The 54,904-nt window shown below is 69.7% G+C and carries 65 protein-coding genes (1 of these 65 cut by a window edge); 47 read left to right on the plus strand and 18 right to left on the minus strand.

Annotation, left to right across the window (positions count from 1 at the left end; genetic code table 11):
• Positions 1-452 (plus strand): IS630 family transposase (locus tag DT057_RS10675; RefSeq protein ID WP_128562081.1); only part of this gene is annotated, 452 nt, incomplete at its 5' end.
• 136 nt (positions 453-588) lie between these two features.
• On the opposite strand, the gene DT057_RS10680 is transcribed toward DT057_RS10675, so the two are convergent.
• The 15 genes from DT057_RS10680 to DT057_RS10755 form a co-directional block, all read right to left on the minus strand.
• Positions 589-3,663 (minus strand): HsdM family class I SAM-dependent methyltransferase, encoded by a 3,075-nt coding sequence (locus tag DT057_RS10680; protein ID WP_128562082.1) that lies wholly within the window; start codon positions 3,661-3,663, stop codon positions 589-591.
• On the minus strand, positions 3,663-4,349 hold the full coding sequence (locus DT057_RS10685; RefSeq protein ID WP_128562083.1) for a DNA adenine methylase: 687 nt from the start codon (positions 4,347-4,349) through the stop codon (positions 3,663-3,665). The genes DT057_RS10680 and DT057_RS10685 overlap by 1 nt, the downstream gene beginning before the upstream one ends.
• 57 nt (positions 4,350-4,406) lie before the next feature.
• Positions 4,407-5,162, minus strand: coding sequence for a hypothetical protein (locus tag DT057_RS10690; RefSeq protein WP_128562084.1), 756 nt, complete (start codon positions 5,160-5,162; stop codon positions 4,407-4,409).
• On the minus strand, positions 5,159-5,734 hold the full coding sequence (locus DT057_RS10695) for a hypothetical protein (RefSeq protein WP_128562085.1): 576 nt from the start codon (positions 5,732-5,734) through the stop codon (positions 5,159-5,161). The genes DT057_RS10690 and DT057_RS10695 overlap by 4 nt, the downstream gene beginning before the upstream one ends.
• Positions 5,735-5,736: 2 nt before the next feature.
• Positions 5,737-7,257, minus strand: a complete 1,521-nt coding sequence (locus DT057_RS10700) for a hypothetical protein (RefSeq protein ID WP_128562086.1) — start codon at positions 7,255-7,257, stop codon at positions 5,737-5,739.
• Positions 7,258-7,405: 148 nt separating this feature from the next.
• Positions 7,406-7,978, minus strand: coding sequence for a nucleoside monophosphate kinase (locus tag DT057_RS10705; protein ID WP_128562087.1), 573 nt, complete (start codon positions 7,976-7,978; stop codon positions 7,406-7,408).
• 434 nt (positions 7,979-8,412) lie between these two features.
• Positions 8,413-9,471: a tyrosine-type recombinase/integrase gene (locus DT057_RS10710; RefSeq protein WP_238313663.1), complete on the minus strand. Its 1,059-nt coding sequence runs from the start codon at positions 9,469-9,471 to the stop codon at positions 8,413-8,415.
• 203 nt (positions 9,472-9,674) lie between these two features.
• Positions 9,675-10,028, minus strand: coding sequence for a hypothetical protein (locus DT057_RS10720; protein WP_128562089.1), 354 nt, complete (start codon positions 10,026-10,028; stop codon positions 9,675-9,677).
• A gap of 212 nt (positions 10,029-10,240) precedes the next feature.
• Positions 10,241-10,651 carry a Ros/MucR family transcriptional regulator gene (locus DT057_RS10725; protein ID WP_128562090.1) on the minus strand — a complete coding sequence of 137 codons (411 nt, stop codon included), beginning with the start codon at positions 10,649-10,651 and terminating at the stop codon, positions 10,241-10,243.
• Between the two features lie 32 nt (positions 10,652-10,683).
• Complete coding sequence (locus DT057_RS10730) at positions 10,684-10,983, minus strand: hypothetical protein (protein WP_128562091.1); 300 nt, start codon at positions 10,981-10,983, stop codon at positions 10,684-10,686.
• Between the two features lie 20 nt (positions 10,984-11,003).
• A complete protein-coding gene (gene ssb / locus DT057_RS10735; RefSeq protein ID WP_407068112.1) occupies positions 11,004-11,660 on the minus strand; it encodes a single-stranded DNA-binding protein in 657 nt (218 codons plus the stop codon).
• Positions 11,657-11,965: a hypothetical protein gene (locus DT057_RS10740; RefSeq protein WP_128562092.1), complete on the minus strand. Its 309-nt coding sequence runs from the start codon at positions 11,963-11,965 to the stop codon at positions 11,657-11,659. Before DT057_RS10740 ends, ssb begins: the two co-directional genes overlap by 4 nt.
• Before the next feature lie 16 nt (positions 11,966-11,981).
• Positions 11,982-12,608, minus strand: a complete 627-nt coding sequence (locus DT057_RS10745) for a hypothetical protein (RefSeq protein ID WP_128562093.1) — start codon at positions 12,606-12,608, stop codon at positions 11,982-11,984.
• Positions 12,605-12,952: a hypothetical protein gene (locus tag DT057_RS10750; RefSeq protein WP_128562094.1), complete on the minus strand. Its 348-nt coding sequence runs from the start codon at positions 12,950-12,952 to the stop codon at positions 12,605-12,607. The genes DT057_RS10745 and DT057_RS10750 overlap by 4 nt, the downstream gene beginning before the upstream one ends.
• Positions 12,953-13,004: 52 nt before the next feature.
• Entirely contained in the window at positions 13,005-13,397 is a 393-nt protein-coding gene (locus tag DT057_RS10755) for a hypothetical protein (RefSeq protein WP_128562095.1), read from the minus strand.
• Between the two features lie 122 nt (positions 13,398-13,519).
• On the opposite strand from DT057_RS10755, the gene DT057_RS10760 reads away from it, so the two are divergent.
• Both DT057_RS10760 and DT057_RS10765 read left to right on the plus strand, forming a co-directional pair.
• Positions 13,520-13,777, plus strand: coding sequence for a hypothetical protein (locus DT057_RS10760; RefSeq protein ID WP_128562096.1), 258 nt, complete (start codon positions 13,520-13,522; stop codon positions 13,775-13,777).
• 54 nt (positions 13,778-13,831) lie between these two features.
• Positions 13,832-14,170 carry a hypothetical protein gene (locus tag DT057_RS10765; RefSeq protein ID WP_128562097.1) on the plus strand — a complete coding sequence of 113 codons (339 nt, stop codon included), beginning with the start codon at positions 13,832-13,834 and terminating at the stop codon, positions 14,168-14,170.
• Between the two features lie 38 nt (positions 14,171-14,208).
• Here DT057_RS10765 and DT057_RS10770 read toward each other — a convergent pair whose 3' ends face one another.
• The 3 genes from DT057_RS10770 to DT057_RS10780 all read right to left on the minus strand — a co-directional run bounded on the left by DT057_RS10770 (position 14,209) and on the right by DT057_RS10780 (position 16,918).
• Positions 14,209-14,775, minus strand: coding sequence for a hypothetical protein (locus DT057_RS10770; RefSeq protein WP_128562098.1), 567 nt, complete (start codon positions 14,773-14,775; stop codon positions 14,209-14,211).
• Positions 14,776-14,896: 121 nt separating this feature from the next.
• Complete coding sequence (locus DT057_RS10775; protein ID WP_128562099.1) at positions 14,897-15,397, minus strand: hypothetical protein; 501 nt, start codon at positions 15,395-15,397, stop codon at positions 14,897-14,899.
• Between the two features lie 399 nt (positions 15,398-15,796).
• Positions 15,797-16,918 carry a hypothetical protein gene (locus DT057_RS10780; protein ID WP_128562100.1) on the minus strand — a complete coding sequence of 374 codons (1,122 nt, stop codon included), beginning with the start codon at positions 16,916-16,918 and terminating at the stop codon, positions 15,797-15,799.
• 85 nt (positions 16,919-17,003) lie between these two features.
• Between DT057_RS10780 and DT057_RS10785 the strand changes: the two genes are divergently transcribed.
• The 44 genes from DT057_RS10785 to DT057_RS10995 form a co-directional block, all read left to right on the plus strand.
• The gene (locus DT057_RS10785) at positions 17,004-17,276 is read left to right on the plus strand and encodes a hypothetical protein (protein WP_203236245.1); all 273 of its coding nucleotides are present in this window, start codon (positions 17,004-17,006) and stop codon (positions 17,274-17,276) included.
• Positions 17,276-17,545, plus strand: a complete 270-nt coding sequence (locus DT057_RS10790) for a hypothetical protein (RefSeq protein WP_128562102.1) — start codon at positions 17,276-17,278, stop codon at positions 17,543-17,545. The genes DT057_RS10785 and DT057_RS10790 overlap by 1 nt, the downstream gene beginning before the upstream one ends.
• Positions 17,546-17,840: 295 nt before the next feature.
• Positions 17,841-18,320, plus strand: a complete 480-nt coding sequence (locus DT057_RS10795) for a hypothetical protein (RefSeq protein WP_128562103.1) — start codon at positions 17,841-17,843, stop codon at positions 18,318-18,320.
• A 241-nt stretch (positions 18,321-18,561) separates the two neighbouring features.
• On the plus strand, positions 18,562-18,849 hold the full coding sequence (locus tag DT057_RS10800) for a hypothetical protein (protein ID WP_238313661.1): 288 nt from the start codon (positions 18,562-18,564) through the stop codon (positions 18,847-18,849).
• 281 nt (positions 18,850-19,130) lie between these two features.
• Positions 19,131-19,634, plus strand: coding sequence for a hypothetical protein (locus DT057_RS10805; protein WP_128562104.1), 504 nt, complete (start codon positions 19,131-19,133; stop codon positions 19,632-19,634).
• 4 nt (positions 19,635-19,638) lie between these two features.
• Complete coding sequence (locus DT057_RS10810; RefSeq protein WP_128562105.1) at positions 19,639-20,859, plus strand: DUF7146 domain-containing protein; 1,221 nt, start codon at positions 19,639-19,641, stop codon at positions 20,857-20,859.
• Entirely contained in the window at positions 20,859-21,434 is a 576-nt protein-coding gene (locus DT057_RS10815) for a hypothetical protein (RefSeq protein ID WP_162501376.1), read from the plus strand. The genes DT057_RS10810 and DT057_RS10815 overlap by 1 nt, the downstream gene beginning before the upstream one ends.
• 46 nt (positions 21,435-21,480) lie before the next feature.
• On the plus strand, positions 21,481-22,971 hold the full coding sequence (locus DT057_RS10820; protein WP_128562107.1) for a primase-helicase family protein: 1,491 nt from the start codon (positions 21,481-21,483) through the stop codon (positions 22,969-22,971).
• A 585-nt stretch (positions 22,972-23,556) separates the two neighbouring features.
• Entirely contained in the window at positions 23,557-24,465 is a 909-nt protein-coding gene (locus DT057_RS10825; protein ID WP_128562108.1) for a hypothetical protein, read from the plus strand.
• A 152-nt stretch (positions 24,466-24,617) separates the two neighbouring features.
• Positions 24,618-24,791 carry a hypothetical protein gene (locus tag DT057_RS35460; protein ID WP_162501377.1) on the plus strand — a complete coding sequence of 58 codons (174 nt, stop codon included), beginning with the start codon at positions 24,618-24,620 and terminating at the stop codon, positions 24,789-24,791.
• Positions 24,788-25,372, plus strand: coding sequence for a hypothetical protein (locus tag DT057_RS10830; protein ID WP_128562109.1), 585 nt, complete (start codon positions 24,788-24,790; stop codon positions 25,370-25,372). The genes DT057_RS35460 and DT057_RS10830 overlap by 4 nt, the downstream gene beginning before the upstream one ends.
• 120 nt (positions 25,373-25,492) lie before the next feature.
• Positions 25,493-26,077 (plus strand): ArsR family transcriptional regulator, encoded by a 585-nt coding sequence (locus DT057_RS37220; protein WP_128562110.1) that lies wholly within the window; start codon positions 25,493-25,495, stop codon positions 26,075-26,077.
• 5 nt (positions 26,078-26,082) lie between these two features.
• Positions 26,083-28,134 carry a terminase gpA endonuclease subunit gene (locus DT057_RS10840; protein WP_128562111.1) on the plus strand — a complete coding sequence of 684 codons (2,052 nt, stop codon included), beginning with the start codon at positions 26,083-26,085 and terminating at the stop codon, positions 28,132-28,134.
• A gap of 12 nt (positions 28,135-28,146) precedes the next feature.
• Positions 28,147-28,347 (plus strand): phage head-tail joining protein, encoded by a 201-nt coding sequence (locus tag DT057_RS10845; RefSeq protein ID WP_128562112.1) that lies wholly within the window; start codon positions 28,147-28,149, stop codon positions 28,345-28,347.
• A 3-nt stretch (positions 28,348-28,350) separates the two neighbouring features.
• Complete coding sequence (locus DT057_RS10850; protein WP_128562113.1) at positions 28,351-29,874, plus strand: phage portal protein; 1,524 nt, start codon at positions 28,351-28,353, stop codon at positions 29,872-29,874.
• 27 nt (positions 29,875-29,901) lie between these two features.
• Positions 29,902-31,968, plus strand: coding sequence for a prohead protease/major capsid protein fusion protein (locus tag DT057_RS10855; protein WP_128562114.1), 2,067 nt, complete (start codon positions 29,902-29,904; stop codon positions 31,966-31,968).
• 90 nt (positions 31,969-32,058) lie between these two features.
• Positions 32,059-32,388, plus strand: a complete 330-nt coding sequence (locus tag DT057_RS10860; protein ID WP_128562115.1) for a DUF2190 family protein — start codon at positions 32,059-32,061, stop codon at positions 32,386-32,388.
• 7 nt (positions 32,389-32,395) lie between these two features.
• Positions 32,396-32,803, plus strand: a complete 408-nt coding sequence (locus DT057_RS10865) for a hypothetical protein (protein ID WP_128562116.1) — start codon at positions 32,396-32,398, stop codon at positions 32,801-32,803.
• Positions 32,800-33,573, plus strand: a complete 774-nt coding sequence (locus DT057_RS10870; RefSeq protein ID WP_128562117.1) for a hypothetical protein — start codon at positions 32,800-32,802, stop codon at positions 33,571-33,573. The genes DT057_RS10865 and DT057_RS10870 overlap by 4 nt, the downstream gene beginning before the upstream one ends.
• A 13-nt stretch (positions 33,574-33,586) precedes the next feature.
• Positions 33,587-33,799: a DUF2635 domain-containing protein gene (locus DT057_RS10875; RefSeq protein WP_128562118.1), complete on the plus strand. Its 213-nt coding sequence runs from the start codon at positions 33,587-33,589 to the stop codon at positions 33,797-33,799.
• A 75-nt stretch (positions 33,800-33,874) separates the two neighbouring features.
• Complete coding sequence (locus DT057_RS10880) at positions 33,875-35,431, plus strand: phage tail sheath C-terminal domain-containing protein (protein WP_128562119.1); 1,557 nt, start codon at positions 33,875-33,877, stop codon at positions 35,429-35,431.
• Between the two features lie 86 nt (positions 35,432-35,517).
• Complete coding sequence (locus DT057_RS10885) at positions 35,518-35,886, plus strand: phage tail tube protein (protein ID WP_128562120.1); 369 nt, start codon at positions 35,518-35,520, stop codon at positions 35,884-35,886.
• 58 nt (positions 35,887-35,944) lie between these two features.
• Positions 35,945-36,292: a hypothetical protein gene (locus tag DT057_RS10890; protein WP_128562121.1), complete on the plus strand. Its 348-nt coding sequence runs from the start codon at positions 35,945-35,947 to the stop codon at positions 36,290-36,292.
• Between the two features lie 118 nt (positions 36,293-36,410).
• Complete coding sequence (locus DT057_RS10895; RefSeq protein ID WP_128562122.1) at positions 36,411-39,053, plus strand: phage tail tape measure protein; 2,643 nt, start codon at positions 36,411-36,413, stop codon at positions 39,051-39,053.
• 3 nt (positions 39,054-39,056) lie between these two features.
• Positions 39,057-39,533, plus strand: coding sequence for a DNA circularization N-terminal domain-containing protein (locus DT057_RS10900; protein WP_128562123.1), 477 nt, complete (start codon positions 39,057-39,059; stop codon positions 39,531-39,533).
• A gap of 13 nt (positions 39,534-39,546) precedes the next feature.
• On the plus strand, positions 39,547-40,293 hold the full coding sequence (locus tag DT057_RS10905; RefSeq protein WP_128562124.1) for a hypothetical protein: 747 nt from the start codon (positions 39,547-39,549) through the stop codon (positions 40,291-40,293).
• Complete coding sequence (locus DT057_RS10910) at positions 40,290-40,610, plus strand: hypothetical protein (RefSeq protein WP_128562125.1); 321 nt, start codon at positions 40,290-40,292, stop codon at positions 40,608-40,610. The genes DT057_RS10905 and DT057_RS10910 overlap by 4 nt, the downstream gene beginning before the upstream one ends.
• Position 40,611: 1 nt before the next feature.
• Positions 40,612-40,878 (plus strand): hypothetical protein, encoded by a 267-nt coding sequence (locus DT057_RS10915; protein WP_128562126.1) that lies wholly within the window; start codon positions 40,612-40,614, stop codon positions 40,876-40,878.
• Positions 40,879-40,883: 5 nt separating this feature from the next.
• Positions 40,884-41,969 (plus strand): phage baseplate assembly protein, encoded by a 1,086-nt coding sequence (locus tag DT057_RS10920; protein WP_128562127.1) that lies wholly within the window; start codon positions 40,884-40,886, stop codon positions 41,967-41,969.
• Positions 41,970-41,972: 3 nt separating this feature from the next.
• Positions 41,973-42,479, plus strand: a complete 507-nt coding sequence (locus DT057_RS10925) for a phage baseplate assembly protein domain-containing protein (protein ID WP_128562128.1) — start codon at positions 41,973-41,975, stop codon at positions 42,477-42,479.
• 4 nt (positions 42,480-42,483) lie between these two features.
• Positions 42,484-43,020, plus strand: coding sequence for a phage GP46 family protein (locus DT057_RS10930; RefSeq protein WP_128562129.1), 537 nt, complete (start codon positions 42,484-42,486; stop codon positions 43,018-43,020).
• Positions 43,007-44,119 carry a baseplate J/gp47 family protein gene (locus tag DT057_RS10935; protein WP_128562130.1) on the plus strand — a complete coding sequence of 371 codons (1,113 nt, stop codon included), beginning with the start codon at positions 43,007-43,009 and terminating at the stop codon, positions 44,117-44,119. The genes DT057_RS10930 and DT057_RS10935 overlap by 14 nt, the downstream gene beginning before the upstream one ends.
• 7 nt (positions 44,120-44,126) lie before the next feature.
• Positions 44,127-45,089 (plus strand): putative phage tail protein, encoded by a 963-nt coding sequence (locus DT057_RS10940; RefSeq protein ID WP_128562131.1) that lies wholly within the window; start codon positions 44,127-44,129, stop codon positions 45,087-45,089.
• An 82-nt stretch (positions 45,090-45,171) separates the two neighbouring features.
• Positions 45,172-46,116: a glycine-rich domain-containing protein gene (locus DT057_RS10945; protein WP_128562132.1), complete on the plus strand. Its 945-nt coding sequence runs from the start codon at positions 45,172-45,174 to the stop codon at positions 46,114-46,116.
• Between the two features lie 42 nt (positions 46,117-46,158).
• Complete coding sequence (locus DT057_RS10950; protein ID WP_128562133.1) at positions 46,159-46,689, plus strand: DUF4376 domain-containing protein; 531 nt, start codon at positions 46,159-46,161, stop codon at positions 46,687-46,689.
• 40 nt (positions 46,690-46,729) lie between these two features.
• Positions 46,730-47,188 (plus strand): hypothetical protein, encoded by a 459-nt coding sequence (locus DT057_RS10955; protein ID WP_128562134.1) that lies wholly within the window; start codon positions 46,730-46,732, stop codon positions 47,186-47,188.
• Between the two features lie 4 nt (positions 47,189-47,192).
• Complete coding sequence (locus DT057_RS10960) at positions 47,193-48,551, plus strand: hypothetical protein (protein ID WP_128562135.1); 1,359 nt, start codon at positions 47,193-47,195, stop codon at positions 48,549-48,551.
• A gap of 95 nt (positions 48,552-48,646) precedes the next feature.
• Entirely contained in the window at positions 48,647-50,218 is a 1,572-nt protein-coding gene (locus DT057_RS10965; RefSeq protein WP_128562136.1) for a hypothetical protein, read from the plus strand.
• Positions 50,219-50,226: 8 nt separating this feature from the next.
• Positions 50,227-50,733, plus strand: a complete 507-nt coding sequence (locus tag DT057_RS10970) for a DUF4376 domain-containing protein (protein ID WP_128562137.1) — start codon at positions 50,227-50,229, stop codon at positions 50,731-50,733.
• Positions 50,734-50,863: 130 nt separating this feature from the next.
• Positions 50,864-51,130 (plus strand): hypothetical protein, encoded by a 267-nt coding sequence (locus DT057_RS10975; protein ID WP_128562138.1) that lies wholly within the window; start codon positions 50,864-50,866, stop codon positions 51,128-51,130.
• 4 nt (positions 51,131-51,134) lie between these two features.
• Positions 51,135-53,690 carry a cellulase family glycosylhydrolase gene (locus DT057_RS10980; protein ID WP_128562139.1) on the plus strand — a complete coding sequence of 852 codons (2,556 nt, stop codon included), beginning with the start codon at positions 51,135-51,137 and terminating at the stop codon, positions 53,688-53,690.
• A gap of 104 nt (positions 53,691-53,794) precedes the next feature.
• Positions 53,795-54,010 carry a hypothetical protein gene (locus DT057_RS10985; protein WP_128562140.1) on the plus strand — a complete coding sequence of 72 codons (216 nt, stop codon included), beginning with the start codon at positions 53,795-53,797 and terminating at the stop codon, positions 54,008-54,010.
• A gap of 28 nt (positions 54,011-54,038) precedes the next feature.
• On the plus strand, positions 54,039-54,770 hold the full coding sequence (locus DT057_RS10990; protein ID WP_128562158.1) for an N-acetylmuramidase family protein: 732 nt from the start codon (positions 54,039-54,041) through the stop codon (positions 54,768-54,770).
• Positions 54,771-54,828: 58 nt separating this feature from the next.
• On the plus strand, positions 54,829-54,904 hold the start of the coding sequence (locus tag DT057_RS10995; RefSeq protein ID WP_128562141.1) for a hypothetical protein. 497 nt of this gene lie beyond the right edge of the window; only the first 76 of its 573 coding nucleotides appear in the window; its start codon is at positions 54,829-54,831; its stop codon lies beyond the right edge, outside the window.

Genomic DNA, 54,904 nt, shown 5'->3' on the forward strand with positions numbered 1-54,904 from the left:
GCGGTTCGCGGCCGCGCCAGCCGGCCGACCAACGCTACGAGAGCGCGTACCTGTTCGGGGCGGTCTGTCCGGCCCGCGGCACCGGGGCGGCCCTGGTCATGCCCCATGCCGATCTTGGGGCCATGCAGCATCACCTCGACGAGATCGCCCGCACGGTGGCGCGCGGCGCTCATGCGGTGCTGCTGCTCGACCGCGCGGGCTGGCACACGAGCGCCAGGCTTGTCGTGCCCGAGAACCTGACGCTGATCGTCCTGCCGTCGCGGGCGCCTGAGCTCAATCCGGTGGAGACGCTCTGGCTGTACCTGCGCCAGAACTGGCTCTCGAACCGGGTGTTCGCCGGCTATGAGGAGATCGTCGCGGCCGCCTGCGACGCCTGGAACAAGCTCCTCGCGCGACCCGGTACCATCGCCAGCATTGGCCGGCGCGACTGGGCTCACATCGGTCAAACCTAAAGGCCGTTGGTATGAGTCGTGCTACAGCCGGACCCTTGCCTTTGGTCAGGAATCAGGCTTCCGGCTTTGCGCGCATTCCTGCCACTCAGCGGGACCGGCTGATGTCTCCAAAGCGGACCCGCGGGAACATCAAGGATCAGTGTAGCCCCTTCTTTTGCCGCCGCTCCGGCGACTGGATCTCGCCTGGGGCCGGAAGCCGCGAGGCCTGCCGGAATCGCGCGTCGCGAAGCACCAGCACCGCGTCCGTCTGAGCGTCGGAGACCCGCCAGAACCGACGCTGGTCCGGCTTCACGACATAGATTGAGCGGTCGTCATAGACTCGCAGGAACTGCATGCGATGGAAATGGGGAAGGGTGGCGCCGCCAAGTTCACGGATCAAAGGAGCCTCGAAGAGCTCGGGTGCAACCGCGTAGAACGCGCCGATCGGTCGCTGCGGACCGGACTCAAGGTCAAATCTGAGCGCAACGATGTCTGCCCCTAGTCGAACGATGCGGTTCGTGATGAGCCGGTATACGTTCATCTCGGAGAGCGCAATCTCGACAATGCGCGTGAACTCATTGCCGTACTGGAGGAACTCCTCAAGGCTTGGCCCAGCGACCATTTGGATCCGCTCGGCCCTCGTATCGAGAAGCATAGGGCGGCTCCGCTGCAGGCTGTCGTCGATGACTCGGCGGTCGGCCTGGGGCAGGTCGCAGAGGTCGTACACCGCCTCATCGAGGCGCTGGAGCAGGCTGCCTGTCGGGCCGGCGACGCCGGCGAGTTGCCGTTCGATCTTGACCAGCTGCTCCAGGTTGTCGTCAGAGAGGCGAAGCAAGTCCGGGACGCGGATCTCTTCGAGGTCTACCTTCTCGACCTTAGGCTGCTTCAATCCGATGTTCGACGCGCCGAAGGCCAGCTGGAAGCTCACGAGCTTCGAGTTCAGGACCAGGCTGAGCACCCTGCCCAAACGGGGGTCCTGTCCCTTGAACGAGATTCCGACAATGGACTCACTGAAGGCGAGGCTCCTCGGATCGAAGGCCGCCGGGTAGCGGCCGGGCTCCAAGGCCTTCGTAAAGCTGCCCTCGGGGCAAAGGACGAGCGGGCCCTCGAACACCGCCTTGCTCCGTGGGCGATGGGCGTGCGGCGCGGCAAAGGCTGGAAGGCTCTCCGGGAGGCGAACCGCACGGAACGTCTCAGCGTCGACGACAGGCAGTCCCAAGAGGTGCGACGCCGGGCTGCTCCCGCCGCCGTGCAATTGGTAACCCTGGTCCATTGTGATGCCAAGGGCCCGCGTCCAGGCCCCCAGCCTGACGAGCTGCGGCGATCCCGAGAGGGCGTTCATCACGTCGAACTCGCGCGCGTTCCCGAACAGGGCCGCCTTGAGCTTCGTCGCGCTCCAACCAATCGTCGCGACCGGCAGCGTCTTGCGCATCTCCGGCGCGAGCTCGAACACGCCGTTGCGCCGGAAGTGCTCAAGCCAGGGGACGTTCACGAGGCCGAGCTCCGCGTCCTGCGCGGGTGTGCCGGGGCGGCCAACGAACAGGAGGGCAGGCCCTGCCGTCGGCCTGCGCTCCCTCGTTTCCGCCCCATGCGACCTTCGGGTCACCGCCGGGAAGAGGCCTTCCGTTCTCAGCTGCGCCATGTTCACGATCTCGACGTCACGGAAGGCGGCCAGGAGCTGGCGACGCGCATTCGTGGCGACGCTGTCATTGCTGAAGAAGGGGGTGGCCTTCATCAGGAACCCAATCTTCCCGTCGCGGGCGCAATGCTCCTTCGCTCGCCAGAGGAATGCCCAATCTGGGGTCCGCCTCGGCTGCGCCGTCCGGTCCGCCCTCTCAGTCGAGCTTCGCCCCGCGTACGTCCAAGGGGGGTTGCCGACGACCACATCCATCGGATTGGGGAATTTAACACGGGCGTTGAGGAAGCTTCCGAGCTGCAGCGTCCTGCCTATCAAGCCCTCGAACCGCATCGCATCCAAATCCGGCGATATCTCCGGGTCCAGCTCCAGGGCCGCCAGGTACAGGCTGAAGGCGCTGACCTGAAGCGCGGCGGGGTTGATGTCCACGCCATAAATCTGGTTCTCAAGAACGTCCCTGACGAGGCGTCGGCTGGGACCCTCAACTCGCGCACGCTTCCAGACTAGGCGCCGGAGGCTTTCGACGAGGAACACGCCCGATCCGCATGCCGGGTCGAGCACGCGCTCGTGGCCGCGCGCGTCGCGCAGGAGGACGTCCAAAGCCAGGTCGACGAGGTTCGTCGGAGTGTAATGCAGTCCTTGCGACAGCGCCTCGCTGCCGGCGGCGCTGTGGGCGAACTGCTCGTAGATCGAGGAGATGAGTTCGATCGGGATGACGTCGAACCTGAACGGGAATAGGCTCCGCTGGCCCGTGAGGGAATCGTGCCCCTCCAGGAAGTCCGCGAGGAGCGTGAGGTGATCGCTCCGTACGATCTCGTCCTCGCCCTCGATGTCGGGAGGGAAGAGATCGCCATTGAACGTTACCTTCATCCACTTGAAAAGAGCACGGGCGGCGTCGGGCGAGCGAAGGATGTCGGGTAGCGACGGCGCTCCGAAGAATGCCCGCAGGCGCCGCTCGGGCAAGAGCCCCCGGTCCACTAAATATTGCGAGAAGATCGTCCGCCCGATGAGCTTCTGCGCCATCAACGAGGGTAGGCCGCGCTCGAAGATGCCGGCCTCTAGCGCCGTGAGATGGTGCAGCAGCACCGCGTCAACACGTGTCTTGCGGTCGAGGCGGCGGGCATGCTGCGACTTCCAGAAGGCACCGCTGTCGAAGGTCAGGCGGCCGCAGGCTCGTTCGATGCGCTGGGTGCCGTCGATTAGATCGCCAAGTTCGAACTCGGCCAAGATCCTGTCGCGGGCCGCCGCGCGGGGGGGCGAGTAGCCGTTGTACAGGATCACGCGCGAGGGCGTCGACACCCACAGGATTGGCGCGATGCCTGCGTTCCATGAGACCGCATGCCAGTTGTCGAGTTCGCCATCGGTGGGCTCGGGACGGTCCATCGCGTCCTTGAACACCACAAGGGGAGCTCCACGCGCCCTGAACAGTGCACTGGCGGCGAGCGACGAGCGGCTCGGCGAAAAGATTGGGTCGAAGCGCTCGATGTCCGTGGGCGACGACGGATGGCCGGGGACGACTAGGCCCTCGGTGGGGTTGCCGTCGAGCCAGTAGCCCGTCTTCGACAGGAGGTCGCGGAACCTGCGCGAGAGGTTCATCACCTCGATCCCAGTGCGTGAGCGACCTCTTCGGGGTAGGCGTCCGCAAGCCAGCGCAGGATTGCGTCGCGCTCGTTGTGCCCGAGCGCCCCGACCCTGCGGGCAAGGCTCAGGCGCCGCCGCTTGGTGCGGTCGCGGAAGTCGGCCCCGAGACAGCGCGTGTCATGGAGCCGCGCTGAGGGCGGGAAGTTCATCCACAGGGACTCCACCCGCCGGACCCGCCGCGTGCCGGCTGCGAGGTCGACGCGTCTCCAGGCGCTCAGGACCTCGTCATACAGGCCAGACTGGTAGCCCGATATCATTATCCTGCCGCCCAGCGACGTAACCACTTTCAGGAGCTGTCGGTGCTCACGCTCGTTGTACTCGTGCTGATACGTGCGGGCGCGGCTTCGAACCTCAGGGTGGTATGGCTGGTCGAGGTAGACCATGTCGTGCCGGTCGGCGGGGTAGACCTCGAGGAACTCCGACGCATCGGCGCAGATGATCTGGCACGAGGGGGCGATTGGGTCAGCTATCCAGCGCGCAACGACCTCTGGATCCACGTCAATGCCGATCTGGATGGGGGACGGTTTCTTGGCGCGCATCACCGCGCCTCCACCGAGGTGCGCCTCGATGTACGTGTTGTGCTCTGGCATACTACGGACGATGTGCCGGTAGCGATTTCCCTTTCCGCCAACGTAAGCCATCCGACAATCATCGCATGATCACGGGATAGGCAATAGTCCTTGGAGGTTACCGCCACGCTAAGATAGCCAGTTACCCGCTGGTGGGCTCAGCAGGAGGGTCTCAGCGCTCCGCCTCGCCGCCAGGGCCCGAGCCACTCCCGCTTCCCTCGACGCGAAGTACATCGTGTCGCACGCCCCGAGGCCCGACAAGTCGAGCGAGCCGAGCCAGAGCCCGCGCCCGACAAGTTCTAGCGCAACGCGCGTTCGGATCTCCGGCTGCCTGCTGACGACATTGAATATCACGACCGCACAGGCCGGAAGGCCGCCCGCGACGAGATCGAGCGTGGCTTCGGTAACGTGGAAGTGGAAGACGAAGAGGGCTACGCAGAGGTCGCATTGCCGGACGACGGCTGGCTCGACGTCGACATCCCGGGTGCAGAGAATCCCGCGCCTCCGGTTCTCGGCGATTGCCTCGTCGTCAACCTCGACGCCCTGGTAGATCCTCGACGGGACTTCGGCCGACAGCGGGAACTTGCCGCAGCCAATCTCTAAGAGCCCGCCCTCGCCGACGGCGGACACGACCCCCTTAACAAGGCTGCGCAGGCGGTTCCGGTACGCCAGGCCCGGGCCTGCGGCTATCTCGAACTCCCGGAAGCGATTGATCACTTGGATCTGCTCGATGGACAGGCGATCGGTTGTCGTCGGCAGGTAGACTCTGTCCATGAACCGGAAACGGACGGTGCCGTCGACGTAGATCTCCGCGGGCCCATGAGGATCCTGCCGCAGCAGGATGCCGGCCCCGAGGTTGGCATAGGTGCCGTCGACCTCGCTCACAGTTTACCGCCGATGATGCCGTCCACCAGATCGTGGTGCTTTCTGACAAAGTGGGCGATCGCGGCTTCGGGAGCTTTCCTCAGCTCGAGCCGCCGGCCATCGGCGACAAATCGGTTGAGCAGCACCACGACGCCGTTGAGGTGGTCGACAACGTAGTCAGAGAGCCCCCAGATGAACGGGTGCGTCCAGTCCCGCAGGTCCTCCCCGAACACGTTCGGCACGAAGTCGCGCCGGTAGTGCGTGTTCGGCGGCGCCCAGGTGATCACGGGGATGGACGCGTTCGCTGCGAACATCATCTCGGCACCGATGCCAATGCCCTTCTCGCGGCGCGCGTCCACGACGACGACGTCGCTCTGCTGCACCAGGAACAGGTCGCACCCGAAGTTTGCGCGAACGTCGGAGCGCTGGATGGGTGTCTTTGCCGGATTGAGTAGGCGCAGCTCCACGCCGGCAACGCCGGCATGAAGCGCGGCCTCGTCGGCCTCCGTCCAGAAGTGATCGGGTGAGCGGTTGTCGCCGTCGCCCTTCTTAATGCTTCCGGAAAGATAGACGCGGACAACGCTCCCCATCACGCTCACCCTCCCAGGTTCGAGAGTGTATTGATCAACTTGGTGCCCTCATCAACGAAGGTGTTCGCCACGCCCGGTGCCGCGAGCAGGCCCCTGAGGAAGGTCCCGAACTTCTTCGCGCGCCGCAGTCGGTCGTCGCCGGCGTCCGGCGCGGTCACGAGCGCCGCCTCCTCGTTGATGGAAAGCCGGTCGTCGTCGCTGATGGTGGGCTCGACCGCAGCCCTTTCGAGGAAGCGCGCCAGCTCGGGGCCGAGGCTGCTCATGACGGGATCGCCGCTCTGGGCCTTGATGTTGGCGATGACGCTTTCCCTGATCTCGCCAGTGTTGATGATGCCGGTCGACACGCTGCCGGCGGTGATGTTCGAGGATTTGTCGATCGTCATGTTGAGGCTCCCGTTTGCAATCAGAAGTGTGTTGATGGTTACCGGCCCACCCGCACTGGCCAGCCGCAGCCGGAGCAGTTCGTGCCCGTTGTCGCCGAAGTCTAAGGTGGGTTGCGCCTCCAGCAACTCGACGCCAAGGACTGACTGAATCTTCTTTCTCTGCAGCTCGCTGACGGTTCTGGCGATCTCATCCGTCAGGGTTTGGCGGAAAAGCCGGTCTCCCTCCGATCCGGACGCGTTTCGCCCGAGATGGTCGATCAAGGGCAATCGGACGGCCTCGACCCGCTCACGCTCGAACCAATAGAGGATTGAAAGGCGAAGTTTCGGGACCTTGAGCGTGGCGAGCCCCAGGGCAAGGCCCTCGCGTGCGGCAGGCTCAACGTCGTGCATGCCCTCTTCTAGGAGATCGGTGAACCTCACGGCCGAACCCTCTGTCTTGGCGATCAGGCGGTAGAGCCATCTCCTCACGTTCGCGGGGTGGCGGATAAGGTCCGCCGGCGGGATGAGCAGCTTGCCGGGCGTGCCTTGGCTGTTCCGATGCAGCGCCCAGATGGAGTATTCGACGATCTCCTTGTCGTCGTGGCTGACAAGGTTGCGGGCCAACTCCAGGTCCGAGAAGCGCCTGGAGACGGAATGCTGCGGCAGTCCGGCATAGCCGGTAAGCAGGCAGATCCATTTTTGCACCAGGACATCAGCCTCAAACGCTTTGAGGTCGATCATGGTGCGCCGTTCCAGATCCGGCCGCTCCTCGTAAAGGGTGGCTGAGAGCTCGAGCGCCGTGTTGAAGAATGGTGTATTCTCTTCCTTCCGAAGTGCTTCGCGATCCTTCTGCGGGGCAAGGCGGAAGAATGCCGCCACGGCCCAGGAGAGATTCTCGGCGTCCGTTTCGACCTTGATCGCCTCGCGCAGGGGCTCGAGAAGGGTGTTGGCGCGCAGGAGCGCGACGAGCTTATAGGCCCACCGCCTCACCTTCACGTCGGGGCTGGACAAGTGTTGCCCTCCCGCAACGACCAGCACCGACGGATCCCGGAAGTAGCGCTGGGCCTCATAGAACTCGCATGCCCTCTGGAGGCCGATCTTGATCTGGCCGTACTCCCGGCTGCGCAGCAGGTGGGCGATGACGATAGCATCGCCCTCGCTCACGATCCCGCCGCGCTGGATCGCGGATGGCCGCCTCACGGAATCCTCGCCGTGAACGGGCGGGGCCCGAGGCGCGGATCGGCGGCCCCGCGCGGCCGCAAGCCGCGGGGCGATGCAGGCCGGTCGCCCGGCGTCTGGAACCTGCCCCTCATCAGACCTTCTGTGCCGGCGCGAGGTCAAGCAGTGCCGCGACCTTGCGGGCGACCACCGTCCTGTCCACCTCGCCGTCCACCTCGATCACCTTGACCCGCTCACCGAGTTGAGAAAGCAGCGGCAACTGGACGGAATCGTACTGCGATAGGCGCCGTGCCGGCATGGCCGGCCGGTCGTCGCTCCGGCCACGGGCTATCATCCGTTGCGCCGAGATCTGCGGCGAGCAGGTCAGGTGAAGGGCCACGACACGATTGCCGGCAGGCAGGGCCCGTACGAGCTCGTTGAAGGGGCCGAGGGCGCCGGGCTCTCGCGGATAACCGTCGACGACGACGGGCACGCTGCTCGACGGCAGCACCGTGTTGAGCCAGCGCCACAGGGCGGGCGACCGGATGGTCCTGCCAGAGCGGATCGCGGCATCGATTGTGTCCAGGTCGAGCCCAATCCGGGCTGCGGCTACGGGATCCCTGAGAAGGCGGCCGAGGGCATAATGGCGGAACCCATACTCAGACGCGAGCCAATCCCCAACGGTCGTCTTTCCGACGCCGGGAGGCCCGAACAGTGTGATCAGCACAAGTAGTTACTCCGAGATCCACTATGCCATTCCAAGTGATAGACTAATGCAAATCAAGACACATTGTCACGCGAACCGGGCGGCTGGTAGGCAATGCTGAGCACGCCGCGATGTCACGATAGTCTATTCGGGCGCAACGCTCAGGCTCAGCGGGCGCGTGCGCGGGGAAGCATGGCGGTGATCTGTCGATAGCGGGATCGGCTGTACCGGGTGGTGAGCGCGACGATGTAGGCCGTCAGAGTCGCCTCGGCAAGGCCTTACGCCCGTCTAGCTGAATGTCCGTTCTCACTGTTTTGAGGGCGGACGCTGCCAGACTGTTTTCGGCCAACGCCGGTCGTTCAATCCCCCCTGCATCAGATTGCCAGGAAGAACGCTATCGCTGGTCCCGCCTTAACTTAAATGCAGCCTAGAGCACGGGTGACCCTTCCGGCTTATCAAGGCGAGCTGCCTTCAGTATTTTTGCTCGGCGTGGGTAGAACTGGTGCATTGCGAGCCAATCGGGCATTGTCGGCCGTTCGAGTGTAAGTCGCGCTTTCCCGACTCCCCGCCGCCCATCCAAATAAGGCGTTCAGCTGCGCCTCAGTCGCGCCGGCCTCAGCCGCGCGTCGCGCGCCGGCCTTGCGCAAGCCATGCGCCGCACCCGGCACGCCAGCTTCGCGACAGACCTTCTTGAACCAGGTGCCGAAGCTCTCCTTCGTGAACGGCGTGCCGCGCTCTGTCGCGATGAAGGCAAGATCGCCAGTCTTCGTCGCAGCAATCGAGGCCGCGAGCGGCGCCAGGATCGGCCGCGTCACTACCGCGCCGGTCTTCTCAGTCCTGAGCGTGAGCTCGCCACCGCGCACATGCTGGCGGCCGAGCCGCACCGCGTCGCCCCGGCGCAGGCCGGTGTAAAGTAGGAGATCGAAGGCGAGGCGCTGGCGCGTGCCGACTGGCCAGCGCGCCTCGAAGGCGGCGAGCTCCTCCTCCGTCCAGGCGTGAAACCCGGCGTCGTCGTTCTCACCGGAGAGCAATTTCACGCCCGTCGTCGGGTTGCTCGCGACGTACTCCCGGTCGACGGCCCACCCGAACAGGCCGCGCATCGCCTTCAGGAAGTTGTTCGCGGCGTGCGGCCGGTCGCGCCGCCGGTCGCGGCCGGCCAGGATCGTGCGCCGGTCGATGAGCTTCACGGGCTCCGCTCCTGCGGTTTCCTCCACCGCCCGGTAGACCGTGTGGCGCTGCTTGCGCGTCGCCGGGCTCAGGTCCGACCACTCCGCGCTCTCGATGTAGCGGGCGATCAGCCAGGACAGCGAGCCGGGGGAGGGGCCTGCGGCCCGTGCTACCGGCGATCCTTCAACCGCCAAGCGGTAGTCTCGCCAGAACGCCTCGCTGCCGTAAGTCTCGCGCATCCGGATGCGCTTGCCCTGGCCCACGCGCACGTACCAGACCAGCTGGCCGTGCCGTGTGCGCTCGCGGACGAGGTGCGGAGGCTTCGCGCGAGGCATGGCGTCGATCATAGGACGATCCTGCGGGGCGCGTCATCGGGCGGGGCTGTGATGCCCTCGGCGTGGGCGGCGATGTCCGGACCGCCCACGGTCTCGACCGCTACCCCGTCAGATCGAACGATCACACGGACCACGGGCAGGCCGGCGTTACGCACCGCGCGTATCGCTCGGGCGATGTCGGCCTGTGTCACGGTGGTAGGGCGGCGCGGCACGGCTCAGACCTGCCCTTTCGCTGCTTCGTGCAGCTCGGCCCGCGCGTCCTCTGCGATCTGGAACACAGTCATGGTCTCCGCGGAGGACTCGGCGATCGGCGCGAGGATGGTGCTGATCGCGTCGAGGGCGGTGAGGGCGCTCTCGGTCGCGGCGACGGCGGAGCGCGGCGCCTGCGCGTTGAGTCGGGCGATCAGAAGGGCTGCGACTGCGAGCACCTGGTGGTCGGGCCACGTGCCCTCAGTGTTGACGGTGAAGACCTCCATCCCATCGGCGTCGCGCACGACGCCGATCTCGTTGTGGGAATCGTTCAAGGCGAGGGGGAGGCGGATCTGGTGGGCGGCGAGGGCGTCAGCCACGACCTACAGCTCCTCGTCCGGCGTGAGGCAGTCGGGGGGAAGACCGGAGCAGCCGCAGGTCTTGGCGTGCAGGCAGGCCCCGTCATCGGCATGGAACCCCTCGTGATGGCCGCAAGGGCACAGCCTCGGACCTTTCGGGTAGCACCAGGACGGCACGTAGGGAGTGCCGTCGCCCGGGCCGGAATAGCTGTCGCTGACGGGGCCGGGCATGGTCAGGCGGCTTTCCGCGTCAGGCCGAGGCCGGTTTGCCTCGCGATCGCCGACCGGGCCGCCGAGTAGCTCGGCGCGGTCATCGGGTAGTCGGGCGGGAGGCCCCACTTGGCCCGGTAGGTCTCCGGGGTGAGCCCGAGACGCCCGAGGTGCCGCTTGAGCGACTTGTAGGGCTTGCCATCCTCGAGGCTGATGATGTGGTCGTCTGTCACCGTCTTGCGGATCGGGACGGGCGGGACCGGGTGCGCGGGCTCGGCGGGGCTGGCTGGCTCGGCGAGGCGGGTGATCGCCGCGTGCACGCCGGCGATGAGGTCGGGCAGGCCCGTGATCGGCAGGGCATTGTGGCTGACGTAGGCCGTGACGATCTCGGCCGCGCGCAGGACAGGGACGGGAAGGGAATCGGTCTGGGACATGGCAGCTTCCTTCTGGGCTGGGGGTGAAGGGGTCAGGCCGGATGGGCCGCATTCCGGCGGGCGCGCACGGCGCGGGCGTGTCGCACCAGGGCGAGGCCTTCGACACGGCCGGCCGGCAGCGTGATCGCGATCGGGCGGCCCGAGAGCTGCTCGCGGGCGGCGTCGCGGTAAGCCTCGATCTCGGCCTCGGAGAAGCCGGCCGCGGCGAGGTGGGCGAAGGTGCAGGCGCCGTCGCCGCTCTGGTGGTGCTGCATCACCGCGGCCATGCGGGTGATGCGGTCCTGACGGTCGGGGGCGGTCTTGGCGGCGAGCACTTTGGACGGGGCGGCCATGGGTGCGTGCGGGCTCCGGGCTAGAACGGGATGTCGTCGTCGAGGTCGGGACGGGCGGCCGGCGCCGGGCGCGCTGCGCCACTGCGTGCGTCGGCGTACGACGGCTCGCGTATGCGGGTTTGTCCGTAGTTGTCCGGATCGGGCGCGGCGCGTTCGGCCTTGTCGAGGAGTTTCAGGTCGCCGCCGAAGCGGGCGAGCACGACTTCGGTCGAGTAGCGGTCGACCCCGGCTTGGTTCTGCCACTTGCGGGTCTGCAGCTTGCCCTGGACGAAGACCTTGGAGCCCTTCTTCAGGTACTGCTCGGCCACCCGGCACAGGGCCTCGTTGAAGATCACGACCGAGTGCCACTCGGTCTGCTCCTTGCGGTCGCCGGTCGCCTTATCCTTCCATGATTCAGACGTCGCGATGCGAAAGCTGACGACGGGATCACCGCCTTGCGTGCGCCGGGTCTCGGGGTCTTGCCCGAGATGGCCGATTAGCTGGACCTGGTTGAGGGACCCACTCATTGGGTTTCGATCTCCGGGGTATGCTGCCCGATCGGCAGCTGTGGCATCGGGGCTGCGGCGATCGGCCGGGAAGCCTGCGTCTGCTGCTCGGGTCAGCGCCTCACCGAGAGTGATCCAGGGGTCGTCCAGTCCGAAGGGCACAGCGGGCGGGAGTTCGTCGGCCACGCTCACGAGGCCAGCTCCAGGTTGCGGAACTGCAGGGTAGCGCGGGCGGTCTTGATCATGACCATGAGGTCGCGCCGCGCTTCGCAGGCCGGAAGCGCACTGGCCTCCTCCGAGGCGACGCGGAGCAGCTCGGCGGCGAGCACCACGAGCCCGGCTGGGCCGCAGGCGACGTCGCCGATCCGGCAGCGGATCTCACCCGGCACTTGGCCGATCTCGACGTAGCCGACGATGAAGCCGGCCTCGGGCTTGGCGGCGAGCCAGTCGGCGAGGGCGTCGAGGACCTCGGCTTCCTCGTGGGGGCAGCGGAGCATGGCAGGACCTCTAGGCTCAGGCGGCGCGCCCGGCCTGCAGCGCCGGCAGGTGGGTGGTGAAGAGCGCGTAGAGCTTGATCGCCACGTCGGCCGGGGCCATCGGCCGCCAGACCTTCGGGCCAGGCAGGACCCCGAGCGTGTCGATGAACCAGGGCCGGCGGTAAGCCTTGGGCATGGCGGCGAGGAAGTCGCGCCGCTCGGTGGCGAGCGCCCGCAGGTCGACCTGCATCAGGGCCTCGCACTGCTCGGGCGTTGGGAGCGGCAACCCGGCTGCCGAGTGGATCGCCGCATCGTGCCGGGCCTCGAAGACGAGGCACACCTCCATCATCTGCTCGGCGAGCACATCGCCGAACATCGCGGCCGCGATTTGGCTGAGGGCGGCCTTGGTGGGCGAGGGCAGCTCGCCGGTGCGGGTCTCGTGCGCGTCGTGGAGCAGCCACCACGGCCGCAGGGCCGAGGGACAGAGGTCGAGGCCGACGAGGAGGTGGAGGCCAACCGAGACCGGCGTGCGCGCGTGCCCGGCGTAGCGGTTGAGGTGAGCGAGGGCGTGCGCCAAGTCCTGGAAGTCGACCTGGTCGCGCGTGGGCGTCACGAGGTCGACCGGCAGGCCTGAGGCGGCGGGGAGCCAGGGCTGAGCGGTCACGCGACCACCTCGCCCTCGAGCTTCAGGAGCGTGCGTGCCCAGCCCTTCACGGCGGCCCGGGCGAGGGGCGTGTCGATCAGATTCACCAAGTCGGCCGCCTCCGGGTCGACGAGGCGGTCTCGCTCGTGGGCACGGTTGAGCCGGCCGACGACCTCCATCAGGAGGCGAGCCGTGTCGCAGGGCTCGGGCATCAGGCAGCCCCGGATCGACCAGGTGACCACCTCCCGGAGCCAGACCCTGACGTCGCCCCCGGGGATGCGGAAGCCGGCGAGGTGCTGATCGAGGCGCGCGAAGAGGGCGGCACGCTCGGCTGCGTCGGCAGCGAGGAAGGTCGGGGCGAGCATCGGAGGGCGGGCTCCAGGAGGAACGGAGAGAGGGCGGGACGGGAAGGGGGGTTCAGGGACGTTCAGAGCGGCCGGCCGGCTCGCCCGTGGCGCGCAGGACCATGCCGCCGGTGAGCGTGCGCTTGAGGCGGTCGGAGCGGCTGCCGGGCATCGGGCGGTGCGAGGTCTCGAAGCCGAAGGCCTTGCGCTTCTGACGCTTGGCGTCAGCGATCTTCGCGAGATCCCCCGCAGGACCGCGGGTCTTCGCATCGGCGCAGCGGCCGTGCACCATGGCACGGTTGGCCAAGGCGTTCGTGCCGCCGAGACCCAGCGCCCGCAGGTGCTCGTCGCGGGGACGGTCGCCGGGCCGGATCTCGCGCGTGCAGAGTGGGCAGACGTGATTCTGAGCTTCCAGGAGCGCGAGCTTCTGCGAGGGCCTGAGGGGCGAGCGCGGGGTGGTGCGCATCACAGGCCTCCCACGTGGCACAAAAGGAGTAGTCGACCTCGGCTACCTTTACGGCTAAGCTTCCTGTCATGACTAGCCGAGCGACGCGCGCAGTCGAGCGCACTCTTGATCCGGGACCCGAGTTGGCTCTGGGCGAAGCGGCCTTCGTGCTGCTGTCCTGTGTGTACCGGGAGCTGGCCCTGACCTACGAGCAGGCGCATCCCGGGGATTTCGTGCGCGTCAATGAAGGTTTGTCTCGGCGAGCGATCCGGACGATGATGGAACTTCGCCTGGAGTTGGCCGACAGTGTCGAGGTGGATACTGCGTTTGGTGCGCTTGTGGCGAAACTGAGAGGCGCAATGCTGGCAGCAGAGGAGGCCGCGAGAGCGACCCGCGGATAGCTGGGCACGCCCCGCGCCGCCGGCTCGTCCTGCTCTCATGTGATGAGGGAGTCGATGGTGTTGCACACGGACGGGGTCGCCGACTCCCACCCTGCAGGCCGATGCGTGGATGCGGAGGCGCCGCGGGCAGTCACTCCGGACTCGGCCTTCCGGCTCCTGACGCTGGCCTACTATGACGTCGCGCTGGCGTACGACGCCGTGAAGCCGGGCGGCTTCAAGAACGTCACGCACGCGGTGGCCACCAACCTCGTGGCCGAACTCACCAAGCTTCGGGAGGATCTGCCCTGTGACGACGAGGCAGAGCGAGCCTTTCGGGGGCTGGTGCTGAAACTGCGTGAGGCTGTCCTGAGCGTCGATCGCGCCGTGGCCATCGTGGGCGCCGGCCGCGCGTGAGGGATCGCCCCAGACAAGGGCCGAGCGCGGCTTCGTCATCACGCCACCTCGCGGGCGTCGAGGGGCAGGGCGCGTAGGCTGGCCGCGTCGGTCGGATCAAAGGGAGCGACCGCCGCCTCGGGCAGGCCGTTGTCGAGGGCGAGGCCCCGCCAGGCGAAGATTGCACCGGCCGGGCCGGGCGAGCGCGCGCTCTCGCGGCCGATCAGCGCGGAGACCCGGCCGTGGAACGACCCGGGCCGCTTGCGGCGGGGCGCGGCGTCGAGCCAGCGCACGTAGGCGTGATGCAGCGTACCGACCGACACCGACGCGCTGGCCCTCAGCCGGGTCTCCTGCATCAGGAACTCGAGGAGCGGATCATCCTTGAATGCGTGACCGGCGAGCTCCTCGATCGGTCCGGCGTGGCCGATCTGACCCGTGATGGCGCCGACGACGTGTAGAAGGTTGGCGTCCGTGAGCGCCGCGCAGCTCTGCCAGCGACTCCAGCGCGCGTAGGTCGCGCAAAGCTCTCGGGCCGGGACGCGTGCGGTCGGGGCAGCCGGCTCCAAGCAGTCGGCCAGGAAGGCACGGATGAGGTCGCCGAGGGTCGGCGGAGTGGGGCGGGGCACGAGCAGGCTCCATCGCTGGCGGGCGATGGGGCAGATGCTGCGTCAGCTTTTTCTGATAGTCAATCGCAAAGCAGAAAAATCTGATGGCGAGCTGATGGTCCAGCGTGCTGTGTATCAGAAGTCACCCGTCCGGCTGAGCCTCGCACGTGAGCATTTCCGGCCACGTGTAGAAGGCGAAGCGAACCCCACTGTCTCGTATCTCATGGTCGGTGTGCATCTTGCCGCGGAGGCGGTTAGCGAACTGATTGACCCGTTGCGGCGACCAGTTTGGCTGGAGCGCTGCCACAAGTGCATTGCACGCGAGGCGAAATGCCTTGATCTCAGACGCGTCGCTTTGGTCAGGTTTTCGCCAGCGCGTGATCAGCATCGACGCGCGAGTCGACTCGCCCAGTGTGTTCGCGGTGAGGCTGAATTTCGATCCGAGTTCCCAGACGCACACGGTCTTGAGGTACTTGGGTTCTCCGCAAACGGCAGCGCCCCAGTCGAGATGATCTCCAAGACGCTTCGAAGCGGCGGTGATAGCAGGTCCAGCGTCGGCGAAAGCAATACTGAGCTCGGCTGCACGAACTGCCGGGACATTGGCAGCAAAGCAAGACGCGCTGAGAAACATTGCCTTAATCATAGCGCGCCTAATCTCCTCAGTTGATTGAAATCTCGTGATGAGGGTGCGGCCCCGGCGCGATGCGTTGATGGCTGCCCGGCATGCCTTGACATGGGCGCAAAATGAGAACGAAAATAGAACAAATGCGTGCATAGGTTCTCGGTATGGTCGCGGGAGTGGGAAATGTTGGCGGCCTCGTTGAGCATAAAAGAACGCTCCGGGTTCGATGTCTCGGCTGTGGTTCTGAGACCTACCCGCGCATAACATTGGGAATGCGCCGACTAGACCCGAAAGGAATTGATTCAATGGTTCGCAAAATGATCTCGAGCATCTCATTTTACTGTGCGGCGTGTAACTCTGAGAAGGGCCGTGTGCTCGGACATTTTGAGGAAGCTTCGCGGTAATGCCGCACGCCACAATTCAGATCCGGTGTCGTATCTCGCGCACCCACGCAAGAAGGCGAACCTCCTGGCCATCGTCCGGATCCCGGTCGTGCGGAACAATGATGGGCTTGTGCTTGGTGTTAGATGAGCGCGGATGGAACTCGTAGCGATCTTGGTAGAGCTCGAGCTGCTTCACCGACAGCTCGCGCAGGTGCCCGCCATCGCGCATACGCTCGATCACTACTACCATGCCAGTGTAGAGCGCCGCCCGTCCGCGAAGGCTCTCGAAATCAAGGCCAGACAAACGACTCCCGCCGATGATTGGCTGCGGCTTTAACGCATCCATAGAATCGCCACGCACATCAAAGACCAGCATGCGAGCGTACGGATACTCTTCGTCGGCCAGGGCGGAGACGCGCGGCGGCGCTACATCAGAGAATTCGTCTACCTCTCGGAATGTGCCCGCCTCCACGACACCTCCATACATAGCTTCGACGACACGGCTGGCGGACAAGACTACCTCATCCTCGGGCGCCTCAGCCGGTGCGGTGGGAAGAACTGCGGCAGCTATTCCGGGCCGGTTGGCGCCGATGCCCGTGATGAGCCACGTCGCCGTGGTTGCAAGCGGTTTCGCGAGGGCATTGAGAAGCGCGATGTCAAGGTGTGGCCGATCGCCATCCGTCACCAGTGATCGGCGTAGCCGACTGACGGCATCTGGCTGCTTCGCTTGTTCGGCGAGACCTGCTTCCGAGAGTCCGACGTGAGCAATGCGTTGCTGCAACCGTATGAGAATCGGATGCTCGGTCCCAGTCGCCCCCGGCGACTCATGCGCCGCCTTCGACATATCCCCAGCAATCGTCTGGGAAGTGCGTCGTGACTTCACGTGGGTCGGCGCGGTGCGCGTCCCCTCGGAACCCGCGAAATCGCCGGCGACTACACCCTTGTCAGGATCTGATATCTTCCCGAGCAGGAAATCCTCGCTTGTAGCGAGGGCGCGGGCCAAATTCGTGATGCTCTCGCCGCGTACGCTGATCTTGTGCCCACGCACTAAGTCGTTGATGAACGCAGTGTTTTTGAACCCACCGCGCCGGGCAGCCTCGGCCTGCGAGATGTCTCGCAGATCTAAGAGATAGCTCACCCGTTCCTGAAGCGTGTTCATATCGGAATTATCCGATAGCGTCACGGTTCCGCCTAGCCAGAAGTTTCTGATTGACCGTCAGCAAAATCTGATGTTTGCTGACGGTATGGAACAGACCCTCCGTGATCACCTGTTCGCCCTCCGCGACGTGTACTGCGCCCACACAGGCGCATCCTCGACGACGGTTGCTCAGGCCGCGTGCGGGGATTGGCGATTCTTCGACAAAGTCGGCGACGCGCCCGCAGCGTCATTTCGGATTCGCACCTACGACCGTGCGTGTCAGTGGTTCGCCGACCATTGGCCTGATGCCGTATCTTGGCCCAACGATATTCCGCGCCCGCTGCGCGACGCCGTCACAGCCGAAGCGGGGGCTGCCTGATGCGCGCCCGCTGGATCCTCATCCGCTTGGCCCCCGAGGCGATCTCTTCGACCGCCGCCGCCCAGACGCCCCTAGCTACGGCGGCAGTCGATACGCCGGCCGGGTGCGCGACGCGACCGGCCGGCAAACCCTGGTCCCGCTACGCCCCCGAGGGCGTCGCGGCCCTGATGATCCTCGCGGGCTTGGTGCTCATCGCCGCCGGCCCGTGCCTCGCTCCGCCGGCGTCCGTCGCGCTGCGCGGCGCGCTCACGGCGGAAAGCCGGCCCTGATGGACCGGCCTGCCGTCTTCCCGATCACGGTCTCCTCCCGCGGCCGTCCCGAAGTTCCTGCCGGCGCCGGTTCTGGGACCGGTAGGGGCGTGGCCCTCACGGGCGTTTCCTCCCAAGGTGACTGGCCGGAGCCCTCGCGGCTCCGGCCCTTTTGGGATTTCCGTTCCTCGTGCGCGACCCATGCCCACCAAAGCCGGTCGCGCTCAACCACACATCACGCCGCCTCCTCTCTGGCGCCGCCCGCCATGGGCCGCCCTACCGTGGTGTTAACAACACACCACAGGAGGTTTCCGAGATGTCGGAATTCTTCTCCGAGATCTCGGAAAAACCTTCCGAGCGCTCGGAACACCCTCCCGAGACACGCCGGATGACGACGCTGGAAGAGGCCGCTTTTCTCATCAAGGACGTCGCCGAGCCGCGGCCGGCCGGGGATTCCGTCAAGGCCGCCATCGACCGCGCGGCCCGGCGGGTCTCCGCCTTTCTCCAGGAGCCCATGCGTTATGGTCGGGCCGAGGACATCTGGCGGCGGGAAGCCCGGCGCATCTCCGCCGAGGAGATGGACGCGCTCCGCGCCGCTCACGCCCAGCGCCAGCGCGCGCTCGCGGACCAGGGCTGCGCGGTGGCTGAGGTGGCTGACCGCCTGGAGCACCTGGTTGCCCTCTGCGATGCGGGCGAGGCTCGGCTCGCTGTTGATCAGCTTCGGTGTGCGGCTCGTGCGGCGCGGCGATCGGCGAACGCGCTGGGGCGTCTGGCTGACGCGCGGGCGGAGGCCTGAGCGATGACCCGTCGCCGCCTCAGCACCGGTCCTCCGGCCCCCATCATCCCGGCGGAGGACCCATCGTCGTCATCTAACCCATAGGCCGCCAGAGCCGGATCACCGGCCGCCCGGCCACCGCGCCCACCCGTCCGTGGCGCGCATTTCAGGGGCCTCGATCATGGTACAACCGAGTGTGCGTCCGCGCGTGGCGGTTGCCGCGTCGCTCCTTCTGTGCGCCCCGCATCCCGGCTCGGACGGCGTGCTGGCCTACGTCGACCTCCTGCGCGACGAGGCCGCGTACTTGCTCCGCCGCTACGGCGTCGAACGCCGCGGCCTCAGCGACGAGGAGGCGGACGAGGCCGCGCGCCTCGCCGGTACCGCACAGGATCTCCTAACCCTTGCCGACCTCTACCTGCACAGCGCCACCCCGTATCGGGATGACCCACGCACCGCCCGAGCGCCCTGCCACGCGCCGGCCCCGCTGCCCGGCCACCTCCTGGTGCGCCCCAGGGAGGGCGCCCCGACCGATCTCCAGGTGCGGGGGTGAGCATGGCCACGCGCGCCTGCCCCGTCTGGTCCCCGAAGGACATCCGCCGCGCGGTCCCGAAGCCGGCTCCGATGCTCCCCCCGGCCTCCGCGCCGATCCCGGAACCCTGCACACCCGCCTGCCCGCACAGCGCGGCCCCGCTCGACCTCGAGGGTCTCTACGCCCAGGTCGAGGCGGATCGGATGGCCCGGCTCGCACCTCCTACGGCCCCGGCGCCTGTCCCTCCTGTCGCGCCCGCGACCGTTACTGATCCGGTCGACAGCCCGCGCCGCGCTCGCGCCGTGGCCAAACCGACCGCCCAACGTCGCCCAAGCGCCAGCGCCCCGACCAAGGGCGCCCAGGCCGTCGCGCGCATCGAGGCGCAGGCCCTCACCACCGGCGCGCGCCCGGCCCCGGTTGCACCCGCTCGCCCGGTCGTGACGATCCAGGCGGCCACGCATCGGGGCCGCGTGGCCAGTGACTTCCCGAACGCCGACGCCTTCATCCTGGCGCCGACGCCGGGCGGCATGCCGTCCCGCATCTTCGCCGAGCTCCTGCGCCGCCGGGCCGCCGCGGTGCACGCCGACATCTTCGCCGGCGAGCCTGAGGCGAGGGCTTGGCGCCGCGACGTCGCCCGTGAGGATCTCCGCGCCCTCGCCGACCTCTACGAGCACTGCCCGACCCTCTACCCCGTCGTGACGATCCGCGAGAGCGACGGCCTCGCGATCAACGGTGACGCCCTACGCGCCGCCGTCCAGCGCTTGGGCGGCGGCTCCTCGCCCGCCCTCGCCTGCGTTGAGGGCTGAGACCGTGGGCTCGGCCGCGCACGACGCCTGGGTTGAGGAGGCCCGCGCCGCGGACCTCGTCGCCTACGCGCGCGCCCGCTCGCCCAAGATCCTGCGCACCACCACCGAGTGGATCGGCCCGTGCCCCGGCTGCGGCGGCACCGACCGCTTCGGCATCTCGCTGCGCAAGAGCATCTGGTCGTGCCGGCAGGGCGGGGGCACGCCGATCGGCGGCGACGTCATCGCCCTGGTGCAGCACGTCGAGGGCTGCGACTTCCGCACCGCCTGCACGATCCTGACTGGACGCCGCCCTCCAGGGGTCGAACCCGAGACGGAGGCCGAGCGCGCCGAGCGGCGCGCCGTTCGGGCGGCGCGCGAGGTGGCGTCCCGTGCGAAGGCTGCGGCGGCCGAGCGGGAGAGTGCGCGTTTCCGCGAGGCTGAGCGGGAGCGGCTTCGGGATCTCTGGCGCGCCGCCGGGCCCGTCGCCGATTCGCCGGCGGAGGCCTACCTGGCGCGACGCGGACTTGCGCCCCCGCATGGTGCTGATCTGCGGTGCGCGCTTGCCCATCCCTTCTTCGCGTCGGGGGCGCACGGTGCAGCGGTGCTGCACCGCGGTCCAGCGCTTCTGGCCGCGATCCGCGGCCCGGGTACCGGTCCGGAAGGTCGCTTCGCAGGCCTGCACGCGACCTGGATCGACCTCGACGCCCCGGACGGCAAGCTCCGGCTCGCCGACCCCGCCACCGGCGAGTGCCTGCCGGCCCGCAAGGCCCGGGGCTCGGTCACCGACGGCCGGATCGAGCTCGTGCGCGTCGTCGACCCCGTCCGCCTGGTGCTGGGAGAGGGGATCGAGACGGTGCTCTCGGCCTGGGAGGCCTTGCGCGCCTGCCGCCCCGTCTTCGTCGAGGGGTGCGCCTTCTGGTCCGGCGTCGCGCTCGGCAACATCGCCGGGAAGGCGGCCGACACCGTACCCCACCCATCCGAGCGGCGGCTCGACCGGGCCGGGCGCCTGCGCCGCCTCTTCGTGCCGAGCGGGACCCCGGCCGATGACGCCGGCCCCGGCATTCCGATCCCGCCCTCCGTCCGCGAGCTCTGGCTCTGCGGCGACGGCGATTCGGACCGGTTCGCCACCACCCTCGCCCTCGAGCGCGCCCGCCGCCGCTACGCCCGACCCGGCCTCTCGGTCGAGATCGCCTGGGCGCCCGAGGGCCAGGATTTCAACGACGTGCTTCGGAGTGCCGCCGCGTGATGCCCGCCATGCCCCCCGTCTGCGAGGTATCGATCGCTCTCGACCGAGCCACGGCGGCTCGGCTCGCGCCGCCGCCACCCCGGCGCTCGGCGCGCGAGCCCGAGGGCGTCCGTGCCGCGGGCCCGGCTCGGAGCTTCGCAGGCCTGACCGTCAGCATCGGGGCGGTGGCGCGCCAAGCCATTGCCGAAGCGCGGGCCAAGCGCGCCGGGACCGAGGCCGTGCTGCCGCTCGCCCCCGAGCCCGCTCCCATCTCGATCAGCCTCGCGCCGCCCCGCGACCTCGCTGACGCGCTCGCCGGCTACACGTTCGCACAGCTCTACACCCATGCCCTCGACGGCCTGCGCCGGGCCAGGATCAACCTCGAACACGCCGAGGATCTGGCCTCGGGTCGGCACGAGCCCCGCGAACTACGCCGCGACCCAACCGCGTTCGCGCCCACTCCCGGCTGCGTCGCCGAGTTCGTCGCCACCGCCCGCGTCAAGGCTGCCGAGGCCGAGGCGCTGTGCGCGGTCCTCGCCCTGTGCGCCGGGCGGGAGCCACTGGTCGCCCAGGCGCTCGCGGGGGAGGGGGCCTGAACCCCCTCTCACTTTCACCATCTCAGAGCCTCGTGTGAGCCCGCCCGTGTCCGACGACCCCAAAGACCGCATCGCGGGCGCCTTCGCCTCGGCCTCCGTCCTCAGCGAGCACGAGGCCGTGCCCGGCTTGCAGGAGCCCCTCGACGAAGGCGACGACGGCGACAGCGACGCCCCGGTGTCCGAGGACGGCGACGGCCCGGCCGACCCGCGCCCCATGGGCTTCGACCTTGGCGCCATGAACCGGGAGTACGCCCTGGTGCTGATGGGCTCGAAGGCCGTGATCATGCAGCAGCAGGAGGGGGGCCCGATCGAGGACCGGGTCAAGCTGCTTACCCTCGACGCCTTCCGCGCCTGGTTCATGAACCGGCCGACCGAGATCCTCGACAAGGACGGCAAGATCAAGCGCGTCACCTGGGCCGCGCGCTGGCTGGTGAGCCGCGAGCGTCGGCAGTACCGCGGGATCGAGTTCTTCCCCGATCCCGACAACGAGCCGAACACGCCCGGCTACTTCAACCTCTGGCAGGGCTTCGCTGTCACGCCGCGGGCGAAGGCGAACGGCTACGGCGTCTTCCGCGATCACCTCCTGACCAACGTCTGCGGCGGGTCGAAGACCCTGTTCGACTGGGTCTTCGGCTGGTTCGCCCACATCGTGCAGCGCCCGCGCGAACGCATCGGCACGGCCGTGGTGATGCGCGGCAAGATGGGCTCGGGCAAGTCCGTCGTCGGCGACGTCTTCGGCTCGCTCATCGCCAGCCACTTCTTCCTGGTCGACGATCCCCGCTACCTCGTGGGTCAGTTCAACGCCCACATGGCGAGCTGCCTTCTGCTGCAGGCGGATGAAGGCTTCTGGGCCGGCGATAAGGCCGCCGAGGGCCGCCTCAAGGGTCTCGTTACGGCCGAGACGCAGATGATCGAGTCGAAGGGGGTCGACCCGATCCGGCTCAAGAACTTCGTGCGCCTGCTCATCACCTCGAACGAGGATTGGGTGATCCCGGCCGGCAAGGATGAGCGGCGCTTCTGCGTGATCGATGTCGGATCGGGCTGCGCGCAGAACAAGGAGTACTTCGCCGAGCTGTACCGTGAGATGGGCGACGGCGGCCGTGAGGCGCTGCTGCACGACCTGCTCAGCTTCGATCTCACCAAGGTCAACCTGCGCCAGATCCCGCGCACCGAAGCGCTCCTCGAGCAGAAGCTGCGCTCGCTCGACACGGTCGAATCGTGGTGGTTCGAGCGGCTCGCCGCGGGCTCGTGCCTGTCGAAAGAAGCGCGCTGGCACCCGCACATCCCGGGTGAGGCGCTGTTCGACGACTACATTGTCACCGCCGACAAGATTGGCGTCCGGCGCAAATCCGAGCTGATTGCCTTCGGGATCAAGATGCGCAAGCTGATCCCCGGCCTCGCCCGCAAGCGGTGCCACTTCGACGGCTCGACGGATCGGATGTGGTGCTACGTGCTGCCGCCGCTCGCCGCCTGCCGCGAGATGTTCGAGGCCGAGGTCAACCAGGCCGTGACCTGGGACGGGGAGGGGGAGCCGTGAGAGACCGGGCAGGAAGGGGTGAATCACGCTGCGGCGGCGCGCACCATCGCACGCCCCGGGTTGGCTGCGCCCGAGAGACCGGCAAGGAAGGGGTGAATCGCTCCTGTCGCGCGCGGCCGCGCCGTGCCAACCCGGGATCGGATGTCGCGAGAGACCGGGAAGGAAGGGGTGAATCGCCCGTCTGTCCCAAGTCGAGTTGGGACAGACGACGAACATGGGACAGCGCAACTCATTGATTTTAAAGGGGTTTTCCCATCTGTCCCAAGTGTCCCAACTTTTTTCGCGCCCGCGCGCGTAAAAGCGCGTTTATCCCTTCCTTCCCGGTCTCTCGCGGAACGCCAATCGGAGCCGTGAATGACTCACGTGAGGCTGAAACATGGGACACTTGGGACAGATGGGATAACCCCTTTGAAATCAGATACTTAGCTTGTCCCAACTTGATTCTTTGATCTTCTAGAGTTGGGACAGTTGGGACAAAGGCCGTCGAAGGGCGGTGTTGCCGCGCTAAATCGGCGATCGCAACCCGGCTTAAACCATTGATCCTGCATCATAAACGCTTCTCCAGTCGCGTACGAGGCGGGTGTCATGCGCAAGCGGATCGGGATCGAGGACTTCCTGCGCTGGGCCTACCGCGACGAGCTGCCGAAGGCGCAGCCCGATCCGGGCCTGCTCGGCCCTGCGGGCTACCGGGGCGGCATGGGCGGCCTGGAACGCATGGCGGAGCTCGGCGTGCGGATCGATGTTCCCGACAACCGCTACGGGGTCGTGCCGAACGCCTGGGGCGGCGACGACCCGCACCCGGACGCGGTTCGGGCCGCGCATGCGGTCGAGGCCCTCCACGCACTCGAGCTCGAGCTGCCGGACGGTTGGAACCCGATCGCCGACATGGGGGAACTCGGCACGCTCGGCCCTGCCGCGGTCCAGCGGGCGCTCCACGGCCTCTGCTTCACCCACGCGTCTGGCCGGCGCACGTTGCGCCCCCACGCCACGCCGCGCCGGCTCGTGTTCCGACACGCCCTCCTGGGCGGAACGCCGGACTGGGAAGGGGAGGCGCCCGTCATTGCCCTCGTGACCGGCGGCAACGGCAAGCCGGCCTGGTTCCGGCGCGAGACCGTGATGGGGGAGGGTGGTGCCTACGAGATCGAGGTCGACGGGATGGACCGCAAGCGCCGCCTCCCGCACCCCGACGCGTACCAGAAGCCCTCCCTCTCCCCCGACCCCGTTGAGACGATCATGGGCCGGGGCGAGTACGAGATCTGGCGCTCGGTCCTCGATCTCCTGCACGCCGACTTGGCGCCGCAGCTCACCGCCTTCACGCTCGAGGGGTGCGCCCGGCCGATGCGTCCCTGGGAGACGGGGGATCTCCCGAAGCGTCGCGTTATCCACAGCCTTCTGCGCGTCGCTGCTCCCCCTCAGAAGGGGCCCTCGCGCCCTCTGGGACGGGCGCGCCGGCCCGCGTCCCCTGTGCGCCACGTGCTGCAAGGGGCAGCTTGACGGCGCGCCTGGAATTTGGTGACAGTCCGGTCACCCTCAGAAGGTCAGAAAAACCCCGGCGCACCCCGCCGGGGTTTTTCTTTGGGCCGCAGGGCTTGTCCGAACCCGCTCGCCGCGGGCAGCGCCGCGGCACTCACACCCCGGAGGCGACCATGGGCTGCGCCTGCGCCGAGCGCCGCACCGCCCTCGTCGAGGGCGCCCGGGCGCTCCTGCGCGGCGACGCGCGGAGTGCAGCGCAGGGCGCGCGGCGGATCGGGCAGAGCCTGGCGCAGGACGCCGCGGCGCTCGCTCGCCAGATCGAACAGGCGCGGCGGCGGGCCCGATGACCGGCGCCCTGACCGTCACGCTCGACGCCGCGGCCATCGCCCGGCTCGGCAACCAGATCGCGGCGACCGGCGCCAAGGCGCCGCTCGCGCTCGCCCGGGCGATCAACCACACGGGCGACAAGGCCAAGACGCAGATGACCCGGGCGCTCGTCCCCCAAACGGGGCTGACGCGCCGGGTGATCGTCAAGGCCCTGCGCGTCCACAAGGCGGGCGCGGGGTCGCTGACCTACACGGTCACCGTCAAGGGCGGGGACATCCGCCTCAAGTACTTCAAGGCCCGCGAGACCGCGCAGGGCGTCTCGGCCGCGCCCTGGAACAAGCGCTCGATCTGGCCGCACACCTTCATGAAGGCCGGCTGGTGGCCGTCCCGGGTGGTCAAGCCCAACTGGAACGGCCAGGTCTTCGAGCGGGCGCTGTCGAAGACGAACAGCGGCATGGACCGCTTCACCGTCGTGCGCTCCGGCCTGTATCTCCCCGACGAGCTCGTGACGGGTGCGAGCCGCGCGGCCTTCGAGGCGGCGGTCGCCCGCGACCTGCCCGACCGGCTGGCGCACGAGCTCGGCCGGGTGCTCGGCGCCTGACCCCGCCGGCCCCGGCCGGCCCGCGGGTCCCTCCCCGGGCGATCGCCCCCCACGGGCGAGAGACCCCGGGTTCTTGCCAGTGAGGCTGCCCCGAAAGCACGGTTGCCAGGGTTGTGAGACGTGCCAACCGACGTTGCCACACCTGAGGTGATGTGGCCGGCCGCCCGGATTGCCGAGCGCGACGGCGTCACCCGCGAGGCGGTGCTCAAGCTCGTGCGCGACCACGCCGCCCAGCACGGGCTCGCGGTCGAGCGCGACGGGCGCGGCCGCATCGCGCTGATCAACGTCGTCCAGTACGACCACCTGCGGGGCCGCTACGCCGACCCCTCGAAGGCGCAGGCCTCGAAGGCCGCCGCGCCGCCCGCGCCGGCCCCGGCCGACAGCTACGACGAGGCCCTGCGCCAGCGCGCCTGGCACGACGTCGAGAAGCGGCGGCTCGAGGTCGGCGACCTGCGCAAGCAGCTCCTGCGGCGCGACCGCTACGAGGCGGCCGTCGCGCAGGCCGCCGCCGAGATGGCGCGGTACATCGATCAACTGCCCCAGGAGGCGGACGCGATCGGCCGGGCGCTCGGCCTGGAGAACGTCCACACCCTGCGGCTCGAACTCAAGAATGCGGCGGCCCGGATGCGCGCGAAGATCGCGGGCGCGTTCCAGGCCATGGCCGCGGAGGCGCCGGCGACGGACGAGGAGGTGCCGGCGGAGTAGCGGGAATGAGCGGCTTTTCCGGCGCGGCCAGACTGGTGACCGGCCGGATCGGCCAGGTCCTCGAGCCGCGCCCCCCGGTGGCCGTCTCGCAGTGGCTCGCCGACAACCTCGTCCTCATCGACGGCCCGCTTGCCGGGCAGCGCTGGAACCCGGCTGGGGCGCCCTACCTCACTGAGATCGCCGACTGCCTCGGCGACGATCATCCCTGCAACCTCGTCACGGTGCGCAAGAGCCAGCAGACCGGCGCCTCGATCCTGGCGCTCGGCTGGATGCTCTACATCGCCGACCAGGAGCCGGCGAACACGCTCTACGGCGTGCCCGGCATCGACTTTTTGCGCGACATCAACGGGCAGAAGCTCCAGCCCCTGATCGACGCGTGGCAGAAGCGTGCCGGCCGGGTCGTGATCGAGCCGCAGACCAGCCGCTCGGGCGCCGGCTCGACCACCTACGAGAAGAAATTCCCGGGCGGTTACGTCTCGCTCGGCAACGCCAACTCGGTCATGGACCTCTCGTCCAAGACCACGAAGAAGGGCGTCAAGGACGAATTGTCGAAGTGGGCCGACATTCCGGGCTTCGGTGACCCCGAGACCCTGTTCTTCGGCCGGTTCACGGCGTTCCGGCGCACGAAAGACTACAAGATCCTGGAGATCTCGACGCCCGAGATCGACACCGGCGACGAGACGGGCGAGAAGCCCGGCCACTGCCGGATCGACCGGTCGTTCCGGCGCTCCGATCAGCGGTTCTGGAACCTGACCTGCCCGGGCTGCGGCAACCTCTTCGTCCATGACTTCGAGCGGCTGCGGATCGACGCCGCGCATCCCCACCGCACCCGCTACGAATGCCGGTGCGGGCACCACGTCACCGAGGCCGAGCGGGTCGAGGCGTTGCGGGACGGGCGCTGGATCCCCTCCGTCGAGGGCGAGGGGCGCCATCCGGGCTTTCACATCGACGCGTTCATCTCGCTCATGATGAGCTACGAGGCGATCGCCGAGGACTGGCTCAAGAACGCGAAGAAGGGCGACAAGGGCGCCAAGGACTTCTCGAACCTGACCCTCGGGCTGCCCTACCGCCAGCGCGGCGACGCCCCCGACCACACCCGCCTGATGGAGCGGCGCGAGGACGGGCTCACGCGCTTCCACGTGCCGGCGCAGGGCCTGCTCCTCGTGGCGAGCGCCGACGTGCAGATGCGCGGCATCTGGTACGAGGTCGTGGCCTTCGCACCCGACGGTCAGAGCTGGACGGTCGACGCGGATTACATCCCGGGCGACCCCGCCGACTCGCGGAGCGAGGTCTACGGCCTCCTCCTCGACCGGACGCTCCGGCGCGAGTTCCCCGACGCGTTCGGGCGCACGCGGCGGGTCGACGTGCTCGGGATCGACACGGGCTACCTCTCGAACGCCGTCTACGGCTTCGTGCGGCTGAACCAATCGATCAACCTCAACACCGGGCACGACACGATCCTGGCGCTCGACGGCGTGCCGGGCTGGCAGAAGCCGCCGATCGGGCAGCGGCGCGAGGTCGAGGTCGACCTCGACGGACGCAAGATCAAGGGCGGCGTCCACATCTATCCGGTGGGGACCTGGGGCCTCAAGTCCTGGCTCTACAACGCGCTGCACAAGGCCGGCGTCCGCTCGGGCGAGCGGGTCGATCCGCCCGGCTACTGCCACTTCGGCATGTGGCTCGACGAGACGTACTTCAAGCAGCTCACGGGTGAGCGGCTCGAAGACGTGATCGTCAAGGGGCAGGTGACCACCCGAAAGTGGGCGAAGACCACCGACAACCACCTGCTCGACTGCCGGGTCTACAACCTGGCGCTCGCCGAATACCTTGGGCTCTCCTCGATGAGCCCGGACGAATGGGCCGCGCTCGCGCGGGCCCGCGGACTGCCGGACGAGCTCTCGCACGTCGACCTCTTCACGCCTGCGCGGAGGTTAGCGACGTCGCCCGAGGGCTCGTCCGGCGCACCCCTGGCGCCCGTGCCGGCGCCGCCCCCGCCCGAGCCTCCGGCGCCGCCCCCGGCACCGAGCTGGTTCGACCGCCCGACCGACTGGTTCTGAGGACGCGCCCCGATGGCCTGGACGACCGCCGATCTCGACGCGATCAACCAAGCCATCGCCACGGGTGCGTCCAAGGTGCGCTTTGCCGACAACCGCGAGGTAACCTACCGCTCGCTCGCCGACATGCGCTCGGTGCGCGACGAGATCGCGGCCTTCCTCGGCCTGAAACCCGCGCCGCTGTGCACCACCTACGCCAGCTTCGGACGGGACTGACCGATGTCGCTCGCCCTGAAGGCGCTGACCGCGCTCGCCTGGGTGGCGCCGCGGGCGGCCATGACGCGCGCCCACGCCCTCGGCCTCGTCGAGGGGACGCGCGGCTACGACGGCGCCAAGGTCGGCCGGCGGGCCGACACCTTCGCCGGCGGCGCGACCTCGGCTAACGTCGAGATCGGCACGGCGCTCGCGCGCCTGCGCAACCGCTCGCGGGACTTCGCCCGCAACACGGCGGCCGGCCAGCGCGTGCTCGACATCAAGACCGCGCACACGATCGGCACCGGCATCCTCGCGGTACCCGACAACGGATCGGACCGGATCGACAACCAGGTCCGGCAGGAATGGGACGACTGGTGCGCCGTCTCCGACGTCGAGGGCGTGCTCGACTTCGCCGGCCAGCAGGTCACGGCCTACCGCACGACCTGCGAGGGCGGCGAGGCGGTCGTGCGCCGCGTCATCCGCCCGCTCTCCTCCGGGATGCGGGTTCCGCTGCAGCTCCACGTCCTCGAGGGCGACTGGATCGACACAGCCCGCGATCTCGGCCTGTTCGAGGGCCAGAACTCGCGCCTCGGCGTGGGTCTCGGCGACTACGATCGGCGTACGGGCTACTGGCTGCACGTACAGCATCCGGGCGACTTCAACTTCTACGGCTCGCCCTTCGTCTCGAAATTCGTCGAGGCTTCCGAGGTGATCCACCTCTACCGGCCCCTGCGGCCGGGCCAGGTGCGCGGCGTGCCGGTGTTCGCGCCCGTGCTGATGACGGCGCGCGATCTCGCCGACCTGATGGACGCGGTTCTGGTCAAGGCCAAGACCGAGGCGTGCTTTGCCGCCTTCGTCGAGACGAACGGCGAGCAGCAGAGCAACGTCGGCCAGGTCGTCAAGGAGGGCGGAGTCGCCCGGCGCCTGATCGAGAAACTCGCGCCTGGGATGATCAACTATCTCAACCCCGGCGAGAAGGTGAGCTTTGCCGCGCCTACCGGGTCGGGCCAGTTCGAGCCGGTCTGGCTCGCCGGCCAGATGGCGCTCGCGGCCGGCACCGGCATCACCTACGACCAGCTCACGGGCGACCTCCGGCAGGCGAACTACTCTAGCCTGCGGGCCGGCAAGATCGAGAACCGGCGCCTGACCGAGCAGGAGCAGCACCTGATGCTGGTGCCGCAGCTCATGCGGCGCGTGACCGGTTGGTGGACCGATACTGCGATCGCCGCCGGGGCCCTGAAGCCCCGCAAGGACGGCTATCGCTGGAACTACGTCATGCCGGCGGTCGAGCCGATCGACCCCAGGAAGGACCTCGAGGCCGACATCCTGGCGGTGCGCGCCGGCCGGATGACGCCCCAGACCTTCATCGGTTCATGGGGCGAAGACTGGCGCAAGGTCATCGCCGACACCAAGGCCTTCTTCGAGCTCGCCGACAAGGACGGCCTCGTCCTCGACATCGACCCGCGCCGCACCTCGCAGCTCGGCGTCGCGCAGTCGCCTGGCGGCGAGGGCTACGCCACCGATCCGCCGAAGCCTGGCGCCGACTGACCCCCAACCCCCCAGGAAAATCCGACGATGAGCGGCATCCGTGCGGCGCTGACGCGCGCCGTCTCCAACGCGCTGACGCGCGCGGCCACGACGCCCCGCATGGGCCCCGACGGGTTCGAGCCTGGCTCGACCGTCACCCGCGCGGCGAGCTTCGTGCCCGGCACTTACGACGCGGCCGCCCGCACGATCGAGGCGGTGTTCTCGAGCGGCGCCCGGATCCGGCGCTGGGGCGCCTTCGAGGAGCTCGCGGTCGGACCGGAGGCGGTCGACCTCGGCCGCGCCATCGACGGCCGCATGGCGTTCCTGTTCAACCACGACCAGGCCCGGCCGATCGGCGTGGTCGAGGAGGCCCGCTTCGACGCGACCGGCCTCGCGGGGCGCTTGCGCTTCGCCGACACCGAGGACGGCCGCGCCTTCGAAGGCATGGTCTCGCGCGGCGAGCTCTCGTCGATCTCGGTCGGCTACCGCGTCACCTCGTGGACGCTGACCAGCGTCGAGGACGACACCGAAATCTGGCGGGCGGACAAGTGGGAGCTCCTCGAGGTCTCCCTCGTGACCGTCCCCGCCGATCCCCGGGCGGCCGTGCGCAGCACGCCCGCCGAACCCACCCCCACCCCCCGGGCGCAGGCCCAAACCGAGGAGAGCGACGTGCTTCGTCGTCATTCGCCGCAGGCGGGCCCGGCGCCCGTTGAGACCGTCGCTCCCGAGGCCCCCGAGACCCGCGCCGCCCCGGCCGCGGCTCCGGCACCCGCCCCCGTGCTGGCCGTCGACGGCCAAGCGCAGGTGCGCGCCGAGCGCGCCCGCGCTGCCGAGATCCGCGAGATCGGCCGCCGCTCCGGGATGCCGCAGGCCGACATCGACGCCGCGCTCGACGGCGACACCGGCGCCGAGGCCTTCCGCATTCGCGCCTTCGACTTCATGGCCGCCCGCTCGGATGCCTCCATGACCCGCAGCGTGCCCCGTGCCCAGGTCACCGGCCCGTCCGAGGTCGAGCAGCGCGGCGCGGCGATCGAGAACGCGCTGATGCACCGCTTCGACCCGAAGGGCGTGCAGCTCTCCGACCAGGGCCGGCTGTTCCGCGGCATGACGCTGCTCGAGATCGGCTCCGACCTGCTCGAGGGCGCCGGCGTGCGCACGCGCGGCATGTCCAAGCACGAGCGCGCCCAGGCGATGCTCGAGATGCGCTCAGGCGTGTCCGACATCGCGATCCGCTCGGGCGGCTCGCTCTCCACCTCGGACTTCCCCAACATCCTGGCGAATGTCGCCAACAAGACCCTGCGGATGGGCTACCAAGCCGCCCCGCAGACCTTCCGGCCGCTCGTGCGCGTGGTCACCGTGCCGGACTTCAAGCCGGTGAGCCGCGTCCAGCTCGGCGAGGCGCCCCAGCTCGAGAAGGTCAACGAGCACGGCGAGTTCAAGCGCGGCAAGATGGGCGACGCCGGCGAGAAGTACGCCGTCGCGACCTACGGCAAGATCGTCTCGATCACCCGTCAGGTCATCATCAACGACGACCTCGACGCCTTCACGCGCATCCCGCGCGCGTTCGGCGTGGCGGCGGCGAACCTCGAGAGCGACCTCGTCTGGGGCCAGATCACCGGCAATCCGGCGCTCGCCGACGGGTTCAACGTGTTCGACGGCACGAACCACAAGAACGTCGGCACCGGCGCGCCCACCATCGGGGCCGCCGGCGTCGGCGCGGCGCGCCAGATGATGCGGGTCCAGACCGGCCTCGACGGCAAGACGCTGCTCAACGTCACCCCGACCTACCTCGTGGTGCCGACCGCCCTCGAGACGGTCGCCGAGCAGTTCCTGGGGCAGATCTACCCGACGAAGTCTTCGGACGTCGTGACGGCGTCGATGAAGAAGCTTCAGGCAGTTTCCGAGCCCCGCCTCGACGTCGCCTCGGCCTCGACCTGGTATCTCGCCGGCTCGCCCGAGCAGATCGACATCATCGAGCTCGCCTACCTCGAGGGCCAGGAGGGGCTCTACACCGAGACCCGCATGGGCTTCGACGTCGACGGCGTCGAGGTGAAGGTCCGCCAGGACGTCGCCGCCAAGGTGATCGACTTCCGCGGCCTGTGGCGCTCGGCCTGATCGGCCAGGCCCCGGCCCTCGTGACGCGGGCCGCCTGACGCGGCCCGCGATCCTCCCGGCAACCCCCATCCCTCGAGGCCAGTCCACCCCATGCGCAACTTCGTGCAGAAAGGCGAGGTCGTCACCCTGACCGCGCCCGCCAACCTCCTGTCCGGCGACGTCGTGATCGTCGGCGCCATCTTCGGCGTCGCAGCCGCCGACGCGCTCTCGGGCGCCGACGTCGAGGTCGTGACCGGCGGCGTCTACGACCTGCCCAAGGTCTCGGCCCAGGCCTGGACGCAGGGCGCCGCCGTCTACTGGGACGCCACCGCCAAGAACGCCACCACGACGGCGGGGAGCAATACCAAGCTCGGCGTCGCGGTGCTGGCGGCCGCCAATCCCTCGGCCGTCGGCCGCGTGCGGCTCAACAAGTCGTTCTGAGGCGCCCATGCCCGCGCCGTTCGCCGCACTCGCCCGCGCCGCCAGCCGCACGGTCGATGCGGTCTACGCCGAGGGCTTCACGCTCCAGCCCCGCACGGCGCCGCTCGTCGGCGCCGTGCGGGACGTCAACGCTCGGCCGGTCGTCGACACGGCGCGCCTGGCGGTCGCCTTCCGGGGCGTCTGGGTGGCGCCCGGCGCCATGATGAACGCCCATGGCCGGGCGATGTCTGACGCGACCACGAAGGCGATCGCGGGCGAGAAGCCCCGGATCGACGTCGACGTCGCGCGCCTGCCCCAGCGCCCGGTCCAGGGCGACCTGATCATCCGGACCGACACGGGCGAGCGCTACCAGGTCACCGACTACCTGCCGGTCGACCTCGGGCGCGCCCAGATCCACCTCGCGGAGATCCGATGAGCCTCGCGCTGACGGCCCTGCGGCTCCAGGCGGTGGAGACGCTGCTCGCCGATCCGGGGATCGCGCAACTGTGCGGCCCCCTGGTCTACGACGAGCGCATCGCCGACTTCGACCACCGCGAGCCCGTGCCGGTGATCGTGGTCACGACCGAGTCGATCGTGGCGAAGGCCTACTCCGCCAACAACGGCGGCTCGCCCTTCGACCTGCGCTGCGAGCTGGTGCTCGAGATCGCGATGACGGCGGTGGCCGACGTCGAGGGCGTGCCCATGCTCCACCGCGTCGGCAGCGACCGCGACCTGGCCGCCTTCCTCGACTTCCTGAGCGAGCGCGCCGTCGTGGCCCTTTGCGAGGGGGAGACGTCCCAGGCCGCGCTCCTGCGGCGCGCGGTGACGCGGCGCGTCCCCGAGTACAAGAGCGATCCGTTCAGGACCGACCAGACCGGCGAGAAGTTCGCGGTCCGCTACCTGCGGTTCGCGGTCGAGCTCAAGGGCGACGACGGCGAGGACGCGCTCGATCCCCCGACCGGCCCCTACGCGAGCCTGCCCGATCCGCTGCGCACGGTCTGCGAGGCGGCCCCCTCGGGATCGAGCGCGCAGGCCACCTGCCAGCTCCTGGCCGGCATCCTGCCCGCCCCGGCCCCGCCTCCGGTGCTGCCCTTCACGGGCGCCGATCTCACCTTCGCGCCGCACGCGCTCGCCCCGGACGCGGCCCCGAGCGAGGCCGACGACCGCGCGGCCGCGATCACCTTCGGCGTGCGCGCCAACCCCTGAGCCGAGGCCACCGATGGACACTCACGTCACCCCGGCCCTGCCGACCGCGCAGATCCCCGACCCCTCGCGCGGCCGGATGCTCCCGCCCGAGGGCGCGCCGGTCGCCTGGAACGCCTACTGGGCCGGCATGGCGCGCCGCGGCGAGGTCACCGTGCGCCCGCTCGACCTGCCGGCGCCCGAGGCGGCCTCGGCGGCCGACCCCGACGCGGCCGCCCCGGCGGCCTGACCCTTCACACACCCCCTGTCCCGCCACCCACGGCCGCCCGCACGGCGGCCGGCTTTCCGTTCGGAGTGATCGCCCGTGGCCGTATCGTTCAACCAGATGCCCGGCGACGTCCGGCGCCCGCTGTTCTACGCCGAGTTCAACCCGGGTGTGCCGCCCTACTCGGGCCTCTCGCGCACCCTGGTGCTCGGCCGGCGCAAGAGCGGCGCGAACGGCGGCAGCCTCGTCGCCCTCAAGGCGCAGAACGTCGGCTCGACGGACCCGAACGCGCTCGGCGGCCGCGGGTCCATGCTCGCCGACATGATCGCCTACGCGCGGTATCACAACCCGCTCGGCGAGATCTGGGCGATGGACGTCGGCGACCCGTCGGGCGGCTCGAATGCGGCCGGCGCGATCGCGATCACCGGCACCGCCACGGCGGCCGGCACCCTCGTGCGCTACATCGGCGGCCAGCGGTACGGCGTCGGCGTCGCGGTCGGCGACACCGGCGCGACCGTCGCGGCCGCGCTCGTCGCGGCGGTGGGCCGGGGCTACGTGGTCTTCAACCGGCGCATGTCCGCGCCCGTCACGGCCGCGGTCGACGGCACGGTCACGAGCAAGGTCAACCTCACCGCCGTGCACACCGGCACCGAGGGCAACGGCATCCGGATCGAGGCCGGCCTCGACGGCGACGAGATCGACCCGGCGGGCCTCACCGCCGCGATCACGGCGATGACCGGCGGCGCCGGCGACGTCGACATGGCGGCGGCCCTCGCGGCGCTCGGCTCGGCGCAGTTCGACTGGGTCGCCTCGCCATACGCGCTGACGGGCCAGCTCAACGCCTCCCGCGATTTCTTCTCGGACGCGGGCTCGGGCCGCTGGTCGCCGACGGTCGGCCTCGGCGGCCACCACATCACGATCGCGACCGGCAACGTCTCGACCCTGACCACCCTCGGCGCGGCCCGCAACGATCGCCACGCGACCATCGTCGGCGTCCTGAACTATCCGACCCCGGTCTGGTCGATCGTCGCGGCGATCGCCGGCGTCGTCGGGCTGTCGAAGAACCTCGGCCGGCCGCTCACCGAGGCGATCGAGATCGCCCGGCCGCTGCAAACCCTCGTGCTCTCCGGGGTGCGCCCGCCGAAGGATCACGGCGACCGCTGGGGCGGGGCGGATTACGAGACGCTCTATCACAACGAGATCTCGGCCCTCGAGATCAACAACGACGGGTCGGTGGCGATCGGTCGTCTGTTCACGACCTACCAGACCAACGCCTACGGGCAGCCCGACATCTCGTTTCTCACCCTCGAGACCATGGCGATCTCGGCCTACGTCGGGCGCTACATCAAGCTCAAGGTCACGAGCACCTACCCGCGCCACGCGCTGCGCGACGACAACCCGCGCGGCTTGCAGGGCGTGGTCACCCCGCCCCAGGCGCGCGCCACCATGGTGCACGCCTACACCGAGCTCTCGGAAATCGGCGGCATCGTCGAGAAGCCGGAGCTGTTCGCGCAGTTCCTGATCGTCGAGCGCTCGAGCGACCCGCAGCGGCTCAACGCCTACCTGCCGATCGATGTCACCAACCAGCTCTCGGTCTTCGCCGCGAACATCACGGTCAACCAGGAGCTCACCGCCAGCAACGGCTCGCTCCTCTGACGCCCTCGCGGCTGGGCCTCGCGCCCGGCCGCCCTCGCACCCTCCGCACCCCTTCCCGCACCCCTTCCGCTTAGAGGCTCGACGTCATGGATACCAAGGGCGGGCGCTTTACGCTCGACATCAACGGCCGCACCTATTCGGGCCGCGGCAAGGCCACGGTCGAGCCCGCCCGGGTCTCGCGCGAGAACGGCGTCAACCAGAACGGCACCGGCTACTCGACGGTCAAGCCGAAGCTCGCCAAGCTCGACCTCACCTTCGACCGCGGCGTCGGCCTCCGGTGGGACGACGCCATGGTGCTGGCCGAGGTCGACGTGACCTTCGTCGAGACCGACCTCAAGACGCCGGTCACGCACCTCTACACCGCCGCCTCCTGGTCGGGCACGCCCTCGATCGACACCGAGACCGGCGAGGTCTCCGGCCTGTCGATCGAAACCGACAAGTACCAGCAGATCTGACGCCGCGACGGGCCCCGCGCGGGCCCGTCCCCGGCGCGCCGCCAGGAGAACCCGACCCGTGGCCCACGAAGTCAAGATCCCGCTCAAGACGCCGATTATCACCCACGGCGGCGAGGTGCGCGAGATCGTGCTCAAGGCGCCGAGCTTCGACGCCTACATGGAGCACGGCGAGCCCTACACGGTGGCCGAGACCCCCGACGGCGCGCGCTACGCGGTCGAGAGCATGGAGGTCATTCGGGCCTACGTGGCCGACTGCCTGGTCTCTCCGGCCGACGTCAACCTGCTCTCGCAGTGCGACGCCCGCACCGGCCGGGAGGTGCGAAAGGTAATCCTGGGTTTTTTCCAGCCCGACGGCGAGGTGACCGAACCGTCGCCGACCTCGCCGACGACCTCGCCTTCGAGCTGAGCCAGGACGTCGCCGCGATCGGGCGGATGAGCCTGCCGCAGGTGATCTACTGGTACGGCCGGGCGCTCGCCCGGGCCGAGAAACGCCGCCGTGAGCGGGAGACGCGGGGGCAACGCTGATGGGCCGGATCATCGAAGCCAAGGCCGTCATCTCGGCCGAGGACCGCACCGGCGCCGTCTTCGACAAGATCGGGAAGAAGCTTCAGGGCCTCGGCAAGGGCGCGAAGGCTTCGGCCGAGATCGAGCGCCTCTCGGGCCGCCTCGGCGGCTTGCAGCGCCAGATGCAGGCCTTCGACAAGGTTCGCGGCGTCGAGAGCTCGCTCGCGAGCTCCCGCATGGCGATGCGCCAGGCTCAAGGGGAGGCGAAGCGCCTCGCGAGTGCCCTCGACAGCGCCCGGGCCTCGGCCAAGACCCTCAAGACCCCGGAGGCGACCGCCTCGGTCAAGCAGCTCGAGCGCCAACTGCGCGGCGCCGAGACCGCCGCCCGCGCGACCGAGGCCGCGTTCGCGCGCCAGGCAGCGAGCTTCAAGTCGGCGCGCCAGGAGATGAATTCCTTCGGCGTGCCCGTGACCTCGGCGGTCGGGCATCAGAAGGCCTTGCGCTCGGCGATCGAGTCGACCTCGGCCGCCCTCGACAAGCAGATGCGCATGGATCGCCTCGCCACCCGCGGCGCGGCCGACGCCAAGCGTACGCGCCTCGCGCGGCGCGACGAGGAGGTCGCCCGCCGGGCCGAGATCCTCGAGCGCCGCCAGGGCCGGCGCGACGCGATCAAGGGCGCGGCCGGCATGGCGGGCCTCGCCGCCGTGCACAAGGCCGAGCACTTCGGCGCCCACGCGCTGCACACCTACCAGGAGTTCGACAGCGAGCGCCGCTTCGGCCAGATCGTGATGGGCCTGTCGGACGCCGAGCAGAAGCCGCTCGTCGACCAGGCGATCCACATGGGCGGGAGCACGCGCTACAACGACGTGCAGGTGCTCGAGGCGCAGCGCGAGCTCGCCGCCCGCGGCTTGAAGCGCGACCAAGTCATGGGCCTGATGAGCCCGGCCGCCGACCTCGGCATGGCGACCGATCTGCGCCTGCCCGACGCCGTTAAGCAAATGGAGGGCGCGCTGTTCGGCTTCAAGAAGCCGATGGCGACGCTTCAGGAGGCGATGGAGTCGGCTCGCCAGACCGCCGACGCCCAGGTCAAGGCCGCCAAGATCTCGGGCATGACGCCCGATGACATCAGCCAGGCCTATAAGTACGGCGCGACCCCGGCCCGGATGGCGGGGCTGTCCGAGCAGACCTTGCTCGGCTTTGCCGGCATCTCGAAAAAGGCGAACATGGGCGGCCAGGAGTCCGGCACCGCCTTCCGGGCACTCGTCGCCAACGCGCTCAAGCCGACCCGCGGCGCCAAAGAGGCGATGCTGGCGAACGGGCTCGATTACAAGAATTACCAGAAAAACCCGGACAAGATCGACCTCGACGCCTTCGTCAAGACTGTCGCGGCGCAGTACGGGGTCAAGCTCGACAAGGACACGCGCGGCGGTCTCGGCAAGATCTTTTCCGACAAGGGGATGATCGGCGACCCGTCGAAGTTCACGCCGGCCGTGATGAAACTCCTCTCCGATAACCTCGGCGGGGATGACGCCAAGTCGAAAAAGTCGATCGCCGGCCTCGCCAACCGCTTCCGTGACGCGTCCATGTGGGGCGTCGACACCGATCGCCTGGTGCAAGACCTGATGAAGGCGATCCCGGGCAACCCGGCGCTCGCCAACGCGATTTTCGGGTCGAAGCAGGGCGCCCGCATCGCCAACGCGCTCGGCGATCCCGAGACGTTCAAGCACCTGATCGAGGAGCTCCTCAGCCACTCGCAGGGCTACGCGAAGACCGTCGCTGACGCCCGCATGGCCGGCTTCGACGGCGCGGTGAAGCGCTTGCAGGGCGCGACCACCAACGCCGAGACCAAGCTCGGTCGGGCGTGGGATGACGACGGCAAGGGCGGGATCCTGACGAGCCTCACCGACAAGGCCGGCCACCTGGTGCAGAGCTTCGCCGAGCTCAGCAACGGGGCGGCTCAGCTCACCTCGGGCGTGCTCGGCGCGGCGTCGGTGTTCCTCGGGATCAAGAGCGCGGGCCTCACGGCCTCGGCGCTCGGCTTCGGCGGCCCGGCGGCGGCCGCCGCGGCGGGCCTGAGCACCGCGGGCGCCGGCGTCGCGATCGGCGCCGGCGTCGCGGCCTACAGCACGGCCGAGCAACTGCCCAAGGCGGTCGCCGAGCGCCGCGTCGACCCGGCGACAGGTGGCGCGCTCGACGAAAACCCCATGGCCGACCTCGGCCCCTGGATCAAGGAAACCTGGCGCTCCCTGTTCGGAGGCGGCCAGACCCTCCCGGTCGAGGTGAAATCCTGGGGCGACGCCAAGGGCAACCTCGGCGAGCGCGGTGCGCTCGGCGCGGCGTCCGGCGCGGGCGCGGATCTCTCGGGCCAGTCGACGATCCTCGGCAACACGCTCGAAAAGGCGCTCGGGTCATTCGAGGCCAAGATGGGCAAGCCGCTCGAGGCGAACGTCAAGCCCGATCAGATCCAGGCCAACGTCAAGCCCGACCAGGTCACGGCGAAGATCGAGGGCCAAGCCCAGGTCAACGTGACCGTCAAGATCGACGGGCCCGGCGCCGTCTCGGGCCTCTCGGCGACCTCGTCGGGCAACATCCGCGCCAATGCCGGCTTCCGGTCCGGCGCGATGTCCATGCCGCAGGCGGCAGGCAACCCGGGTGGGATTTAGACCATGCGTGATTGGCGCCTGAGCCTGCGCCCCGCGAGTTTCCGCGGGGCGCGCTTTCTCGTCGAGAAAGACCAGGCCGGCAAGGTCGGCCGGCGGGTCGTGCGGCACGAGTACGTCAAGGCCGAGGAGCACGGCACCGAGGACATGGGGCGGCTCGTCCGGGAGTACCGGATCACGGCCTATCTCGCCTCGGATGCCGCCGACGCCGAGATGGCGGCCCTGATCGCGGCCTGCGGCCGGGCCGGGGTCGGAACGCTCGTGCTGCCGCTGCTGGGCGCCGACCAGGTCCGCTGCGAGGGCTGCGAGCTCGCCACGCAAAAGGACAAGCTCGGTTACATCGCGGTCGATCTCGAATTCGTCGAGGCGGGCCAGGACGGGGGCGGCTTCCCGGCCATCCCGCTCGGCGACCGCCTGGCGCAAGGGGCCCTCGACGGGCTCAGCCAGGTCGTCTCGAGCGTGCTCGGCGTCTTCCCGTTCTGACGGAGTCCTCCCCATGCCCATCGCCCCCTCGGGCGCGCTCGCGGGCGCGGCGGTCTCGGCCGGCGCGCTGGCGCAGATCGTGCTCGACCTCGCCGCCGGCCTGACCGTGGCGCCCGCGATCGCGGTCGACGTGACCCGGGCCTGCCGGCGGGTCCTCAAGGTCGACGCCCCGCGGGTCACCAGCCGGGCCGACGTCGCGGCGATCGCCGCCGCCCTCGTCGAGGCCGTGCAGGCGCTCGCCCGCGCCGCCGCGCCCAGCGATGCGAGCGCCGGCCTCTACGCGGCCGCGGCCCGCGCGCGGGTCGCCGTGCCGGTCTCGGCCTCGCCGGTGCTCACCCGCGCCTACCGCTACGCCGGGGCGCTCTCGCTCTCGGTCGCGGTCGCCTGCCTCGGCGAGGCCTTCCTGGCCGAGTGCCGCTCGGACTTCGCCGACCGGCGCGCGGCCACGGCGGCGCGGACCCGGATCACGACGGCCTGCGACGGCATCTTCGACCCCGTCGCCGACCTCCTCGGCCAGGAGGTCGCCGAGATCCTCGGCGCGGCGGCCCGCCAGGCCTCGGCCCACCTCGTGACGCAGGCGGTCAGCCTCGCGCCCGTGGTGCGGGTCGCGACCGGGCGGTCGTTCCCGTCGACGGCGCTCGCGTGGAGCCTCTACGGCGACCCGAGCCGCGCCGACGAGCTCGTCAGCCGCAACCGCATCGGCACGCCGCTGTTCTGCCCGGCGACGATCGAGGCGGTCTCGCCCGGGGGCGCCGCATGAGCCCGGCTCGCCCGCCCTGCCGCAAGTGCCAGGCGACCGCGCCCGGGCACTGCCACCGGGACGCCTGCCCGCGTGCGGCCGTCCTCGAGCCCGGGACGGCCCACGTGCTGATCACCCCGGCGCTCCTCGCCGAGGTCCTCGCCGCTGGCCTGGCGCACCTGGTGCGCGCGATGCCGTTCGACGCGACCACCGCGGTCGCCGTGCTGGCGCATCCGGGCCTGCCGCCCGGCTACCACGGCGTGCGCGAGCCCGTCGTTCTGCGCGCGCCCGGCGGCCGGCCGGCGTGCCTGCGCCTCAAGCCCGAGCGGGACACCTGAAATGCCGAACGTCTCCTTCGCTGTCCCGCCGGCTCCGCCGGTCGCGCGGCGCGTCCATGTGCCGGTTCCCGGCCCGGAGGCCTGCGCGCGCTGCCGGCACTTCGAGACCGTCGACGGCCAGGGCGAGAGCTGGGGCGCCTGCCGCCGCCACGCGCCCGTCGTGGCCGCCCGCGGCGCCGGCGACCTGCGCGGCTGGCCCCTGGTCTACGCCGTCAACCGCTGCGGCGACTTCGACCGCGCCTACGACCCGCCCCTGACCGGAGCTTAGTGCCCGTGCCCTTCGTCGAGGAGATCGTGACCCTGATCGTCGACGGGCACGGCCTGATCGGCTGGCAGGACGTGTCGGTCGATCGCTCCATGGAGTCGGCCGAGATCTCGTTCACGCTCGGGGCCACGAACCCGAGCTGGTCGGCCGAGGCCAAGGCCCTGCGCCACGGCCGCGAGGTCGAGATCCGCACCGCCCCCGCCGGGCGCGGCGGCGGCGAGCTCCTGGTCAAGGGCCACGTCACGGCCTACGGCGCGAAGTACGGCAAGAGCTCGAAAGCCGTCACGGTCGAGGGCAAGTCGAAGTCGGCCGACGCCGTCGACTGTCACCCGGTCAAGCACAAAACCGGGCGCTTTGAAAACAAGACCCTGCTCGAGATCGCCAACGAGCTCGACGAGGTCCGGTGCGGCTACTCGACCGATCAGAAGCTCGAGCCGATCCCGAAGGTGCAGCGGCGCCCGACCGACACGATCCACCAGACGATCGAGCGCGAGGCGCGCCGGCTCGGGCTGATGCTCTCGGGCCAGCCCGACGGCTCGGTCAAGATCACCCGCGCCGGCACCAAGCGCCACGCCGGCGCCCTGGTGCTCGGCCAATCGCCGATCGAGGATCTCGACGTCCGGATCAAGTGCGACGCCAAGCACTCGCCGATCGTCGGGCGCGGGCAGCGCGCCAAGGGCACCGGCAAGGAGTCCTTGCGGCTCGAGGAGCAGGAGACCGACCCGAGCGTCGGGCGCAACCGGCCGCTGCTCATCATTCCCGAGGGCGACTGGACCAAGAAAGAGCTGAAGAAGCGCCTGCGCTGGGAGCGCCTGCGGCGGGCGGCCTACGGCACGACGATCACCGTCAAGGTCTCGACCTGGCGCGACGAGGCCGGCCAGCTCTGGACCCCCGGGCACCTTATGGCGATCCAGGTCGACCCCGAGGACGTCGACAGCGACTTCGCGCTCTCGACCGTCAATTTCCGCCAGGACCGCGAGGGCGGCACGCTCGCCTACCTGACCTTCGTCGACCCCAAGGCCCAGGGCGGCAAGAAAGGGTCGGGCACCTCCGACAGCGCCTTCGACGCCGGCTCGGGCGTCGACGAGGAGTGATGCATGGGCCGCACGCAGCTTTTCCGCACCGAGCTCTCGCAGACCTACGACGACGGCGAATTGCAGCTCGCCCGCGGGCTCGGCTACGCCGGCGAGGAGTTCGATCGGGTGCACGTCGTGCGCCAGCACGGCCTCGCCTCGCACGCCCCGAAGGGCTCGCACGGGGTCGGGATCGCGGGCGCCGGCGAGCGCGGCCTCGTCGCCTTCCTCGGCCTCGAGCACCAGGACAAGCGGCCCAAAAACCTCGCCGAGGGCAACACCACCCTCTACGACGCCAAGGGCAACGCGACCCGGATGCTCGGCGACGACGGGGTCTGGCACGACGCCGGCGACCGCGCTCAGAAGATGACGGGCAAGACCATCACGCTCACCGGCACCGACAGGCTCGTGCTCAAGGTCGGCTCGACGACGGTCACGATCACCCCGGGCCGCGTCGACCTCGGGGGCGAGGGCGGCTCGGCCGTGATGACGCAGGCCGGCCCCTCCTCGATCGTCTTCGCCAAGGTCTGACCCCATGCAGCTCACGCTCACGCCGCTCGCCGACGAGGGCGTCACGGTGCTGCCGCCCGACATCGTCTGGAACGGCGTCGTCGGCGACTTCGCCCTGGCGACCACGCCCGAGGACGGCGCCGCCGGCGGCCTCGTCGCGGCCAACCCGTTGCGGACCGCGGTCCTCCTCCTCCTGTTCACCGACGCCCGGGTCGAGGCGGCCGAGCTGCGGTTCGAGCACCGGGGCGACCGCCGCGGCTGGCCGGGCGACGGCTTCGACGTCGACACGGCCGCCGGCGAGGCCCCGCTCGGGTCGAAACTCTGGCTGTTTCGCCGCCACGAGCTCACCGACCTGACCGCCCGCGAGGTCGCGGCCGAGGCCGAGCGCGCGCTGCAACCCCTGGTCAAGCAGGGGGCCGCCGCGCGCGTCACCGTCGCCGCCACCGCCGACAAGGTCGCGGGCCGCATCAATCTCAGCGTCGGGGTCTACGGCCGCGACGGCCGCAGCGTCTACGCCGACCAGTTCGACCTCTTATGGAAGCGAGCCGATGGCCGGTTATAGCATCCGCGCACTTGCCGACCTGTCCCGCGCCGCCCGCTCCTACTTCACGGGAGCGGCCGGCGGGGCCGTCGCGAGCGTCTGGGCCAACACCTTCACGGTGTTTGCCAAGGTGCTCGGGCTCCTGACCTATGAGCACGAGCTGCGCCGGCGCTGGCTGTCTCGCCAGATCTTCGCCTCGACCGCCGACGAGCTCTGGCTCGCCCGGCACGCGTTCGAGCTCGGCCTAGCGCAGGGCGCCGGGGTCGCGGCGCTCGGCAGCGTCACGGCGGCCGCCACCCCGGGCCTCGCGATCCCGGCCGGCCTCACCTTCGTGCGCGACGACGGCCTGACCTACACGACCCTCGCGCGCGCGATCGCCGCCGGGCCCACCGTGACCCTCTACGTCGAGGCGGACGCGGTCGGGGAGGCCGGCAACGCGCCGGCCGGCACGGTGCTCGCCCTCTCGCCCGACACGGCCGCGCCCGACGGGCTCGGCGCCGGCGGCACGGTCGACGCCGACGAGGATGGCGGCGGCCTCTCGGGCGGGGTCGACCCGGAGGACCTCGAGTCCCTGCGCGCCCGGGTGCTCGCCCGCAAGCGCGAGCCGCCCCACGGCGGCAGCGCCCGCGACTACGCGGCCTGGCTCGCCGCGGCACTGCCCGGGGTGGTGCGGGCCGTCTTCGTCGACGCCTACGCCAACGACGCCCGCAGCGTCTGGGTCGTGTTCACGGTCGCCGACCAGCCCGACGGCATCCCGAGCGCCGGGCAGGTCACGATCGCGCAGGCCTACCTCGACGACCCGGTGCGCCGCCCCGTCACCGCCCGGGTCTTCGTCGCCGCGCCCGCCCCAGTCGCGGTGTCGGTCGCGATCGGCGGGCTCACGCCCGACACGCCGGACATTCGCGCCGCCATCGCGGCCGAGCTCGCGGCCGTCTTCGTCGACCGCGCCGAGCCCGGCCGGCCGACGCTCGGCCCCTTCGTCCTCTCGGCCTCCTGGCTCAACGAAGCGGTGAGCCGGGCGACCGGCGAGGATCGCCACCGCCTCGTCAGCCCGTCCGGCGACCTCACCTTCGGGGCCGGCCAATACCCCGTCCTCGGGGCCGTGTCCTACGTCCCGTGAGGCGCTAATGCTGATCCGCCTGAGCACCGACGGCCGCGGCTACACCGGCGACACGACGGCGCTCACCGCCGATGCGACGCTGCTCACGGTCGGGGCTCCGTCGATCCGCTTCATCCGCGCCGACGCCGTCCTGCCCACCGTCGACGGGCCGCTGCCGACGGCCGACACCGACGCCGGCGGGGGCGTTCCGCCGGGGTGGCCCTGCGCCCGGCTCGCCGACGCGCCGCCCTCGGTCGTCGACGCGCAGGCCGCCCCGACCGCAGATCAGATCCTGCCGCAGATCGCCGGCGCGCTCACGCCGCGCGGGCCGGCCTGGGGCGCCGACGAGGCCGGCGACGGGCGCGGCGCCTCGCCCGTCATGCGCCGGGTCTGGTCGGCGCTCGCGGCGTGGGTGGCGGACCTCAACGCTACCGAATGGACGCTCGCCACGCAGGCGTTGCCCTCGGCCATCACCTACAGCCTGCCCGAGTGGGAGGCCGAGTTCGGCCTGCCCGACCCGTGCTTTCAGGGGGGGTCGGGCGCGGCGGCCCGGGTCGGGGCGGTGCGGGCCCGCTTCGCCGCGCTCGGGGGCGCCTCCCCGGCCTACTTCGTCTGTCTGGCCGCCTCGATCGGGTACGACATCACGATCGAGGAGCCGACGCAGTTCCTCTGCGACGTCTCCGAGGTCGTCGAGGAGGGCCTGACGGAGACCTGGTTTCTCGTCGACGACGGCGCGATCGACGACACACCGCTCGAGGGCTTCCTGCTCAACCCCGACGTCGAGGACGCCGATCCGCTCTCCGACGAGATGCAGTGGAAATACTGGATCGTGCATGTGCGCGCGGCCGGCGAGACCTGGTTCCGGGTCGACGAGGGCGAGCTCGACCTCGATCCCCTCGAGGGCTTCGACATCGCCGCGGACCTCGAGTGCCTGCTCGGCCGCTACGCCCCGCAGCACACGCGGTTGCTGTTTAATTATTCCGTAACGTAAGCCACCCGCCGCCCTCGCCCACCGCCCCGGCCGCCCCCGCGCGCCGGGCGCGGCCGCGCGCCTGAACCTCACGGGATCCGCCATGCTCTACAATCCCCCGTCCGGCTCGATCGACCCGAACGCCCCGTACATCGGCAAGAACACGACCGCCGGCACGCAGGGTTCGAAGGTGCCGCGCGGCGCCGTCGAGTTCCCGCAGCGCGAGATCGTCAACGTCATCCTCGCCTCGGGCCAGGATCCGAGCAACGCCGACTTGCAGCAACTGCTCAAGGCGATCCGCTGGCTGATCCAGAACGCCTACAACGACCCGACCGTGCAGGCGGCCGTGATCAACCTGATCACGAACAACTATGCGCGGGGCTCCTACATCGGGCGCCAGATCTTCGCCAACCCCGGCACGGTCGCCTACACGCCGACCCCGGGCACGAAGTCGGTGCGCGTGACGGTGCACGGCGGCGGCGCGGGCGGCGGCGGCGCCGACCCGACGAGCTCCGGGCAGTTTAGCGCGGGCGGCGGCGGCGGCGCTGGCGGCATCGCGATCAGCCGGATCACCAGCGGTTTTGCGGGCGCGCTGGTCACGGTCGGTGCGGCCGGCGCCGGCGGCGTCAATCCGATCGGCATCGCGCCTTTCACCCGCGACGGCGGCAACGGCGGCGACTCGTCCTTCGGCGCCTTCCTGTCGGCCACGGGCGGCGGCGGCGCCCGCGGCGGCGCGGCCGGCACGTTCGTGAACGTCCAGGCCGGCGGCGGCGGCGGCGTCGGGATCGGCGGCAGCGAGCTCAACCTGCCGGGCGCCCCCGGCATGTACTCCACCGCCTGCGACCCCGGCAACGCGGCGTCGGGCTTCGGCGGCATCTCGATCCTCTACGGCCGCGGCGGCAACCCGATCTATTCCGGCGGCGGCGCGGGCGAGGCCTCGCAGGCCTACGGCGCGGGCGGCTCGGGCGCGTCCAACGGGGCCAGCGCCCCGGCCCGCCAGGGCGGCGCCGGCCGAGGCGGCATCGTCCTGGTCGACGAGTTCGCCTGAGCCGCCCTCCCTTCCCGCACCCCGCTACAGGTGACCCCCCTCATGACCGAATATCTGCTGGTCGACGCCGACGGCGTCGCCGTCGCCCGCGCCGCCTTCGAGGCCGGCCAGGCCCCCGAGGACCTGTTCCACCCGGAGCTCGCGGCGCGCTACCACGCCCGCGGCGCGGCCGACCTCGGCTGGCGCTGGGACGGCGCGGCGTTCGTGCCGCCCGCCCCGCCGAGGCCGGCCGAGCTCCTCGCCTACGCCGCGGCGCGGCGCTTCGCGGTCGAGACTGGCGGTCTCGTCATCGGCGGCACGCCCTTCGCCACCGACGACCGGGCCAAGACCATGCTGCTCGGCGCGCGCGCCGCGGCGCAGGCCGACCCGGCCTTCGTGACGACCTGGTTTGCCGCCGACGGCACGACCCACGAGCTCGGGGCCGCCGACCTGGTCGCGATCTCGACCGCGGTGCTCGGCCACGTCAGCGCGTGCTTCGCGACCTACGCGCAGGTCGCCGCCGGGATCCAGGCGAGCCCGCCCACGGTCGCGACCTACGCGGCGGTCGACACGGCCTTCGCCGCCCTCGCGTGACGGGGCCCGCCGCCGCGCCCTCTGCCGTCCGGAGCCCCGCATGGATCTCGAGACCATCAACAACGGCCGGATCGCCAACGACGGCACCGGCGACACCCCGCGCGATGCCTGGGGCAAGCAGAACCGGAACAACGCCAAGCTAAAGGCGGCAGCCCAGACTGCGCTCGACGCCGCCGGCGCTGTGGTGGGCGGAGCGGCGGCCGCAACTGCTGCGGCCGCGGCCGCCCAGGCGGTGCTCAACGGCGGCGTCGTGCCGGCCAGCATGGCGCCCCGGCGGTTGCAGTTCCTCGACGCCCTCGAGGCCTCCGGCGCCGGCCGGGTCGCCACCCTCGCGGCGGCCGTGCCCTCCGATCCGGGCGACCCGGTCAACCGGGCCTACCAGCACACCCTGTTCGTCACCGCTTCGTGCCGGCTCGCCGTCTTCGCCCGCGCGACGCTCGGGCTCACCGACGCGGCCTTCGCGGCGATCCTCGACGCGGCCCGCACCCTTCAGGACTGACCCCATGCTGCGCCACGTGCTCCTCGCCCTCGCGATCCTCACCGCTCCGGCGGCGGCGCAGACCTTCGCACTGCCCGAGATCGGCCTACAGGCCTCGGGCGCCTGCCGGCAGCTCGCCGTGCGCGATCGCGTCAGCACCGCCATGGTGCCGATCGGCTGCCTCGACGTGGTCGGCCCGGGCTTCCGGCTGACCCCGAGCGGCCTGGCGATGAGCGCCCTGCCGCCGCTCGACACCTCGAGCGCGAGCCGCCTGACCGGCAGGCACAACCCGCCCAACGCCGTCATGCTCGGCGGGGGCAACCGGATCTCGTTCTGCCCGACCCTGTCCTGCGTCGACAATCCGTCGACCGATCACCAGCGCGCGACGGCCCTGATCTCGGCCGAGACGCAGGATGACGGGCATTCCGAGGAGCAGACGCTCGCGGTGCTGACCACCGTCAGGACCGGCTATGCCCGGCCCTGGCTGACGAGCACGGCCTACGCGCTCGGCGACAACGTCTCGATGCAGGACGGCCGCAACAGCGTCTACCGCGTCGTGCAGGCCGGCACCTCGGCCGCCTCCGGCTCGGGCCCGAGCGGCAAGGGCTCCTCGATCGTCGACGGGTCGGTGCGCTGGGCCTGGATCAACGATGCCGCGATCAACGCCAAGGCGGGCATCTATAACGAGACGCAGATCGTCGCCGGGGGCGGCGCGACCTGGGGTCAGGCGAACAACGTCCACCTCCGGCCCGGCGCGATCCCCACATTCGCGGCCAATACCGAGCTCGATTTCGCGAACGACAGCGGGACCGACTGCGCCATCGGCGTGTCCAACTGCCTCGGCCTCTGGCTGCAAATGGTGGGCAGCAACAAGTCGACGGCCGGCGCCCTGATCTCGTCCTCGAACACGACCAACGCGGCGGCCGTCTGGGGGCTGCGTCTCGCCGGGAGCAAGCTCGCCGAGGACTCGAGCTTGCAGATCGACACCAGCGGCGTGCGCGCGATCGGCATCGGCACTTTCTCGCCCGGCGTCTACTCGGGCGCGGCGATCGAGATCCAGGGCCAGGCGCAGGCCGGCATCGGCATCGGCGGCACCAAGACGATCGCCGGCATCCTGGACGCCTCGACCTCCGCGAACGGCATCGCGCTCAACGGCGTCTACAGCGGCGCGCAGATCGTGGGCACGGGCTGGTCGGTCAGCCCGAGCGGCAACGTCGCCGCCCAGAGCGTCACGGTCTCCGGCAACCTCTACGTGCCGGCGCCGATCGTGCCGGCGACGGCGTCGACGGGCTGCGCGAAAGGCCAGATCAGCTACGACGCAAGTTTCGCCTACGTCTGCGTCGCCACGAATACCTGGAAACGCGCTGCCCTGAGCTCCTGGTAGGGCGCCAAGCCGCCGCGCCTCGTCTTCCCTGATCGCCGCACAATCCCAGGGCGCCCTCGAGCGCCCTGCCTCCCCTCGCGCGCCCGAGACCCAGCATGGCATTCCCGCTCATCAACATCGGGTCGGCCGCCAACGACGGCACCGGCGACGACCTGCGCACCGCGTTCGCCAAGGTCAACAGCTTCCTCGCGGCCTACGCGTCGCCCGACGGCCTCGCGACCGACATCGCCGCGGCGGCGAGCACGGCGCTCGACTCCGGCGTGACGCTCGCAAAGCGGATCAGCACCGGCACGGTTGCCCGGGCGCAGGTGCTCTCGGATTGGAACAGCAACCGTCCGCTGCATCTCAACGACGTGATCAAGCCCGGGACCTACGGCGAAAGCGACAATCTCTGGTCGTCAATCAATGAGCTCGCGAACCGGGCGCGCGAGCGCAACACCAGCTTTGAGCTCCCGGCCGGCAAGTTCCTCTGTAATGGCGAGGTCGACCTCCAATTTACCGAGGTCGTCGGTGCGGGGTCGGGCATTTACGACACGACGACCGTTCATCGGCAGAACGCCGGAGATATGTTCGTCTCTCTCGGACACGTCGCCCGCCTGCGCCGGCTTCGCCTTCGTCACGAGGGCGTGTCGGGCAAGGCTCTGGCCCTCCGGAATGGCGACGCGCATCGGATCGACGACGTCGGCATTGACGGGTTGCACCCGGCGGCGACCGACAGTCTCATGACGTTCTTTGGGTCCAATTGTCGGTTCGACAATCTTTCCATTTCCAGCCTTCGGGCGGCTTCGTCTTATTGTCTCGAGTGCCTGAGCAGTGAAACGTCGGGTAATATCAACATCAACAATGTGATTTCCGGCCTCTACATGGGCGGGACGAGCAGCGGTGTGCATGTCGGGTCGTCCGACGGCAGTCGCCGCCCGGAGGGCCTGCACTTCATCGCGCCTCAATCAGTGATCGTCGGCGGCCCGGCATTTACGGTCGGGGCAATCCTGCAACTGGTCATCGTCGCGCCGATGCTCGACCAGGTGAAGGGCTACGGCATCCTGATCAAGACCGAAGCGCCCTACGGCGTGTCATGCGTGCAGGTCATCGGCGGATGGATCGGCTCCTCGTCGGTGACGGACCCGAACGCGGTCGGCATCGGGATCGACAACGGCTCTCCGATCGCCAGCGCCAACGTCGGCGGCGTCGTCGTCACCGGCGGCACGGGCCTGCGCTACCTGAAAACCGGCATCGATGTCATCGGCCAGACGCAAGACCTCACCGTCGACGATAGCGTGCAGTTCTCCGACCTTGCCTCGGGCATCTGCATCGATGCGCCAGACCTCAACTGGATCAAGACGCAACTGACCGTCGGAAGTCGGATCAAGGTGCCGGCTGGGGCCCAATTGATCCGCAACAAAGCCACGGGCAGGGGCGGGCTTAAGAAGTCGCGCAAGACGTTCTCGATCCCGACGAGCGGTTTCAGCGGCTATGTCGGAGGCGATCACGGCCTGGTCGCCCCGCCTGCGACTTTGACGGTCGGGTTCGACGTCGGGACGGCGACAATGCAGCCGCCCGGAATACAGATGGCGACAAAGGATCTCAACAATGTCGTTCTGAATGCTCAGATAAACGGCATTGTCGCTCACGGAACCGGCACTGTAACCGTCGACATGGAAGTCTGAGGCCAACCATGACTTACGCCATCATCAGCCAGGACCGCGTCGTGGGGCTGGCTCCGACGGAGCCGGACCTCCCGCGCAGCATCGAAGTGCAGGACGTCTCCGGCGTGCTGGGGATCGAAATCGGGTGGTCTCGGCAGGATGGGGCGTGGGTCGCTCCGGAGCTGCCCGCGGCCGACTTGGTTGCGCGGGCAGGCGCCCGGCGGCAGCGGGCCGAGAATGCCGGCGTGGCGTTCGCCGCTGCGGGCGGATCGCGCTGGCACTCCGATCGCGCGAGCGTCGCCCGCATGATGGCGGATCGGATCTCGGCGCTGACGGACGCCACCAGGACGGCGCTCTGGCACGACGCGGACGGCGCATCGCGTGCGCTCTCAGCCCGCGACGTGATGGCCGTTACGGACGCCATCAACGCCCATCTGCGCGCCTGCGCCGACGCCTACAAGGCCGCCGTGGACGGGATCGAGGCTGGCGCAATCAAGACCAGTGCGGGCATCGCCGCGGTCTCCTGGCCGGCCTGACGCGCCCTCCTCTCATCGCAGGAACGATCACGACCGCGGCGCCCCGCTGCCGCGGCCCTGACGCGCTCCCTCCCGCCCGTCCCGCGCCGCCCCTCCCGGGCGGCTTTTTTGTGCCCGGAGCTCTCCCCTCATGGCCACCGCCTCTTACGCCCCGACCGCCGACGACTGGACGGATGCCGGGACCACCCCGTGCTACGTCCAGGTGCTCAACACCGCGTGCGTGGCGTTCGTGATCGACACGAGCGCGCCCGCGAGCTCGGTGCCGGCCACTGCCGGGCATCAGCTCGGCGTGACCGGCGAGACCTCGGCCGACATCGGGCTTGCCGGTCAGCGCCTCTACCTGCGCTCGCTCTCGCTGCCGGCGAACCTCGTCCCTGACGTGCGCGTGTCGAGGTAATCCCATGACGATCCGGATCGGCCGCGCGAGCGGCGGCGGCGGCTTCACGGTCACGCGCGATGCGACCTCGGGCCAGTACAGCGCGACCGGGCTCAAGGCCGGATCCGCGGCCGCCCTGTTCGACATCACGGCTGGCGGCGCGGCCGTCGAGACCGTCACGGTGAGCGGCGGCGGCGTTGCGACCTTCACCACCTCCCCCACCAGCGGCCACACCTACGTGGTGGACGGGGTGCAGCGGATCCCGGCCGGCGTGGCCGGCGGCGTGTCGGCGCCGGCGCCTTTCAGCTTCGGCCCGTGGATCGGCGTCAACGCGTCGGGCTTGGAGAACGGCAACCGATACGAGGCCAGCCTGGGCCTTAACAATGTCGAGGGTACGCATTTCTTCGTCCCCACGATGAATGCCATCAATCAGTGCAACAACGCTGGCGTGAAGCATTACCGGGTGCCGTTCCTGCTCGAGCGGCTCTATCGCTCGCTCGGGGCCACCAGCCTCGACGCGGGTTACTACGCCAACCTCGTCACCACGGCCGACCGCATCCACTCGGTGGGCGGGAAAATCTCGTGGGACTGCCACGCTTACGGCGAGGGCTGGTTCAACGGCGTCAAATACAACATCTCCTCGACGGGGGCCTACAACAAGACGCATCTGCTCGCGCTCTGGCGCATGTTCCTTCAAGGCCCGCTCGGCACGCATCCGGCGACGGAGGCGATCGACCTCAATAACGAGTGGCAGGCGCTCGCCAACCCGGCGGATCTGCCCGTCATTCAGCAGTACATCATCGATCAGCTTCGCGCGGACGGCAGCGAAATCCCGATCATTTACGAAGGTGATCAGTACAGCAACGGCGAGCACTTCTGGACGATCAATTCCGTGGGCTTCCCCATGGTCGATCTGAAGAACAAGGCGCGTCCTTCGGGCCATATCTATATGGATCCCGACAGCGACGGCAACGTCACCTCGCACCCCACCTGGGCGTCGTGCAAGGCCGGCGGCAGCACGGATGACACCCCGCTCAACCGCATCAAGAGCTTCGTCGATAACGCCCCGGCTGGCCTACAGCTCAACATGGGCGAGACCACCATCTATTCGGATGGTCTGGAAGCGTTTTACAGGGCGCTCAAGTATCTCATCGATCACGGTCACTCGGGTTATATCTGGAACATCGGCGAGCAGTCCGGCCCCATCGAGTCCAACCTGTTCTCCTACAACGGCGTCGAGCGGCCTCAGTGGGAGGTGATCCGCGAATTCACCGGCGTTCCGCTCCGCACGCTCACTCTGCGCGCGCCTCACGGTGCGGATGCCGGCGCCGCGGCCACCCTCAAGATCCGGGCCTCGGGCTACACCGCGACCGCGTTCCCCGTCACGCTGAGCGACGGCGGCGCCGGCGGCACGTTCTCGGTCAACCCGGTCACCGTGCCGGTCGGCTTCGGCAGCGAAGTGACCGTGACCTACACGCAGCCGGGCACCAAGGTCGTCAACCTGTCGCTGACCAACGCGGTCGGGCGCACGAACCCGGCGGCGTTCGCCTTCAGCACGGATCCCGCCAACCGCATCAACCTCCTCACGTCGGCGCCGACGACGTGGACGGATGTCAACCACGCCACCTTCGACGGGGCGACCGGGACGCTCACCGAGGACGGCAACAACGACTACCACTACCAGCGCCTGCCGGTCGTGTCGGTCGCCTCGGGCGCCGTCGAGTTGTGGATCGACTTCGCGAACACAAGCACCCGCAGGACGGGCGTCCTCGTGTTCGGCGATACGTTCGGGTTCTCGCGTTTCGGCCAGATCAATTTCGACCTGGACGCAGGCACGATCACCGCGACCAGCGGGGCCGGGCTCATCTCGTCTTCTATCGCCCCGATTGCGGGCGGTCAGAGACTCAAGATGTTCCTCGACCCGGGCCCCCTCACGGAGGTCTCTCTGGAAGTCTACTTGCAGAGCGGGAACTCCTATCAAGGCTCCGGGCAGTTCCTGCGTTACGATCCGAGCAGCGTGAAGATCTACCAGCCGGCCTCGATCGGCACGCCAGGGGTGACCTTCCCCGATCCCGCCGCGGTGTCCTCATCGATCGGGGGCACGCACAGCACGACCTACGGCTTCGAAAACCTCACGGACGTGACCGACGCCGACGGCGGGTCGTTCGCCAAGCGGTTCCCGCTCTCGGCGGATCAGAACTTCCACGGCGGCGCTTCCTCCGCGACGTTCGTGGTCAACCAGAAATACACTCACGAGATGTCGGTGCACAGCGTGAGCAACACCGGCTTTCTGATCTTGGACAGCTACGACGGCTCGGTTGACCACAGCGTGATATACGATCTCGCCAATCACACAATCGTCGCCTCGGCTGGCATTGTCACTGGCACCCCGAAGGTCACGGCTCGCGACCACGGGTTCTACAAGGTCGAGTTCGATTTCATTGCCGCGGGAAGCGGAGGCACTGGCTACGAACGCCAGTGGTACGTGGAGCCGGTGCAGCGGGCGGCGTCCGACTGGCAGGGCCCGTCCCAAAGCATCGTCCTCGACTGCTACCAGGCGCAGATCAAGCCCGCGACGTAAGCCGCAGCACTCGGCGCCCCTGGCCGGCCCATCCACGGGGCGCCCTCCCTCGACCCCGCAAGCCGCCCCTCCGGGCGGCTTTTTTGTTGCCCGGAGATCTCCGCATGACCCCGCAGCTCCTGCTCGTCGCCCTCGTCTGCGCCGTCGGCACCCCGCGCGTCGACTGCATGCGCGCGACCGCCCTCGACGTGATCGTGCAGCCGGCCGCGTCCGCGATCCCGACCGCGTGCCTCCTCGAGGGCGAGGCGCGCCTCGCGTCCGGCGCGCTCGAGCTCGCGCCCGGCACCTACCCGCTTTTTCGCTGCGAGCGCCGCCGCTGATCGCTCGCCCTGTCCCGGAGTGCTGACCATGATGAATCCCCCCGAGGCGGCCGCGCTCGCGCGCCTCACTGCCGCCGGCTTCAAGGGCCGGGCCGCCCGCCTCTCCGACCTCGACCTGCCGCGCCTCGGCGCGACGATCGGCGTCGGCGAGGACGAGATCCATAGCGTGATCGAGGTCGAGACCTCCGGCGGCGGTTTCGATAAGGCGGGCCGGCCCAAGGCGCTCTATGAGCCGCACCGCGCCTTCGCGCTCTCGAGCGGGCCCACGCGCGCGGCGCTGGTGCGTGCCGGCCTCGCCTATGCGAGTTGGGGCGCAGAGCCTTACCCGGACGACAGCTATCCCCGGATCCTGGCCGCCCTGGCGATCGACGCGCGCGTCGCGCTCGAGGCGACGAGCTGGGGCCTCGGGCAGATCATGGGGAGCAATCACGCCGAGGCCGGCTACGCGAGCGCCGCCGAAATGGTGGCGGCCTTCCTCGACGGCGAGGAGCCGCACCTCGCCGCCATGGTGAGTTTCATCAAGGCGACCCATCTCGACGACGAATTGCGCGCCCACAACTGGGCTGCATTTGCCCGCGGCTACAATGGCGCGCAGTATTCCAAGAATAAATACGACGTGAAGCTGAAGGCGGCTTTTGCCAAGTGGCAGAAGATCCCCGACACGCCGTATCCGCCCGCGCCGGCCGCGCCGTCGGCCGCCCCGGCCGTGGCCGCGGTCCCGGGCCGCTGCCCGACCTGCGGCAAGGCGCTCGCCGCCTGACGGCGCTGCACCTCCGCACCTCCCCGCCTCTCCACCTCAACGCCTCTCGAGGTCTGATATGCGCAAGCTCCTGCTCGCGGTCGCCGCCGTCGCGGTCGCCGCCGTCTCGCTCGTCCTGCCGTTCGCCGCCTTCG

It is taken from the genome of Methylobacterium crusticola (assembly GCF_003574465.1).
GTDB lineage: Bacteria > Pseudomonadota > Alphaproteobacteria > Rhizobiales > Beijerinckiaceae > Methylobacterium > Methylobacterium crusticola.

What these genes read in the sequence shown, in the direction of transcription:
- DT057_RS10730 (WP_128562091.1), bottom strand. Translation starts at nt 10,983, where the DNA reads ATGGCCGCCCCGTCCAAAGTGCTCGCCGCCAAGACCGCCCCCGACCGT.
- DT057_RS10895 (WP_128562122.1), top strand. Translation starts at nt 36,411, where the DNA reads ATGGGCCGGATCATCGAAGCCAAGGCCGTCATCTCGGCCGAGGACCGC.
- DT057_RS10680 (WP_128562082.1), bottom strand. Translation starts at nt 3,663, where the DNA reads ATGAACCTCTCGCGCAGGTTCCGCGACCTCCTGTCGAAGACGGGCTAC.
- DT057_RS10815 (WP_162501376.1), top strand. Translation starts at nt 20,859, where the DNA reads ATGCCCGCCATGCCCCCCGTCTGCGAGGTATCGATCGCTCTCGACCGA.
- DT057_RS10980 (WP_128562139.1), top strand. Translation starts at nt 51,135, where the DNA reads ATGACGATCCGGATCGGCCGCGCGAGCGGCGGCGGCGGCTTCACGGTC.
- DT057_RS10990 (WP_128562158.1), top strand. Translation starts at nt 54,039, where the DNA reads ATGATGAATCCCCCCGAGGCGGCCGCGCTCGCGCGCCTCACTGCCGCC.
- DT057_RS10915 (WP_128562126.1), top strand. Translation starts at nt 40,612, where the DNA reads ATGCCGAACGTCTCCTTCGCTGTCCCGCCGGCTCCGCCGGTCGCGCGG.
- DT057_RS10870 (WP_128562117.1), top strand. Translation starts at nt 32,800, where the DNA reads ATGAGCCTCGCGCTGACGGCCCTGCGGCTCCAGGCGGTGGAGACGCTG.
- DT057_RS10710 (WP_238313663.1), bottom strand. Translation starts at nt 9,471, where the DNA reads ATGATCGACGCCATGCCTCGCGCGAAGCCTCCGCACCTCGTCCGCGAG.
- DT057_RS10825 (WP_128562108.1), top strand. Translation starts at nt 23,557, where the DNA reads ATGCGCAAGCGGATCGGGATCGAGGACTTCCTGCGCTGGGCCTACCGC.
- DT057_RS10985 (WP_128562140.1), top strand. Translation starts at nt 53,795, where the DNA reads ATGACCCCGCAGCTCCTGCTCGTCGCCCTCGTCTGCGCCGTCGGCACC.
- DT057_RS10925 (WP_128562128.1), top strand. Translation starts at nt 41,973, where the DNA reads ATGGGCCGCACGCAGCTTTTCCGCACCGAGCTCTCGCAGACCTACGAC.
- DT057_RS10930 (WP_128562129.1), top strand. Translation starts at nt 42,484, where the DNA reads ATGCAGCTCACGCTCACGCCGCTCGCCGACGAGGGCGTCACGGTGCTG.
- DT057_RS10970 (WP_128562137.1), top strand. Translation starts at nt 50,227, where the DNA reads ATGACTTACGCCATCATCAGCCAGGACCGCGTCGTGGGGCTGGCTCCG.
- DT057_RS10865 (WP_128562116.1), top strand. Translation starts at nt 32,396, where the DNA reads ATGCCCGCGCCGTTCGCCGCACTCGCCCGCGCCGCCAGCCGCACGGTC.
- DT057_RS10755 (WP_128562095.1), bottom strand. Translation starts at nt 13,397, where the DNA reads ATGCGCACCACCCCGCGCTCGCCCCTCAGGCCCTCGCAGAAGCTCGCG.
- DT057_RS10780 (WP_128562100.1), bottom strand. Translation starts at nt 16,918, where the DNA reads ATGAACACGCTTCAGGAACGGGTGAGCTATCTCTTAGATCTGCGAGAC.
- DT057_RS10935 (WP_128562130.1), top strand. Translation starts at nt 43,007, where the DNA reads ATGGCCGGTTATAGCATCCGCGCACTTGCCGACCTGTCCCGCGCCGCC.
- DT057_RS10840 (WP_128562111.1), top strand. Translation starts at nt 26,083, where the DNA reads ATGAGCGGCTTTTCCGGCGCGGCCAGACTGGTGACCGGCCGGATCGGC.
- DT057_RS10940 (WP_128562131.1), top strand. Translation starts at nt 44,127, where the DNA reads ATGCTGATCCGCCTGAGCACCGACGGCCGCGGCTACACCGGCGACACG.
- DT057_RS10830 (WP_128562109.1), top strand. Translation starts at nt 24,788, where the DNA reads ATGACCGGCGCCCTGACCGTCACGCTCGACGCCGCGGCCATCGCCCGG.
- DT057_RS10775 (WP_128562099.1), bottom strand. Translation starts at nt 15,397, where the DNA reads ATGATTAAGGCAATGTTTCTCAGCGCGTCTTGCTTTGCTGCCAATGTC.
- DT057_RS10850 (WP_128562113.1), top strand. Translation starts at nt 28,351, where the DNA reads ATGTCGCTCGCCCTGAAGGCGCTGACCGCGCTCGCCTGGGTGGCGCCG.
- DT057_RS10845 (WP_128562112.1), top strand. Translation starts at nt 28,147, where the DNA reads ATGGCCTGGACGACCGCCGATCTCGACGCGATCAACCAAGCCATCGCC.
- DT057_RS10910 (WP_128562125.1), top strand. Translation starts at nt 40,290, where the DNA reads ATGAGCCCGGCTCGCCCGCCCTGCCGCAAGTGCCAGGCGACCGCGCCC.
- DT057_RS10950 (WP_128562133.1), top strand. Translation starts at nt 46,159, where the DNA reads ATGACCGAATATCTGCTGGTCGACGCCGACGGCGTCGCCGTCGCCCGC.
- DT057_RS10960 (WP_128562135.1), top strand. Translation starts at nt 47,193, where the DNA reads ATGCTGCGCCACGTGCTCCTCGCCCTCGCGATCCTCACCGCTCCGGCG.
- DT057_RS10885 (WP_128562120.1), top strand. Translation starts at nt 35,518, where the DNA reads ATGGATACCAAGGGCGGGCGCTTTACGCTCGACATCAACGGCCGCACC.
- DT057_RS10955 (WP_128562134.1), top strand. Translation starts at nt 46,730, where the DNA reads ATGGATCTCGAGACCATCAACAACGGCCGGATCGCCAACGACGGCACC.
- DT057_RS10765 (WP_128562097.1), top strand. Translation starts at nt 13,832, where the DNA reads ATGGTGTTGCACACGGACGGGGTCGCCGACTCCCACCCTGCAGGCCGA.
- DT057_RS10975 (WP_128562138.1), top strand. Translation starts at nt 50,864, where the DNA reads ATGGCCACCGCCTCTTACGCCCCGACCGCCGACGACTGGACGGATGCC.
- DT057_RS10785 (WP_203236245.1), top strand. Translation starts at nt 17,004, where the DNA reads ATGGAACAGACCCTCCGTGATCACCTGTTCGCCCTCCGCGACGTGTAC.
- DT057_RS10795 (WP_128562103.1), top strand. Translation starts at nt 17,841, where the DNA reads ATGTCGGAATTCTTCTCCGAGATCTCGGAAAAACCTTCCGAGCGCTCG.
- DT057_RS10725 (WP_128562090.1), bottom strand. Translation starts at nt 10,651, where the DNA reads ATGTCCCAGACCGATTCCCTTCCCGTCCCTGTCCTGCGCGCGGCCGAG.
- DT057_RS10900 (WP_128562123.1), top strand. Translation starts at nt 39,057, where the DNA reads ATGCGTGATTGGCGCCTGAGCCTGCGCCCCGCGAGTTTCCGCGGGGCG.
- DT057_RS10855 (WP_128562114.1), top strand. Translation starts at nt 29,902, where the DNA reads ATGAGCGGCATCCGTGCGGCGCTGACGCGCGCCGTCTCCAACGCGCTG.
- DT057_RS10965 (WP_128562136.1), top strand. Translation starts at nt 48,647, where the DNA reads ATGGCATTCCCGCTCATCAACATCGGGTCGGCCGCCAACGACGGCACC.
- DT057_RS10860 (WP_128562115.1), top strand. Translation starts at nt 32,059, where the DNA reads ATGCGCAACTTCGTGCAGAAAGGCGAGGTCGTCACCCTGACCGCGCCC.
- DT057_RS10685 (WP_128562083.1), bottom strand. Translation starts at nt 4,349, where the DNA reads ATGGCTTACGTTGGCGGAAAGGGAAATCGCTACCGGCACATCGTCCGT.
- DT057_RS10750 (WP_128562094.1), bottom strand. Translation starts at nt 12,952, where the DNA reads ATGCTCGCCCCGACCTTCCTCGCTGCCGACGCAGCCGAGCGTGCCGCC.
- DT057_RS10945 (WP_128562132.1), top strand. Translation starts at nt 45,172, where the DNA reads ATGCTCTACAATCCCCCGTCCGGCTCGATCGACCCGAACGCCCCGTAC.
- DT057_RS10790 (WP_128562102.1), top strand. Translation starts at nt 17,276, where the DNA reads ATGCGCGCCCGCTGGATCCTCATCCGCTTGGCCCCCGAGGCGATCTCT.
- DT057_RS10875 (WP_128562118.1), top strand. Translation starts at nt 33,587, where the DNA reads ATGGACACTCACGTCACCCCGGCCCTGCCGACCGCGCAGATCCCCGAC.
- DT057_RS10905 (WP_128562124.1), top strand. Translation starts at nt 39,547, where the DNA reads ATGCCCATCGCCCCCTCGGGCGCGCTCGCGGGCGCGGCGGTCTCGGCC.
- DT057_RS10740 (WP_128562092.1), bottom strand. Translation starts at nt 11,965, where the DNA reads ATGCTCCGCTGCCCCCACGAGGAAGCCGAGGTCCTCGACGCCCTCGCC.
- DT057_RS35460 (WP_162501377.1), top strand. Translation starts at nt 24,618, where the DNA reads ATGGGCTGCGCCTGCGCCGAGCGCCGCACCGCCCTCGTCGAGGGCGCC.